This is a genomic window from Xanthomonas sp. NCPPB 3442, assembly GCF_056725145.1.
Map to the genome: position 1 here is coordinate 2176680 of NZ_CM161514.1, position 56597 is coordinate 2233276.

At 65.0% G+C, this 56597-nt stretch carries 52 protein-coding genes and 3 tRNA genes (1 of these 55 only partly in view); 36 read left to right on the top strand and 19 right to left on the bottom strand.

From position 1 onward, the window contains the following. Positions 1-88 precede the first annotated feature (88 nt). The 7 genes from kdsA (at position 89) to truD (ending at position 5582) form a co-directional block, all read left to right on the top strand. Positions 89-919 carry a 3-deoxy-8-phosphooctulonate synthase gene (gene kdsA, locus AC1POX_RS09540; RefSeq protein WP_008571228.1) on the top strand — a complete coding sequence of 277 codons (831 nt, stop codon included), beginning with the start codon at positions 89-91 and terminating at the stop codon, positions 917-919. A gap of 116 nt (positions 920-1035) precedes the next feature. Further along, on the top strand, positions 1036-1278 hold the full coding sequence (locus tag AC1POX_RS09545; RefSeq protein ID WP_031422278.1) for a hypothetical protein: 243 nt from the start codon (positions 1036-1038) through the stop codon (positions 1276-1278). A gap of 124 nt (positions 1279-1402) precedes the next feature. Then, positions 1403-2695 carry a phosphopyruvate hydratase gene (gene eno / locus AC1POX_RS09550; protein WP_372357038.1) on the top strand — a complete coding sequence of 431 codons (1293 nt, stop codon included), beginning with the start codon at positions 1403-1405 and terminating at the stop codon, positions 2693-2695. 3 nt (positions 2696-2698) lie between these two features. Then, positions 2699-3064: a cell division protein FtsB gene (gene ftsB, locus AC1POX_RS09555; protein ID WP_008577317.1), complete on the top strand. Its 366-nt coding sequence runs from the start codon at positions 2699-2701 to the stop codon at positions 3062-3064. Continuing rightward, positions 3061-3855, top strand: a complete 795-nt coding sequence (gene ispD / locus AC1POX_RS09560; protein WP_218557422.1) for a 2-C-methyl-D-erythritol 4-phosphate cytidylyltransferase — start codon at positions 3061-3063, stop codon at positions 3853-3855. Before ftsB ends, ispD begins: the two co-directional genes overlap by 4 nt. Before the next feature lie 3 nt (positions 3856-3858). Continuing rightward, entirely contained in the window at positions 3859-4359 is a 501-nt protein-coding gene (gene ispF, locus AC1POX_RS09565; RefSeq protein WP_372357039.1) for a 2-C-methyl-D-erythritol 2,4-cyclodiphosphate synthase, read from the top strand. 113 nt (positions 4360-4472) lie between these two features. Then, positions 4473-5582 (top strand): tRNA pseudouridine(13) synthase TruD, encoded by a 1110-nt coding sequence (gene truD, locus AC1POX_RS09570; protein WP_008577321.1) that lies wholly within the window; start codon positions 4473-4475, stop codon positions 5580-5582. 249 nt (positions 5583-5831) lie between these two features. Here truD and AC1POX_RS09575 read toward each other — a convergent pair whose 3' ends face one another. Then, positions 5832-6374, bottom strand: a complete 543-nt coding sequence (locus AC1POX_RS09575; protein WP_011347103.1) for a Smr/MutS family protein — start codon at positions 6372-6374, stop codon at positions 5832-5834. Positions 6375-6473: 99 nt separating this feature from the next. Here AC1POX_RS09575 and surE point away from each other — a divergent pair, with 99 nt between their 5' ends. From surE to AC1POX_RS09595, 4 genes are read left to right on the top strand one after another with little or no spacing between them, the layout of a single operon-like run. Continuing rightward, positions 6474-7253 carry a 5'/3'-nucleotidase SurE gene (gene surE, locus AC1POX_RS09580; RefSeq protein WP_011347104.1) on the top strand — a complete coding sequence of 260 codons (780 nt, stop codon included), beginning with the start codon at positions 6474-6476 and terminating at the stop codon, positions 7251-7253. Then, entirely contained in the window at positions 7250-7927 is a 678-nt protein-coding gene (locus AC1POX_RS09585) for a protein-L-isoaspartate(D-aspartate) O-methyltransferase (RefSeq protein WP_127167516.1), read from the top strand. The genes surE and AC1POX_RS09585 overlap by 4 nt, the downstream gene beginning before the upstream one ends. Before the next feature lie 18 nt (positions 7928-7945). After that, positions 7946-8560 (top strand): YqaA family protein, encoded by a 615-nt coding sequence (locus AC1POX_RS09590; protein ID WP_003481846.1) that lies wholly within the window; start codon positions 7946-7948, stop codon positions 8558-8560. After that, positions 8557-9336, top strand: a complete 780-nt coding sequence (locus AC1POX_RS09595) for a peptidoglycan DD-metalloendopeptidase family protein (RefSeq protein WP_011347105.1) — start codon at positions 8557-8559, stop codon at positions 9334-9336. The genes AC1POX_RS09590 and AC1POX_RS09595 overlap by 4 nt, the downstream gene beginning before the upstream one ends. A gap of 190 nt (positions 9337-9526) precedes the next feature. Here the strand turns inward: AC1POX_RS09595 and AC1POX_RS09600 are convergent, their stop codons facing one another. Together AC1POX_RS09600 and yhbY are read right to left on the bottom strand one after the other, a co-directional pair. Then, a complete protein-coding gene (locus AC1POX_RS09600) occupies positions 9527-9901 on the bottom strand; it encodes an Mth938-like domain-containing protein (protein WP_372357040.1) in 375 nt (124 codons plus the stop codon). A 15-nt stretch (positions 9902-9916) separates the two neighbouring features. Further along, positions 9917-10222, bottom strand: coding sequence for a ribosome assembly RNA-binding protein YhbY (gene yhbY, locus AC1POX_RS09605; RefSeq protein WP_005915020.1), 306 nt, complete (start codon positions 10220-10222; stop codon positions 9917-9919). A 65-nt stretch (positions 10223-10287) separates the two neighbouring features. On the opposite strand from yhbY, the gene rlmE reads away from it, so the two are divergent. The 15 genes from rlmE to AC1POX_RS09680 all read left to right on the top strand — a co-directional run bounded on the left by rlmE (position 10288) and on the right by AC1POX_RS09680 (position 28786). Then, positions 10288-10920 carry a 23S rRNA (uridine(2552)-2'-O)-methyltransferase RlmE gene (rlmE, locus tag AC1POX_RS09610; RefSeq protein ID WP_005915021.1) on the top strand — a complete coding sequence of 211 codons (633 nt, stop codon included), beginning with the start codon at positions 10288-10290 and terminating at the stop codon, positions 10918-10920. Between the two features lie 60 nt (positions 10921-10980). Further along, on the top strand, positions 10981-12921 hold the full coding sequence (ftsH, locus tag AC1POX_RS09615) for an ATP-dependent zinc metalloprotease FtsH (protein WP_014089977.1): 1941 nt from the start codon (positions 10981-10983) through the stop codon (positions 12919-12921). Positions 12922-13047: 126 nt separating this feature from the next. Continuing rightward, positions 13048-13950: a dihydropteroate synthase gene (folP, locus tag AC1POX_RS09620; protein WP_372357041.1), complete on the top strand. Its 903-nt coding sequence runs from the start codon at positions 13048-13050 to the stop codon at positions 13948-13950. After that, positions 13950-14933: a tRNA (adenosine(37)-N6)-dimethylallyltransferase MiaA gene (miaA, locus tag AC1POX_RS09625; RefSeq protein WP_031422296.1), complete on the top strand. Its 984-nt coding sequence runs from the start codon at positions 13950-13952 to the stop codon at positions 14931-14933. The genes folP and miaA overlap by 1 nt, the downstream gene beginning before the upstream one ends. Before the next feature lie 77 nt (positions 14934-15010). Then, on the top strand, positions 15011-15289 hold the full coding sequence (gene hfq, locus AC1POX_RS09630; RefSeq protein ID WP_005915027.1) for an RNA chaperone Hfq: 279 nt from the start codon (positions 15011-15013) through the stop codon (positions 15287-15289). A gap of 11 nt (positions 15290-15300) precedes the next feature. After that, positions 15301-16620 carry a ribosome rescue GTPase HflX gene (hflX, locus tag AC1POX_RS09635; RefSeq protein ID WP_031422298.1) on the top strand — a complete coding sequence of 440 codons (1320 nt, stop codon included), beginning with the start codon at positions 15301-15303 and terminating at the stop codon, positions 16618-16620. 430 nt (positions 16621-17050) lie between these two features. Next, complete coding sequence (locus tag AC1POX_RS09640; RefSeq protein ID WP_008574640.1) at positions 17051-17545, top strand: CinA family protein; 495 nt, start codon at positions 17051-17053, stop codon at positions 17543-17545. Between the two features lie 465 nt (positions 17546-18010). Beyond that, positions 18011-19687 carry a 2-polyprenylphenol 6-hydroxylase gene (ubiB, locus tag AC1POX_RS09645; RefSeq protein WP_008574639.1) on the top strand — a complete coding sequence of 559 codons (1677 nt, stop codon included), beginning with the start codon at positions 18011-18013 and terminating at the stop codon, positions 19685-19687. Between the two features lie 87 nt (positions 19688-19774). Then, positions 19775-20416, top strand: a complete 642-nt coding sequence (gene lexA / locus AC1POX_RS09650) for a transcriptional repressor LexA (protein WP_372357153.1) — start codon at positions 19775-19777, stop codon at positions 20414-20416. 172 nt (positions 20417-20588) lie between these two features. After that, complete coding sequence (recA, locus tag AC1POX_RS09655) at positions 20589-21623, top strand: recombinase RecA (RefSeq protein WP_008574635.1); 1035 nt, start codon at positions 20589-20591, stop codon at positions 21621-21623. A gap of 296 nt (positions 21624-21919) precedes the next feature. Continuing rightward, entirely contained in the window at positions 21920-22408 is a 489-nt protein-coding gene (gene recX / locus AC1POX_RS09660; RefSeq protein ID WP_057681521.1) for a recombination regulator RecX, read from the top strand. A 101-nt stretch (positions 22409-22509) separates the two neighbouring features. Further along, positions 22510-25158 (top strand): alanine--tRNA ligase, encoded by a 2649-nt coding sequence (gene alaS / locus AC1POX_RS09665; RefSeq protein WP_372357042.1) that lies wholly within the window; start codon positions 22510-22512, stop codon positions 25156-25158. Between the two features lie 139 nt (positions 25159-25297). Beyond that, positions 25298-25510 (top strand): carbon storage regulator CsrA, encoded by a 213-nt coding sequence (csrA, locus tag AC1POX_RS09670; protein ID WP_003481884.1) that lies wholly within the window; start codon positions 25298-25300, stop codon positions 25508-25510. An 83-nt stretch (positions 25511-25593) separates the two neighbouring features. Further along, a tRNA-Ser gene (locus AC1POX_RS09675) sits at positions 25594-25686 on the top strand. A gap of 1141 nt (positions 25687-26827) precedes the next feature. Next, complete coding sequence (locus AC1POX_RS09680; protein ID WP_372357154.1) at positions 26828-28786, top strand: methyl-accepting chemotaxis protein; 1959 nt, start codon at positions 26828-26830, stop codon at positions 28784-28786. Between the two features lie 410 nt (positions 28787-29196). Here the strand turns inward: AC1POX_RS09680 and AC1POX_RS09685 are convergent, their stop codons facing one another. After that, complete coding sequence (locus AC1POX_RS09685; protein WP_011347116.1) at positions 29197-29898, bottom strand: pirin family protein; 702 nt, start codon at positions 29896-29898, stop codon at positions 29197-29199. Between the two features lie 131 nt (positions 29899-30029). On the opposite strand from AC1POX_RS09685, the gene AC1POX_RS09690 reads away from it, so the two are divergent. Next, positions 30030-30974 (top strand): LysR family transcriptional regulator, encoded by a 945-nt coding sequence (locus AC1POX_RS09690; RefSeq protein ID WP_122273025.1) that lies wholly within the window; start codon positions 30030-30032, stop codon positions 30972-30974. Between the two features lie 44 nt (positions 30975-31018). After that, positions 31019-32017 (top strand): DedA family protein/thiosulfate sulfurtransferase GlpE, encoded by a 999-nt coding sequence (locus tag AC1POX_RS09695; RefSeq protein WP_372357043.1) that lies wholly within the window; start codon positions 31019-31021, stop codon positions 32015-32017. 167 nt (positions 32018-32184) lie between these two features. Here AC1POX_RS09695 and AC1POX_RS09700 read toward each other — a convergent pair. From AC1POX_RS09700 to AC1POX_RS09745, 10 genes are all read right to left on the bottom strand, one after another. Continuing rightward, a tRNA-Arg gene (locus AC1POX_RS09700) sits at positions 32185-32261 on the bottom strand. 101 nt (positions 32262-32362) lie between these two features. Further along, positions 32363-32439 (bottom strand) — tRNA-Arg (locus tag AC1POX_RS09705). Positions 32440-32479: 40 nt separating this feature from the next. Then, complete coding sequence (locus tag AC1POX_RS09710) at positions 32480-33361, bottom strand: alpha/beta hydrolase family protein (protein WP_008578185.1); 882 nt, start codon at positions 33359-33361, stop codon at positions 32480-32482. Continuing rightward, on the bottom strand, positions 33358-34167 hold the full coding sequence (thiD, locus tag AC1POX_RS09715; RefSeq protein ID WP_014089990.1) for a bifunctional hydroxymethylpyrimidine kinase/phosphomethylpyrimidine kinase: 810 nt from the start codon (positions 34165-34167) through the stop codon (positions 33358-33360). Before thiD ends, AC1POX_RS09710 begins: the two co-directional genes overlap by 4 nt. Positions 34168-34204: 37 nt before the next feature. Further along, positions 34205-34876, bottom strand: coding sequence for a YoaK family protein (locus AC1POX_RS09720; RefSeq protein ID WP_014089991.1), 672 nt, complete (start codon positions 34874-34876; stop codon positions 34205-34207). 6 nt (positions 34877-34882) lie between these two features. Further along, the gene (locus AC1POX_RS09725; RefSeq protein WP_014089992.1) at positions 34883-35365 is read right to left on the bottom strand and encodes a hypothetical protein; all 483 of its coding nucleotides are present in this window, start codon (positions 35363-35365) and stop codon (positions 34883-34885) included. Continuing rightward, positions 35365-36762 (bottom strand): PhoH family protein, encoded by a 1398-nt coding sequence (locus AC1POX_RS09730; RefSeq protein WP_029819225.1) that lies wholly within the window; start codon positions 36760-36762, stop codon positions 35365-35367. Before AC1POX_RS09730 ends, AC1POX_RS09725 begins: the two co-directional genes overlap by 1 nt. 82 nt (positions 36763-36844) lie before the next feature. Next, positions 36845-37327, bottom strand: coding sequence for a peroxiredoxin (locus AC1POX_RS09735; protein WP_008574748.1), 483 nt, complete (start codon positions 37325-37327; stop codon positions 36845-36847). A gap of 36 nt (positions 37328-37363) precedes the next feature. Then, positions 37364-37714, bottom strand: coding sequence for a ribonuclease E inhibitor RraB (locus AC1POX_RS09740; RefSeq protein ID WP_003481909.1), 351 nt, complete (start codon positions 37712-37714; stop codon positions 37364-37366). 11 nt (positions 37715-37725) lie between these two features. Continuing rightward, the gene (locus tag AC1POX_RS09745; protein WP_002813792.1) at positions 37726-38352 is read right to left on the bottom strand and encodes a glycine cleavage system transcriptional repressor; all 627 of its coding nucleotides are present in this window, start codon (positions 38350-38352) and stop codon (positions 37726-37728) included. Between the two features lie 93 nt (positions 38353-38445). On the opposite strand from AC1POX_RS09745, the gene dapA reads away from it, so the two are divergent. Further along, a complete protein-coding gene (gene dapA / locus AC1POX_RS09750; RefSeq protein WP_011347123.1) occupies positions 38446-39354 on the top strand; it encodes a 4-hydroxy-tetrahydrodipicolinate synthase in 909 nt (302 codons plus the stop codon). A 16-nt stretch (positions 39355-39370) separates the two neighbouring features. Beyond that, the gene (locus AC1POX_RS09755; RefSeq protein ID WP_008574742.1) at positions 39371-39889 is read left to right on the top strand and encodes a hypothetical protein; all 519 of its coding nucleotides are present in this window, start codon (positions 39371-39373) and stop codon (positions 39887-39889) included. 119 nt (positions 39890-40008) lie between these two features. Here AC1POX_RS09755 and fdxA read toward each other — a convergent pair whose 3' ends face one another. From fdxA to AC1POX_RS09780, 5 genes are all read right to left on the bottom strand, one after another. Beyond that, complete coding sequence (fdxA, locus tag AC1POX_RS09760) at positions 40009-40332, bottom strand: ferredoxin FdxA (protein WP_003481917.1); 324 nt, start codon at positions 40330-40332, stop codon at positions 40009-40011. Between the two features lie 83 nt (positions 40333-40415). Continuing rightward, positions 40416-41294, bottom strand: a complete 879-nt coding sequence (locus AC1POX_RS09765; RefSeq protein ID WP_372357044.1) for a 2-dehydro-3-deoxygalactonokinase — start codon at positions 41292-41294, stop codon at positions 40416-40418. Then, a complete protein-coding gene (locus AC1POX_RS09770; RefSeq protein WP_046932056.1) occupies positions 41291-42202 on the bottom strand; it encodes an SMP-30/gluconolactonase/LRE family protein in 912 nt (303 codons plus the stop codon). Before AC1POX_RS09770 ends, AC1POX_RS09765 begins: the two co-directional genes overlap by 4 nt. Further along, on the bottom strand, positions 42196-43344 hold the full coding sequence (gene dgoD, locus AC1POX_RS09775) for a galactonate dehydratase (protein ID WP_008574447.1): 1149 nt from the start codon (positions 43342-43344) through the stop codon (positions 42196-42198). Before dgoD ends, AC1POX_RS09770 begins: the two co-directional genes overlap by 7 nt. Continuing rightward, positions 43341-43973 (bottom strand): 2-dehydro-3-deoxy-6-phosphogalactonate aldolase, encoded by a 633-nt coding sequence (locus AC1POX_RS09780; RefSeq protein ID WP_008574445.1) that lies wholly within the window; start codon positions 43971-43973, stop codon positions 43341-43343. The genes dgoD and AC1POX_RS09780 overlap by 4 nt, the downstream gene beginning before the upstream one ends. Before the next feature lie 414 nt (positions 43974-44387). Between AC1POX_RS09780 and AC1POX_RS09785 the strand changes: the two genes are divergently transcribed. The 6 genes from AC1POX_RS09785 to galD all read left to right on the top strand — a co-directional run. Next, positions 44388-45359, top strand: a complete 972-nt coding sequence (locus AC1POX_RS09785) for a LysR family transcriptional regulator (protein ID WP_007966740.1) — start codon at positions 44388-44390, stop codon at positions 45357-45359. 254 nt (positions 45360-45613) lie between these two features. Next, on the top strand, positions 45614-48550 hold the full coding sequence (locus AC1POX_RS09790; RefSeq protein WP_014089998.1) for a TonB-dependent receptor: 2937 nt from the start codon (positions 45614-45616) through the stop codon (positions 48548-48550). A 338-nt stretch (positions 48551-48888) separates the two neighbouring features. Beyond that, the gene (locus tag AC1POX_RS09795) at positions 48889-51609 is read left to right on the top strand and encodes a TonB-dependent receptor (RefSeq protein WP_218539630.1); all 2721 of its coding nucleotides are present in this window, start codon (positions 48889-48891) and stop codon (positions 51607-51609) included. Positions 51610-51720: 111 nt separating this feature from the next. Further along, the gene (locus AC1POX_RS09800; RefSeq protein ID WP_029819228.1) at positions 51721-53976 is read left to right on the top strand and encodes a WD40/YVTN/BNR-like repeat-containing protein; all 2256 of its coding nucleotides are present in this window, start codon (positions 51721-51723) and stop codon (positions 53974-53976) included. Positions 53977-54064: 88 nt separating this feature from the next. Continuing rightward, positions 54065-55981, top strand: a complete 1917-nt coding sequence (locus tag AC1POX_RS09805) for a sialate O-acetylesterase (protein ID WP_136733766.1) — start codon at positions 54065-54067, stop codon at positions 55979-55981. An 11-nt stretch (positions 55982-55992) separates the two neighbouring features. Beyond that, positions 55993-56597 carry the start of a GH35 family beta-galactosidase GalD gene (gene galD / locus AC1POX_RS09810; protein WP_372357045.1) on the top strand. The gene runs 1141 nt beyond the window's last position, so 605 of the gene's 1746 nt are visible here — the first part of the coding sequence; its start codon is at positions 55993-55995; its stop codon lies beyond the right edge, outside the window.

Genomic DNA, 56597 nt, shown 5'->3' on the forward strand with positions numbered 1-56597 from the left:
CCATCTGGCCTTACAAGCGCTTGCAACCCGTACCCTCACCCCAACCCCTCTCCCGACGGGAGAGGGGCTTAATTACTTAGGTGACCTGATGAAACTGTGTGACTTCGAAGTCGGCCTCGACCAGCCGCTGTTCCTGATTGCCGGCCCCTGCGTGATCGAATCGATGCAGCTGCAGCTCGACGTGGCCGGCAAGCTCAAGGAGATCACCGGCAAGCTCGGCGTCAACTTCATCTTCAAGTCGAGTTTCGACAAGGCCAATCGCACCTCCGGCACCAGCTTCCGTGGCCCGGGCCTGGAAGAGGGTTTGAAGGTGCTGGATGCGGTGAAGAAGCAGATCGGCGTGCCGGTGCTCACCGACGTGCACGAATACACCCCGATGAACGAGGTCGCGGCCGTCGTCGACGTGCTGCAGACCCCGGCATTTTTGGTGCGCCAGACCGACTTCATCAAGAACGTCTGCGCCGCCGGCAAGCCGGTCAACATCAAGAAGGGCCAGTTCCTGGCGCCATGGGACATGAAGCCGGTGGTGGACAAGGCCAAATCCACCGGCAACGAGCAGATCATGGTCTGCGAGCGTGGCGCCTCGTTCGGCTACAACAACCTGGTCAGCGACATGCGCTCGCTGAGCGTAATGCGCGACACCGGCTGTCCGGTGGTGTTCGACGCCACCCATTCGGTGCAGTTGCCGGGCGGGCAGGGCAGCAGCTCCGGTGGTCAGCGCGAGTTCGTGCCGGTGCTGGCGCGCGCGGCGGTGGCGGTCGGGATTTCCGGCCTGTTCGCCGAAACCCACCCGGATCCGTCCAAGGCGCTGTCCGATGGTCCCAATGCGTGGCCGCTGGATCGCATGGAAGAACTGCTCGAAACCCTGATGGAGCTGGACGCCGTCACCAAGAAGCACGGGTTTGCGCGCTTTGCGTGAGTTCTGATCAGCGCGCGGCCGCTGCAGCGCGCCGCCGGGAGCGGCGGTGGCGCCAGTGGCCCTGGGGCTGGTGGGCACTGGCCGCGTCGATCGCGGTGTGGGCGTGAATGGCGGTCATGGCCGTTCTGTTTACCGCCAGCATCGGCATGCCGGGCGATGGCGACCATGCCATGCAAGCCACGCGGCTGCCGATGCGCATCACGCTGATCATGGCCACCATGGCCGTTGTCAGTAGCCTGGCCACGGGCTCGGCTGCATTGCGGCTGAGTCGCCAGCCTGGTGCGGCGATCGCCGCGCTGATCCTGCTGTTGGTCTTGCTGCTGCTGTCTGGTTTGTCGCTGTTGGGCTTGATGGCGTAGCGGTCCGCCCGCGACGTGCTGTGTGTAGCGGCGACATGCGATTTGGCAATGGACCGGTGTGCAGCGATAATCCGGCAGCTTGTTTCCGGTGTACTTCCCCCCTTACTGGTAACCGAACGGACCTATGACCACTATCGCCAAGATCCTCGCCCGCGAAATCCTCGACTCCCGCGGCAATCCCACGCTGGAGGCCGAAGTCACGCTGGACGACGGTTCGTTCGGCCGCGCAGCCGTGCCTTCGGGTGCCTCGACCGGTACCAAGGAAGCGGTGGAGCTGCGTGATGGCGACAAGACCCGCTACCTGGGCAAGGGCGTGCGCCACGCGGTGGACAACGTCAACGGGACCATCGCCGAGACGCTGAAGAACTTCGATGCGGCCGACCAGCAGGGCCTGGACCGTCGCCTGATCGATCTGGACGGCACCGAGAACAAGGGCCGCCTGGGCGCCAACGCGCTGCTGGGTGTTTCGCTGGCCGCCGCGCATGCCGTAGCCGCCTCGCGCAAGCAGCCGTTGTGGCAGTACCTGTCCACCATCACCGAATCCGACGTGGCGCTGCCGGTGCCGATGATGAACATCATCAACGGCGGCGCGCATGCCGACAACAACGTCGACTTCCAGGAGTTCATGGTGCTGCCGGTCGGTTGCAGCTCGTTCTCCGAAGCGCTGCGCGCCGGTACGGAAATCTTCCATTCGCTCAAGTCGGTGCTCAAGGGCCATGGCCTGAGCACGGCGGTGGGCGACGAAGGCGGCTTTGCGCCGGACTTCCGCAGCAACGTCGAAGCGCTGGACACCATCCTCGAAGCGATCGGCAAGGCCGGCTACACCGCGGGCGAAGACATCCTGCTGGGCCTGGACGTGGCCTCCAGCGAGTTCTACGACAACGGCAAGTACAACCTGGTCGGCGAGAACAAGCGCCTGACCAGCGAGCAGTTCGTCGACTTCCTGGCCGACTGGGTGGCGCAGTACCCGATCATCAGCATCGAAGATGGCCTGGCCGAGGACGACTGGGCCGGTTGGAAGCTGCTGACCGAGCGCGTCGGCAAGAAGGTGCAGTTGGTGGGCGACGATCTGTTCGTCACCAACCCGAAGATCTTCAAGCAGGGCATCGATTCGGGCACCGCCAACGCGATCCTGATCAAGGTCAACCAGATCGGCACGCTGACCGAAACGCTGGAAGCCATCGCGATGGCGCACGCGGCCAACTACGCCTCGTGCGTGTCGCACCGTTCCGGCGAAACCGAAGACACCACCATCGCCGACATTGCCGTGGCCACCACCGCCACCCAGATCAAGACCGGCTCGCTGTGCCGCAGCGACCGCGTGGCCAAGTACAACCAGTTGCTGCGCATCGAGCAGGCGCTGGGCTCCGGCGCGCGCTACGCCGGTCGCGACGCGTTCGTTTCGATCAAGCGATAAGCCGTGCGCAACTGGCGCTGGCTACTGCTGGTGCTGGCGGTACTGCTGGCTTGGCTGCAGTATCGCTTCTGGTTCGGGCCTGGGAATTCCGGCGAGGTGATGATGCTGGAAGCCCAGGTCGCGCATCAGACACAGGACAACGAAGGTCTGCGCCAACGCAACCAGGCGTTGGCAGCAGAGGTGAAGGATTTGAAGGACGGCGAGGCGGCAATCGAGGAACGCGCGCGCAGCGAGCTGGGCATGATCAAGCCGGGCGAGACGTTCTATCGCGTGGTCGAGGATGCGCCGCTGCCGGCCCCTGCATCGCCTGAGGCTCCGGCCCCCCCACAGCAAGCGCCTGAGCCGATCGATCCGGTGGATCACCCATGACCGGGTCCATCTGGGCAATCGTGCCGGCCGCCGGGCGCGGCACCCGTTTTGGCGGGCCGCTTCCCAAACAGTATTTGCCGGCCGGCGGTCAGCCACTGATGGCGTATACGTTAGCTGCGCTGGCGGCGCATCCGGCGCTGGCCGGCATCATGGTGGCAATCGCCCCCGGCGATGCCGATTGGCCCGGCTGGACCGCGGTGCAGTCCACGCCCGTGCTGACCTGCCTGGGGGGGGCGACCCGCGCAGCCTCGGTGCTGGCTGGCTTGCTGGCCTTGCCAGAAAGCGTGCGTGCCGACGATTTCGTGCTGGTCCACGATGCCGCGCGGCCGAATCTGGCCCTGGCCGATCTGGACCGCCTGCTGGAAATCGGCCGTGGCGACCCGGTCGGCGCCATCCTGGCTGCACCGGTGCGCGATACGCTCAAGCGTGCCGGCGACGATGGCGGTATCGATGGCACCGAACCGCGCGAACGCCTGTGGCGCGCACTCACCCCGCAGCTGTTTCGTCGCCATCAACTGATCCGTGGACTCACCGAGGCCGCGGCGGCCGGTGTCGAGGTCACCGATGAAGCGATGGCGATGGAGCGGATGGGGCTGCGCCCCTTGCTGGTGGAAGGCGCCGAAGACAACTTCAAGGTGACGACCCCTGCGGATCTGGCGCGCTTCGAATTTGAACTGGTCAACCGGGGGCTCGGAGCCCGGGACCCGGAAAGCGCACATCCCCAGTCGTCCGTTCTGGCTTCTGCTTTCTCCGGCCCGGGGTCCCGGGTTTCCGGGCCCGAAGAGATCTAATCCATGTCCTTCAATTTCCGAATCGGCCAAGGCTACGACGTGCATGCGTTCGGCCCTGGCGACCACGTGATGCTTGGCGGTGTGCGCGTGGCGCACAGCCACGGCGTGCTCGCCCATAGCGATGGCGATGTGGTGTTGCACGCCCTGTGCGATGCGATGCTGGGCGCGCTGGCGCTGGGCGATATCGGCCAGTATTTCCCGCCTTCCGATGCGCGTTGGAAAGACGCCGACAGCGCACAGTTCCTGCAGCATTGCGATGGCTTGCTGCGCGAGCGCGGCTGGCGCGTCGGCAATGCCGACATCACCGTGATCTGCGAGCGCCCCAAGGTCGGCCCGCATGCGGTGGCCATGCGCGAGCGCATTGCCGGCCTGCTGGCGATCGAACTCGATGCGGTCAGCGTCAAGGCCACCACCAGCGAACAGTTGGGTTTCACCGGCCGCGGCGAAGGGATCGCTGCACAGGCCGCGGTGTTGCTGGGCAGGACCGCTGTGCCTCATCAATAGCAACACAGGCAGCGCTTGGGGCCGGAGCCGGCGCCGATGCTGCCCGACGCAATCACCGCGCCGAATCATTCGGCGCACAGCGCGCCACGTCCGGCGCGAAGGCGAACCACACCATGAGCGAGACCTCTTTGCTGCCGCGTGCGCATGGCGCTGCCGTGCTCAGCGCGGCGATGCGCAGCACCCCGGACGATTTCCAGGTCGACGAGCTGCCGGCATTCGAGCCCTCCGGCGAAGGCGAGCATCTGCTGCTCACCGTGCGCAAGCGTGGCCAGAACACCGCGTATATCGCCAAACAGCTTGCGCACTGGGCCGGCATCGCCGAGATGGGCGTCAGCTATGCGGGTCTGAAAGATCGCCATGCAGTGACCACCCAGCGCTTCAGCGTGCATCTGCCCAAGCGCATCGCGCCGGATATCGCCGCGCTGGATGATGCGCAGATGCAGGTGGTCCAGAGCGCCTGGCACAACCGCAAGCTGCAACGCGGTGCGCTGCACGGGAACCGCTTCGTGCTGACGCTGCGCCAGGTGCAGGGCGAGCGCGAGGCGATCGAGCAACGGCTGCAGGCGATTGCTGCGCGTGGCATTCCCAATTGGTTCGGCGAACAACGCTTCGGTCGCGATGGCGCAAATGTGGCGGCTGCGCTGGCGATGTTCGGTCATGTGCAAGCTGAGGACGGAACGTTGCTGCCGGCGCCCACATCCAGGCGGCGGCTGCGCAACGATCAGCGCTCGATGTTGCTGTCGGCAGCGCGTTCGGTCCTGTTCAATCGCGTGCTTGGCGCACGCGTGGCGCAGGGCAGTTGGGATAGCGCACTGCAGGGCGAGGCGTGGATGCTGGACGGCTCGCGCAGCGTCTTCGGCCCGGAGCCGTGGAGCGAGGCCCTGGCAGAGCGATTGGCACGTTTCGATATCCATCCCAGCGGGCCGTTGTGGGGCATTGGCGCGTTGCGCTCGACCGATCAAGCGGCAGCGCTGGAGCAGGGCGCGTTGTCCGATCCGCAATCCGAAGCATTGCGCCAAGGCCTGGAAGCAGCGGGGCTGAAGCAGGAGCGCCGCGCGCTGCGCTTGCGCCCGCAGGGTCTGGACTATCGATGGCTGGAGGCACAGACCCTGCAATTGGAGTTCGCGCTGCCGCCTGGCTGTTATGCCACCGCGGTGCTGTGGGAACTGGGAGATGTCACCGACGCCGGTCGCTTCAACGTCGGCATGCGCGCCGACGCATGATCGCGCACAAACGCCGGCCGATCGCGCGGGGCAGCATGGACGGTCCAATCATGCGATGCGCGCAAAAGCGGCCTCGGCGGTCGCTGAGGCGATAGTGGCCGGTCGCGGCGCCACGAGCGATGGCCAGCTGCACAAGGCGCGCAACAGGAATCGGCTCGTGTCCGACGAGCATGCGCGACAGACGTTCCAGACAACACGTCGCCATGCGCAATGGCTGCCGTTTAGCATCACTCGCGCGTAATCATCGGCCTATCGCCGCCGCGCCAGCAACACCAGCAGCGCCCCGGTACCGCCCTGCGTCGGCGGCGCCGAATGAAACGCCAGCACATCGTTGCGTTGACGCAGCAGCCGGTCCATGAGGTTCTTCAGCACGGGCGCACCGGTGTCCGATTGCAGTCCCTTGCCGTGGATGATGCGCACGCAACCATGTTCGTGCGCGTGTGCGTCCAGCAGGAACTGGCGCAGCAACGATTCGGCCTGCGCTGCGGTGGCGCCGTGCAGATCCAGTTCGTCCTGCACCGAGAATTGCCCGCGCTTGAGCCGTTGAAACAAGCGGGTGGGAAGATTCTCGCGCCGATAGCTGGCGGTATCGCCCGCTTCCAACGGCGCGCTGTCGCGCAGCAGGCGCGCAAATTCGGTATGCGCTTGGGCGTCGTCGCGCTCGGCCATGCGCGCGCGCGGCTTGGGGCGTGGCTTGGCGTTGGCCGGTGGGGCGACTTCACGAATCGGCTTGACCGCGCCGATCGCTGCGCGGAACAACGCGCCGTCGTCTTCGTCTTCAGGATGCGACATCTGCACAGCGTACCCGGTCCAAGCGCAGACGCACGCGAAGATCAAGCGCGAAGGCGCGGGACGCATCCGGTATCATGGCCCGGTTTTCCGAGGAGTCCCATGCGCGTACTGGTTAGCAACGACGACGGTGTCGACGCCCCCGGCATCCAGATTTTGGCCGAGGCGCTGCGCCATGCCGGTCATGAAGTGATGGTGGTCGCGCCCGACCGCGATCGCTCCGGCGCCAGCAATTCGCTGACGCTGGATGTGCCGATCCGCACCCGCCGCGTCGATGCGCAGACCTGCGCAGTGGCCGGCACGCCGACCGACTGCGTGCATCTGGCACTCACCGGCATGCTCGATTACGACCCGGACATCGTGGTGTCCGGGATCAATAATTCGGCCAATCTGGGCGACGACGTGATCTATTCGGGCACCGTGTCGGCCGCCATGGAAGGCCGCTTCCTCGGCTTGCCGGCGGTGGCGGTGTCGTTGGTCACGCACAATCACCAGGCGCATCACTACGACACCGCCGCGCGCGCTGCGGTGGAAATCGTGGCGCGGCTGAAGGCCGACCCGTTGCCCGCCGACACTATCCTCAACGTCAACGTGCCGGATCTGGCATGGTCGGATGTGCTCGGTTTCGAAGTCACCCGGCTCGGCAACCGCCACCGGTCCGAGCCGTGCGTGCCGCAGCGCGATCCGCGCGGCCGCACCGTGTACTGGATCGGCCCGGCCGGTCCCGAGCAGGACGCTGGCGCCGGTACCGATTTCCACGCCGTGCGTACCGGGCATATCTCGATCACGCCGATCCACGTCGATCTCACCCGTTACCAGGCACTGGACACCGTTGCCGGCTGGGTGGGTGGGTTGACCGCAGCGCTGGACGGCCCGGCATGACGCCGAGGCTGCGCCTGCAACCGGAGTCGGTCGGGATCGGCATGACCTCGCAACGCGTGCGCGACCGCCTGGTCGAGCGCTTGCGCGAGGCGGGCATCCAGGACGAGGCCACGCTCAACGCGATGCGCACCGTGCCGCGGCATCTGTTCATCGATGAAGCGCTGGCCTCGCGCGCCTACGAAGACACTGCGCTGCCGATCGGCCATGGCCAGACCATCTCCCAGCCCTGGGTGGTGGCGCGCATGACCGAAGCGGTGCTGCAGGTGACCCCGACCAAGGTGCTCGAAGTGGGCACCGGCTCCGGCTACCAAGGCGCGATCCTGGCGGCGCTGGGGCTGGAGGTCTACACCGTCGAGCGCATCGGCGACCTGCTGCGGCAGGCGCGCAAGCGCTTCCGGCACCTGGGCATGAATGTGCGCAGCAAGCACGACGACGGCCGCATCGGCTGGCCCGAACACGGGCCGTACGACGCCATCGTGGTGACCGCTGCCGCACCGGCGTTGGTCGATGCATTGGTCGACCAGCTGGCGGTCGGCGGGCGCCTGGTCGCGCCGGTCGGAGGGCCTTCCTCGCAATCGTTGGTGCAACTCACCCGCGGGGCCGATGGCGCCATCGAACAACAGGTTCTGGCGCCGGTCACGTTCGTCCCGCTGTTGTCGGGCATGCTGGATTGAATCCATGAGAGTTCTTCGATGAAGATTTTTGGGCCGTTGTACGACGTGGCCATCCGTTGGTCGCGCCATCGCCGCGCACCCGCGCTGCTGACCGGTCTCAGCTTCGTTGAGGGCTTCATTTTCCCGGTGCCGCCGGAAGTGATGTTGGCACCGATGTCGCTGGCCGAGCCCAAGCGCTCGCTCTGGTTTGCGACCCTGAGCCTGATCGGCTCGATCTGCGGCGCCCTGGTCGGTTATCTGCTTGGCCATTTCGCCTTCGCCGCGCTGCAGCCGCTGATCGAATGGCTGGGCTGGAGCGCGAAGATCCAGCAGCAGATCGAAACCCTGCGCACGCTGGTGGCCGATTCGCCGTGGAAGGCGTTCTGGGCGCTGGTCCTGGTCGGGTTCACCCCGATCCCGCTGAAGATCTTTACCTGGGCCTCGGGCGTGGTCGGCGTGCCGATCCTGCCATTCATCGCCAGCATGTTGGTCGGGCGCGGCAAGCGCGTGTATCTGGTGGCCGGCGCGATCCGCCTGGGCGGTGCGCGGGCCGAAGCGGCGCTGCATCGCTGGATCGAGCCGCTGGGCTGGGTTGCAATGGCGGTGCTGGCGGTCGGTGCGGGCTGGTTGGTGTGGAAGACAACGAACGGATGAGCAAGACGCAGATGAATTCGGCACGCAAGACAGCAGTCATGCTCGCAATGGCCATCGGACTGACCGCCTGCAGCAGCGCAACGGTGGTGCGTTCGCCCGGAGCGAGCGGTGGCGGGTCGTCGTCGCGCCCCAGCGCCGCGCCGCGTCCTTCGGTGCCGCGTCCGGGTGCCACGGTCACCGTGCAGCGCGGCGACACCCTGTACGCGATCTCGCGCCGGACCAATATCACCGCCGCGGATCTGGCCGCCTGGAATGGCCTGTCTTCCCCAAACACCATCTATCCCGGCCAGACGCTCAAGTTGTATCCGCCCGGTACCAGCAAGCCGGGTGGCAGCGCGCCGGTGGCTGGCGGCACCGTGGCCCCGCCGCGCCCCGTCGCGCCGATCGCCGCACCGGTCAGTAGCGGATTTTCGTGGCGTTGGCCGGCCGATGGCGTCGTGGTGGGCACCTTCGTCACTGGCGAAACCACCAAGCAGGGCGTGGACATCGCCGGCACCAGCGGTCAGGCCGTGCGTGCCGCCGCCGATGGCGTGGTGGTGTATTCCGGCGCCGGCCTGGTCGGCTACGGCGAGCTGATCATCATCAAGCACAACGACCAGTGGCTATCCGCGTACGGTCACAACCGCAAGCGCCTGCTCAACGAGGGCCAGAGCGTCAAGGCGGGGCAGCAAATTGCCGAAATGGGCCGCAGCGGCGCCTCCCGCGACATGTTGCACTTCGAGATCCGCTACAACGGCAAGCCGGTCGATCCGCTGCTGTATTTGCCGAAGAAATGAGATTGGGGAGTTGGGATTCGGGATTCGCAACGGCCCTGGGCTGTTCGTATCCGGACAGAGAGTGGGTTCTTCGGACTCACCACTTGGACCAATTGACGCTCTAGCCTGGTTTGGCGATTGAAGGCGCAGCTTGCGGAAGCCCGCTCTTACGAATCCCCAATCCCGATTCCCGAATCCCGTCCCAAGCCAATCAGCCCGGCAACACCATCGCCAAGGCCACCCGCCGGCCTTCGCTGGCCAGCACGTTGTAGGTGCGTGCGGCGGCGGCATTGGTCATCGCCTCCAGGCCGATGCCGCGGGTCAGGCAGGCCGCCAGCACGTCGGTCCTGGGAAACAACTGGCGTTCGCCGGTGCCGAGCAGGATCACGGCCGGGTTGAGCGCCAGCACCGCCTCCATGTGACCGGCCTGCAGTTGCTCCAGCGTCTGGACCGGCCAGTGCTCTACCAGCTCATCCGGCATCAGGATGAAGCTCTGCTGCAGGATCTGCTCGTTCACCTTGGCATGGCGGTCGTCGGCCGCGCGCAGCGCGTAGGCGTAATCGGGGTGTTCCTGACTTAAAGGCATGACGAACTCGCTGGCTCAGCCGCGCGGCAGCACGATCTGGCGCTTTTCCTTGCTGGGGCGGTACAGGATGGCGACGTGGCCGATGCGCTGTACCAACGCACTGCCGGTTTGTTCGATCAGCTCGGCAATCAGCGCATCACGTGTCTCGCGATCCTCCGATGCCACCTTCACCTTGACCAGTTCGTGGCGCTCGAGCACTTCCTCGAGTTCAGCCAGAAATGCCGGCGTGACCCCTTTGCCGCCGGTCTGCAGCAAGGCTTTGAGGTCGTGGGCCTGGCCGCGCAGGAAACGGTTCTGGGCGGAGGTGAGAACAATGGACATGCAGGATCGAAGGGAAGCAAAGGGTGTTCAGGGTATCATGGCGACCCGTTCGGACCCCTTTGCCAATGCCTTCCCGCAGTAAAAGCAGCCAGCGCTGGCTCAAGGAACACTTCGCCGACCCTTACGTGAAGAAGGCCCAGGCCGAGGGCATGCGCTCGCGCGCGGCCTACAAGCTGGAAGAGTTGCTGCAGCGCGACCGCCTGCTCAAGCCGGGCATGGTGGTGGTCGATCTGGGCGCGGCCCCGGGCGGGTGGTCGCAACAGGTGCGCAAATCCATGGGCGACAGCGGCCGGGTGGTGGCGCTGGATATCCTGGACATGCCGGCACTGGCGGGCGTGGAGTTCCTTCACGGCGACTTCAGGGAGCAGGCCGTCCTATCCCAATTCGAAGCGATGCTGGGCGATGTGCCGGTGGACCTTGTGCTGTCGGATATGGCCCCCAATAAGAGTGGCATGGATGCGGTCGACCAACCGCGGATGATGCACCTGGCGGAGCTGGCCATGGAATTTGCCGACACCCACCTCAAGCCGGGCGGGGCATTTCTGATCAAGCTGTTCCAGGGTGTCGGGTCTGACGACTACATTCGCGAACTTCGCCGCCGCTATGAGAAGGTGACGATTCGCAAGCCGGCGGCCTCGCGCAAGCGCTCCCCGGAAGTTTATGCGCTCGGTCAGGGCAAGCGTGTCCAGATCAAGTAAGCTGCCAATGACCATCGTATTTCAAGCATCGAAGAGTAGAGGGCACCGGAGCCAATGAGGATGAACGACTTGACCAAGAATCTGCTGCTGTGGGTGGTCGTCGCAGTTGTGCTGATGGTTGTCTTCCAGAGCTTCTCGCCGCGGATGGCGGGCGGCGTCGGTGCCGACTCGATCACCTACACCCAGTTCCTGAAGGAAGTGGACTCCGGGCGCGTCAAATCGGTGGATTACACCGATGAAACCAACCTGGCCGTCAATGCGATCCGCTTCAAGCGCACCGACGGCAGCGAAGCCACCGTCTACGGCCCGCGCGACGACAAGCTGGTCGACGTGCTGTACAGCAAGAACATCGAAATGACCCGCCAGAAGCCCTCGACCGGGCCTGGCTTCTGGTCGTTGGTACTCAACTTCCTCCCGGTCATCCTGATCATCGGCTTCTGGCTGTTCATCATGCGCCAGATGCAGGGCGGTGGCGGCGGTGCCAAGGGGGCGATGAGCTTCGGCAAGTCGCGCGCCAAGCTGCAGGGCGAAGACCAGATCAAGATCACCTTTGCCGACGTTGCCGGTTGCGACGAGGCCAAGGAAGAAGTCGGCGAACTGGTGGACTTCCTGCGCGACCCGACCAAGTTCACCAAGCTGGGCGGCAAGATTCCGCGGGGCGTGCTGATGGTCGGCCCGCCGGGTACCGGTAAGACCCTGCTCGCCAAGGCGATCGCCGGCGAGGCCAAGGTGCCGTTCTTCAGCATCTCCGGCTCGGACTTCGTGGAAATGTTCGTCGGCGTGGGTGCCAGCCGCGTGCGCGACATGTTCGAGCAGGCCAAGAAGCACGCGCCGTGCATCATCTTCATCGACGAAATCGATGCGGTGGGCCGTCATCGCGGTGCCGGTCTCGGGGGCGGGCATGACGAGCGCGAGCAGACCCTGAATCAGTTGCTGGTCGAAATGGACGGTTTCGAAGGCGGCGAAGGTGTGATCGTGATCGCGGCGACCAACCGGCCGGACGTGCTGGATCCGGCGCTGCTGCGTCCTGGCCGTTTCGACCGCCAGGTCGTGGTCGGCCTGCCGGACGTCAAGGGCCGCGAACAGATCCTGCGCGTGCACATGCGCAAGCTGCCGCTGGCCGAGGATGTCGTGCCGATGGTCATCGCCCGCGGTACCCCGGGTTTCTCTGGCGCCGACTTGGCCAACCTGTGCAACGAAGCAGCGTTGTTCGCGGCGCGTGGCAGCGAGAAGGAAGTCCGCATGGACCACTTCGACCGTGCCCGCGACAAGATTCTGATGGGTGCCGAGCGCCGCTCGATGGCCATGAGCGAGGACGAGAAGACCCTCACCGCGTATCACGAGGCAGGCCACGCCATCGTCGGCCGCCTGGTGCCGGAGCACGACCCGGTCTACAAGGTCACCATCATTCCGCGCGGCCGCGCCCTCGGCGTGACGATGTATCTGCCGGAAGGCGACCGCTATTCGATGAACCGCGTGGCGATCGAATCGCAGCTGTGCTCGCTGTACGGTGGTCGCGTTGCCGAAGAGCTGATCTTCGGTGGCGACAAGGTCACCACCGGTGCGTCCAACGACATCGAGCGGGCCACCAAGATGGCGCGCAACATGGTCACCAAGTGGGGCCTGTCCGACGAGCTTGGCCCGGTGGCCTATGGCGAGGAAGAGGACGAGGTGTTCCTGGGCCGTTCGGTGACCCAGCACAAGAACGTCTCCGATGAAACCGCGCGCAAGATCGACGAAGTCGTGCGCTCGATCCTGGACAAGGCCTACAGCAAGACCAAGACCATCCTCACCGAGAATCTGGACAAGCTGCACGCGATGTCGCAGTTGTTGCTGCAGTACGAGACCATCGACGTGCCTCAGATCGACGCCATCATGGAAGGCCGCGAGCCGCCGCCGCCGGCGGGTTGGGGCAAGTCCGACAAGGACGGTGGCAACAACAACGACAAGGGTAGCCCGCGTCCATTGCCGCCCATCGCCGGACCCGCCGAGCAACTCTAAGCCGGCCATGCACTGATCTGCGAAGCATCCATCAAGGCCGGGGAGCAATTCCCGGCCTTGATGCGTTATCGGGCCGCATCGATGCCCACGTATGGGCGACCATCACCAACCCAGGAGACACTGCCGATGTTCGATACCACCCTGACACTGGATTGCGCCGGCCGCAGCCTGCGACTGGATGCACCGCAGGTGATGGGTATCGTCAATGTCACACCCGATTCGTTCTCCGACGGCGGCCAGCATGCGACCTGCGAAGCGGCGATCGCGCATGGGCTGGCGTTGGTGGAGCAGGGCGCTGCGGTGCTGGATGTCGGTGGTGAATCCACCCGCCCGGGCGCTGCGGCGGTCTCGGTTGAAGAAGAATTGCAGCGGGTCATTCCGGTCATCGAGGCGCTGGCCCAGCGCACCAGCGTGCCGATCAGCGTGGATACGTTCAAACCGGAGGTCATGCGCGCGGCGGTCGCGGCCGGCGCCGGCATGGTCAACGACGTCTATGCCCTGCGTTCGCCCGGTGCGCTGGAGGCGGCGTCGGACCTGCGCGTGCCTGTGGTCTTGATGCATGCGCGCAGCGCGCCACACGCCATGCAGGATGCGCCGCACTACGACGATATCGTGGGTGAAGTGCACCGGTTTCTGGCCGAGCGCATCTTCGCTGCCGAGATGGCCGGCATCGACAAGCGCCGGCTGATCCTGGACCCGGGCTTTGGCTTCGATAAGACCACCCCGCACAACCTCACTTTGCTTGCGCAGCTGCAGCGGCTGCAGGAATTCGGTTTGCCGGTGCTGGCCGGGCTGTCGCGCAAACGCAGCATCGGCGAACTGACCGGGCGCGAGATCGCCGCCGAACGTGTGCACGGCTCGGTGGCCGCGCATCTGATCGCCGCACAACATGGCGCGCTGCTGCTGCGCGTGCACGATGTGGCGGCAACCGTGGATGCGTTGAAGGTATGGACGGCGATGGCGGCGATTCCCGTACCGCGTGTCAGCGCGCCCGCCGCGCCCACGATTCGTTGGCCGGACGAGGACTGATGCCTGTCGACCAACGCCCGCTGGCGATCGCCGTGATGGGCCCCACCGCCAGCGGCAAGACGGCGCTGGCGCTGGAAGCTGCGGAGCGCTGGAACGGGGAAATCGTCAGCGTCGATTCGGCGCTGGTGTATCGCGGCCTGGAGATCGGTGCGGCCAAGCCGGACGCGCCAATGCGCGCGGCGGTGCCGCATCATCTGCTCGACCTGCGCGATCCCTGGCAGGTGTATTCGGCAGCGGAGTTCGCCACCGATGCACGCCAGGCGATCGCGCAAATCGTGGCGCGCGGCAAATTGCCGATTCTGGCCGGCGGCACCGGGCTGTATTTTCGTGCACTGCTGGAAGGTTTGTCGCACCTGCCCGAGGCCGACCAAACGGTGCGTGCATCCATCGCGGCCGAAGCTCAGCATATCGGTTGGGCCGGCTTGCACGCACAACTGGCACGTGTGGACCCGGTTGCGGCAGCGCGCATTCATGCGACCGACCCGCAGCGGATCCAGCGGGCGCTGGAGGTCTACCGCATCAGCGGGCGGCCGATCAGCGCGTGGCAGGCGCTACCGCCAGGGCCGCGCCTGCCGGTACGCGTGTTGAAGGTGGTCTTGGCCCCACGCGAGCGCGCGGTGCTGCATGCACGGATCGCACACCGGCTGGATGCGATGTTGGCCCAGGATTTTTTGGGGGAAGTGCAGCGTCTGCGGGCGCTGCCGCAGATGCAGGCGGTGGCAGCGCCGCTGGATTTGCCGGCCGTGCGCGCGGTCGGCTACCGCCAGGCCTGGCAGTACCTGGACGGGGCTGGCGGCCTGGCCGAGTTCCGCGACAAGGCGATCCAGGCGACCCGGCAACTGGCCAAGCGACAGCTCACCTGGCTGCGCGGCGAGCTGGACGCGCGCTGGTTCGACCCGGAGCGTGACCGCCATCAATTGGAGGACGCAATTGTCGGCTTCCTCGCTGATCGTCCCGCTGTACGGCAGGCTTCAGGCGTGTAACATCCCGTTTCCGGGACCGGCTGGGGATAGCAGGTGTCGACCGGAACAATAAGAACAATAATGAAGAGGATTTTTCGATGGCTAAGGGGCAATCTTTACAGGACCCATTCCTCAATGCGCTGCGGCGCGAGCGGGTGCCCGTGTCGGTGTATCTGGTCAATGGCATCAAGCTGCAGGGCACGATCGAGTCGTTCGACCAATTCGTGGTCCTGCTGCGCAATACCGTGAGTCAGATGGTGTACAAGCACGCCATTTCCACGGTGGTGCCGGCGCGCAATGTGCGCGTGGGGCCTGGTGGTGGGTATGTGCAATCCAATGAAGGCAATCAGGCGGAAGATGACGACGTCGAGCAGTAACGGAGCAGTGCGTGTTTGATCGGTCCCGCAAGGGTGAACACGCGTTATTGATACAGACCCACTCCGGCGGGCCTGCCGAAGACGATGTGATGGAGGAGTTCGCCGACCTTGCAAAGTCGGCGGGCGCCACGGTGGCCGCCACGCTCACCGCGCGCATCGATAAGCCCAGCCCGTCGACCTTGATCGGTAGCGGCAAGCTGGAAGAGGTCAAGGCCGCAGCCGAGGCCACCGGTGCCGATCTGGTGCTGGTCAACCACACTTTGTCGCCCGGCCAGGAGCGCAACCTGGAGCGGTATCTGGAGCGGCGTGTGATCGACCGCACCGGGTTGATCCTGGACATCTTCGCGCAACGTGCGCGCAGCCACGAAGGCAAGCTGCAGGTGGAGCTGGCGCAGTTGCGTCACATGGCCACGCGGTTGGTACGTGGCTGGACGCACTTGGAGCGTCAGCGCGGTGGCTCCATCGGCCTGCGCGGCCCCGGCGAAACCCAGCTGGAAACCGACCGCCGCCTGCTGCAAAAACGCGTCGAACAGTTGCAGCAGCGGCTGGAAAAGGTCGAGGTGCAGCGCACCCAGATGCGTCGTGCGCGGATGCGCAGCGAATTGCCACGGATTGCACTGGTCGGCTACACCAATGCCGGCAAGTCGACATTGTTCAATGTGTTGACCGGTGCAGAGGCTTACGTGGCGGATCAATTGTTCGCCACGCTCGACCCCACCGTGCGACGCATTGCGTTGCCGGGTGGCAGCGCGATTCTTGCCGACACGGTCGGCTTCGTGCGCGATCTTCCGCACGAGCTGGTCGCCGCATTCCGCTCCACGCTGTCGGAGGCGCGCGATGCCGATCTGTTGCTGCACGTCGTCGATGCAGCAGACCCGTTGCGCGAAGAACGCATCCTGCAGGTCGATGAAGTGTTGCGGGCCGTCGGTGCCGGCGATCTGCCGCAACTGCTGGTATTCAACAAGATCGACAAGATCGAGGGCGCCGAAGTGCGCCACGACGCGCAGGACGGCATTCCTGACCCGGCACGCCGCGAGCGTGTCTGGGTGTCGGCGCGCGACGGACGTGGGCTGGAAGAATTGCAGCACGCGCTCGGCCAGCGGCTGGATCTGCGCCACCTGACCGGCCAGCTACGGTTACCACCGTCTGCCGGTCGCCTGCGTTCCAGGCTGCATCAGCTGGAAGTGGTGCGCAATGAGCAATCCGACGAAGATGGTTGGTTGCTCGAGGTCGATCTGCCGATGGTCGAGGCCGAGCGGTTGGCCGCCGGGCAGGACGGTGCGCCGCTGCGCGCGATGCTGCCGGATCGTCGCGAAGACTGGGAAGCGTGATGGAAGCGGCACGGTCGGTCGCACACGACCGTGCTGCTGCTTCAAGGCGCATGGGGAAGGGTGGAGCGCGTCGCTGTGCGGCAGTTGCCAGGCCTCGTCCCGGCCAGCCGGAACTCACAGAAAATCAATATGAGCAGTGGGTGGTGCTGCGCAAGAGTGCAGTGGTGCGCTCATGTGGCGCATCACACCTGTGATCAGGAATGACGCCCTGGGTGCGGTGATTCGGTGCTTGGAGGCGGCGCTGCACGTTGACCACGTGCGGCCGGCACAGCGGCGCACATGCAAGCCCGTCCAGACCCGCCGTACCGCATATTGGCCGCACATCGCCACTGAACCTTGGCCACCTCGCGCCCACCCGGAATCGGCGCCAGCGGCAGACAGGCGCGACGAATTGGGCTAAAACGTCCGCTGCCCCCTCCTTGCCGTGCCCATGTCTTTTTCCGCCGATTCCGAACTGCAGCAGCTGGCCGAAGCCCTCGGGCAGCAATTGCTTGCCGCGCGCGAGCGCCTGGTCACTGCCGAGAGTTGTACGGGTGGCTGGATCGCCAAGGCGGTGACCGATGTCGCCGGCTCCTCGCACTGGTTCGATTGCGGCATGGCCGCCTATAGCTACGAGGCCAAGCAGGCGCTGCTCGGTGTCCGCCCACAGACTTTGGAAGTGCACGGGGCGGTCAGTCGCGAAACGGTGATCGAAATGGTCTCTGGCGCCCTGGTGAATTCCGGCGCAAGCATCGCGGTGGCGGTGACCGGCATCGCCGGGCCCGGCGGCGGCAGTGAGGACAAGCCGGTCGGCACGGTCTGGATCGGCTGGAAACGCCGTGGCGGTTATGCCACCGCACAACTGTTCCAGTTCAATGGCGACCGCGATGCGGTGCGTCGTCAGACCGTCGTCGCAGCATTGCGCGGGTTGAGCGCGCTGCTCTAGCGGTCGTCCGGTTCGCTGATGGCGTTCGGCAGCAGATCCGCGGCGCCCCATTTCCGGCGCAATCTCGCACAGCCTGGAAACCCAAGGCCGTAACCGAGCGCCGTCCCAAGAACTGGCTTGGCCTCGTTGTCGACACGCCGCTGCAGCACGCTGCGCGGACGCGTTACTTGGCACATGCGGCAACGAGGCTGCGAAGCGACAATGGCGCAACCCGGGTGCAGGCAGCTCATCAGCGAACGCTGCCTGTTGCGCATGTACCGCGCGCCTTGCAACCTGCGCTGAGCTTGGACGAGGCGAGAGCGCGACAGCGGAGGGCAGATCGGCTACAAACAAGGTCTGCTCACCGCCCAGCGTGCCAATGCATTCGTTTCTTGCTTCTGTCCCATCGATCGCCGCGTTGCAGGCTGCTATCTACTGCAGTGTCACGCAGCGCCTGAGCGCAACGCGCTCGCAGGCGGTGCGCTGATGTGGGAAGCACTCGGCACGGTACGTGATCTTGGGCGTCTGCAGGAAATCGCCTCGGTCCTGATCCGCTACGGCTTCGGCGATGTGGTGCGTCGTATCGGCATGGCCGATGTGCTTGAGCGCGCCGGCAGGCTGTTGCATTGGCAGAACGCCGAGGGCCGGTTGCGCATGTCCGCAGCGATGCGCGTGCGGCGTGCACTGGAAGAGCTCGGACCCACCTTCGTCAAACTGGGCCAGGTGCTGGCCACGCGTGTGGATCTGCTGCCACCGGAGTGGATCGAAGAATTGAGCGAGCTGCAGAACGCGGTGCCGGCGCTGCCGTTCGAGCAGATTCGCCCACAGCTGGTTGCTGCGCTGGGCATGGAGCCGGAAACCGTCTTCGCGCGCCTGGACGAACAGCCGCTGGCGGCCGCCTCGCTGGCACAGACCCATCGCGCGTGGTTGGTCGATGGCACGCCGGTGGTATTGAAGATTCGTCGTCCCGATATCGGTGACACCATCGACGCGGATCTGCGCCTGCTCGCCCGGCTTGCTGAAATCGTCGAAACCCGCGCACCGGATCTCAAGCGCTACCGTCCTTCCGAGGTGGTGCAGCAATTTACCGTCTCGCTGCGACGCGAGCTGGACTTCGCTGCGGAAGGGCGCAACGCCGAACGCATCGCCGCCAACTTCGCGCACGATACGCAGGTGGTGGTGCCGGCGGTGTACTGGGAGTGGACCTGCGAGTCGCTCAACGTGCAGGAATTCATCGATGGAATTCCGGGGCGCGATCTGCTCGCCGTCGATGCGGCCGGCCTGGATCGCAGGGCGCTCGCACGTGCCGGTGCCGGCATCGTGCTCAAGATGGTGTTGCAGGACGGCTGCTTCCACGCCGACCCGCATCCGGGGAACATTTTTTACCTGCGCGACGGGCGCATCGCGGTCATCGATTTCGGCATGGTCGGGCGCGTCTCCGAGCAGCGTCGGTTTCAGGTCGCACAGCTGCTGCACGGCATGGTCAGCTACGACGCCGAAGCAGTGATCGACGTCTTGCTGGAATGGGCGGGCACCAGCCTGGAGATCGACGAGGCGCGTTTGCAGCAAGACATCGGCGCGTTCGTCGACGAGTATCGCGGCGTGCCGCTGAAAGAATTGCGTATTGGCGCAATGCTTGGCGACGTCACTTCCATCCTGCGCGATCACGGACTGACGCTGCCATCGGATCTGGCGCTGATGATCAAGGCCTTTCTCACCCTGGAAGGCATGGGGCGCCAGCTCGATCCGGATTTCGACATGGCCACCGAGGCGCGCCCGTATCTGGAACGCGTGGTGTTGCAGCGCTATGCGCCGCGCGCCATCGTGCGGCGCGGCCGGCGGACCGTGACTGGCGCGATCGACCTGATCGGCGATCTGCCGCGCGATCTCAAGCGCCTGTTGCAAGCCGCACGCCGCGGCAAGCTGCAGCTTCAGATCGAAACACGCGCATTGCGCGAGTTCGGCGAGCAGGTCGACCGCGCGGCCAATCGCCTCACGATGGGGATCGTGACTGCCGCGTTGGTGATCGGCTCCTCGATCGTCATGAACAGTGTCGGCGGGAGCGCCAGCCGCTGGTTGCTCGCGCTGGGCGTGGGCGGTTTCATCGGCGCGGCGCTATGCGGTATCTGGATCCTGTTTTCGATCTGGCGAAGCCGGCGCTAGCGCGCGACGCGCGGGCATCGTGGTGGCGTACAGGCAGGGCGCGGCGAACACTTGCGCAGGGGCTCGTTAGTAGTAATACTACTAACCATGGACCTGACCGATACCCAGCAAGCGATCCTGGCCTTGATCGCCGAGCGCATTGATGCCGATGGTGTTCCGCCGTCACAGACCGAGATCGCGCGCGCGTTCGGCTTCAAGGGCGTCCGCGCGGCGCAATATCACCTGGAAGCGCTGGAGCATGCGGGGGCGATCCGCCGCGTTCCAGGCCAGGCGCGCGGGATACGGCTGGCCGGGCAGGGTGCGCAGACACGCATGGCTCCGGTGAGCGAGGCGGCCCGCGACGATGTGCTGCGCCTGCCGGTGCTGGGCCGCGTTGCGGCGGGTTTGCCGATCGGTGCCGATATCGGCTCGGACGACTTCGTTGTACTGGATCGTGTGTTTTTCTCGCCCTCGCCGGATTATCTGCTCAAGGTGCAAGGCGATTCGATGCGCGACGAAGGCATCTTCAATGGCGATCTGATCGGCGTGCACCGTACCCGCGACGCGCGCTCGGGGCAGATCGTGGTGGCGCGGATCGATGAGGAAATCACGGTAAAGCTGCTGAAGATCGGCAAGGACCGCATCCGGCTGTTGCCGCGCAATCCGGACTACGCGCCCATTGAGGTGCTACCGGATCAGGATTTCGCGATTGAAGGACTGTATTGCGGACTGTTGAGGCCTAACCGCTGAGGTCTGCGCCGATGGCCGTGCCGGCGTTTCTCCGAGCTGGCACCGCAGGATTTCCCGCTGCCACGGGACCTTCCGCCTCCCTAATCTGAGTGTGTCGCCTGCAGTCTCAGCCTGTGCGATACACCGCCGCTACATTAGCCCCATACCGAAATCACTGACGAGGATCACCCAGATGGACGAGAACAAGAAGCGCGCCCTTTCCGCCGCACTGAGCCAGATCGAAAAGCAATTCGGCAAGGGTTCGGTAATGCGCATGGGCGACCGCGTCATCGAGGCGGTCGAAGTCATCCCGACCGGCTCGCTGATGCTGGATATCGCCCTGGGGATCGGCGGCCTGCCGAAGGGCCGCGTGGTCGAAATCTACGGCCCGGAATCTTCCGGCAAGACCACCTTGACCCTGCAAGCCATTGCCCAGTGCCAGAAGAACGGCGGCACCGCTGCCTTCATCGACGCCGAGCACGCGCTGGACCCGATTTATGCGGCCAAGCTGGGCGTCAACGTCGACGACCTGCTGCTGTCGCAGCCCGATACCGGTGAGCAGGCACTGGAAATTGCCGACATGCTGGTGCGCTCGGGTTCGGTTGATATCGTGGTGGTCGACTCGGTTGCCGCACTGACGCCAAAGGCGGAAATCGAAGGCGAGATGGGCGACCAGTTGCCTGGTTTGCAGGCTCGCCTGATGAGCCAGGCGCTGCGCAAGCTCACCGGCAATATCAAGCGCTCCAATACGCTGGTGGTCTTCATCAATCAGCTGCGCATGAAGATCGGCGTCATGATGCCGGGCCAGAGCCCGGAAGTGACCACCGGCGGCAACGCGCTGAAGTTCTACGCCTCGGTGCGTCTGGATATTCGCCGTATCGGTGCGATCAAGAAGGGCGACGAGATCATCGGCAACCAGACCAAGATCAAGGTGGTCAAGAACAAGCTGGCGCCTCCGTTCAAGCAGGTCGTGACCGAAATCCTGTATGGCGAAGGCATCAGCCGCGAGGGCGAATTGATCGACATGGGCGTGGAAGCCAAGCTGGTCGACAAGGCCGGCGCCTGGTACAGCTACGGCGATGAGCGCATCGGGCAGGGCAAGGACAACGCACGGACCTACCTGCGCGACAACCCGCAGGTTGCGACCCGGCTGGAAGCCGAGTTGCGTGAGAAGTTCCAGCCTGCCGAAGCACCGCGCGAGGCCGGCGACGACGAAGACAAGGAATAAGTTGCAGCCTCACAACATCACCAGTCGCCGGAGTCGGTTTGCCGGGAGTCGGTGACGGTGATGCTATTGGTGAGCGGTGGGCGGAACCTCGCACGGTACGCCACCGCTCCATTGCCGCCCACGTCCGCCCGGCGCTGGGGCAGCAGGTTCGAGCGTGTTGAAGTTTTTCTATCGCGAGGACGGCGGAGTCAGTGCCGTCGCTTCTCGCGGTAGATCTATCGAAGGCCAGGAGGGCAGGCGCCATGGACGGCGCATTGATGTCGTAACTGATCTTGGCCATTCGGGACACCTCAACGATGGACGAGCAAGAGCCCGCACCAAAGCGGGGGCGCCGGTTCAAGGAACAGACGCCGGTCCAGCGCGCACTCGGCCTATTGGTGCGGCGCGAACATTCGCGCAAGGAATTGAACCGCAAGCTGCTGGCCCGCGGGATCGAGCCAGATGCGGCGCAGGCGGCCGTCGATCGGCTCACGGACGAGGGGTGGCAGGACGACACCCGCTTCGCTGCTGCAGTGGTGCGCAATCGCGCCGGTTCTGGTTATGGCCCGCTGCATATTCGTGCCGAGCTCGGGACCCATGGCCTGGATAGCGAGGCCATCAGTGCCGCCTTGGCGACCTTCGAAGGGGATTGGGCCGAAAACGCGCGCGACCTGATCCGCCGTCGGTTCGGCGAACAAGGCCCAACCGACCTTCCGCAGCGGCGCAAGGCCGCCGATCTGCTGGCCCGGCGGGGTTTCGACGGCAACAGCATTCGCGCCGCCACGCGCTTCGACCTTGAGGACTGAGGGCGTCAGGCCTGCTACCCTTCGTGGTTTCAGGTTGTTCCGCTCATCTGCGCCCACATGTCATTGGGTGACCGGGACTGCCGCCCGCCCAATGCCAGCACATGAACGCACCCGCCAAATTCAGCACTTCCCAGATTCGTAGTGACTTCCTCGCGTTCTTCGAGGGGAAGGGCCACACCATCGTGCCATCCGCGCCGCTGGTGCCGGGCAACGACCCCACCTTGCTGTTTACCAACTCCGGCATGGTCCAGTTCAAGGACGTCTTCCTTGGCGCGGAGAAGCGCAGCTACGTCCGTGCCGCAGACGTGCAGCGCTGCCTGCGTGCCGGTGGCAAGCACAACGATCTGGACTCGGTTGGCTACACCGCACGCCACCACACCTTCTTCGAAATGCTCGGCAACTGGTCGTTCGGCGACTATTTCAAGAAGGACGCCATCGCCTGGGCATGGGAACTGTTGACCCAGGTCTGGAAGCTGCCGGCCGACCGCCTGCTGGTCACCGTCTATCACACCGACGAAGAAGCCTTCGCGTTGTGGCGCGACATGATCGGCATCCCGGAAAGCCGCATCGTGCGCATTGGCGACAACAAGGGTGCCCCCTACGCGTCGGACAATTTCTGGCAGATGGCCGATACTGGCCCTTGCGGCCCGTGTACCGAAATCTTCTTCGACCACGGCGATCACATCGCCGGTGGTCCACCGGGGTCCCCGGATGAAGACGGCGACCGCTTCATCGAGATCTGGAACCTGGTCTTCATGCAGTTCGATCGCCAGCCCGACGGCACCCTGGTGCCGCTGCCGGCGCCGTGCGTGGACACGGGCATGGGCTTGGAGCGTCTGGCTGCGATCCTGCAGCACGTCCATACCAACTATGAAATCGACCTGTTCCAGGCGTTGATCGGCAAGGCCAGTGCGCTGACCGGCATCACCGATCTGGAGAATAAGTCGCTGCGGGTGATCGCCGATCACATCCGCGCCTGTTCTTTCCTCATCGTCGATGGCGTGTTGCCCTCCAACGAAGGCCGCGGCTATGTGCTGCGCCGGATCATCCGGCGTGCGCTGCGCCATGGTTGGATGTTGGGCGTGCGCCAGCCGTTCTTCAGCAAGATGGTGCCCACGCTGGTGGAGCTGATGAGCGAAGCGTATCCCGAACTGGTGGTGGCGCAGGACACTGTGGCGCGCGCGCTGTTGGCCGAAGAAGAGCGCTTTGCCGAGACGCTGGACGCCGGCATGAAGATCTTCGACGAGGTCGCATCGCGCTCGCAGGACATCATCCCGGGCGCCGACGCGTTTCGGCTGTACGACACTTACGGCTTCCCGGTCGACCTGACTGCCGACATCGCGCGCGAGCGCGGCATGCGCGTGGACATGGAGGGCTTCGAGTTCGCGATGGAGCGCCAGCGCGAGACGGCGCGCGCGGCTGGCAAGTTCGGCGGTGGCGTCGCATTGCCGGCGGACCTGGTCGCCAGCATGTCGCCGACCGTGTTCCTGGGCTACGAAGCGTACGATGCCGATGCCCTCAAGGTCGTGGCACTGCTCAAGCAGGGCCGCCCGGTCGAACGTGCGGAAGCGGGCGATGAGGTGATCGTGTTCACCGACCGCACGCCGTTCTATGCCGAGTCGGGCGGCCAGGTCGGCGACAGCGGCCAGCTGAGCGGCCCCGGCGTGTCGATCGACGTTACCGATACGCAGAAGTTCGCAGGCCAGTTCCACGGGCATGTGGGGCGCATCAGCGAAGGCGCGCTCGCGCTTGGCGATGTGCTTGCCGGCGGGATCGACACGCAACGTCGCGGCAAGACCATCCTCAACCACTCGGCCACCCATCTGCTGCACGCCGCCCTGCGCGAAGTCCTGGGAACGCATGTGCAACAGAAGGGCTCGCTGGTCGCGCCTGATCGTCTGCGCTTTGACTTCTCGCACTTCCAGCCAATCACTGCCGACGAGCTCGCTGTGATCGAGCGCAAGGTCAACGCCGAAGTGCGCGCCAACCATGGCGTGGAAGTGCACAACATGGCCATGCAGGAGGCGCTGGATTTCGGCGCGATGGCGCTGTTCGGCGAGAAGTACGGAGAAAACGTCCGCGTGCTCAAGATGGGCAGCTATTCCACCGAGCTGTGTGGCGGTACCCACGTCACCCGCACCGGCGACATCGGCTTGTTCAAGATCACCTCCGAAGGCGGCGTGTCGTCGGGCGTGCGTCGTATCGAAGCGGTGACCGGGCAGGGCGCGCTGGACTATGTGGCTGACGAGGAACGGCGCCTGCTCGAAGCGGCCAATCTGCTCGGCGGCAACACCACCGAGGTGGTGGACAAGGTGCGCGCACTGACCGAGCGCCAGAAGCGGCTGGAGCGCGAGCTGGAATCGCTCAAGGCCAAGTTGGCGTCGGGTGCGACTGCCGATTTGGGCGCTAGCGCGATCGATGTTGCCGGAGTCAAAGTTGTCGCGGTGCGTCTGGAGGGCTTCGATGCCAAGGCGCTGCGCGATGCGATGGATCGCCTGAAGCAGCAGCTCGGCGATTCGGTCATCGTGCTGGCTGGCGCTTCGGGCGGCAAGGTGGCGCTCGTCGCCGGTGTGAACGGCAGCCCAACTGGCAAGGTGAAGGCAGGGGAACTCCTCGGTCACATCGCCAGTCAGATTGGCGGCAAGGGCGGCGGCCGTCCGGATCTCGCCCAGGGTGGTGGCGAGGACGGGCCCGCCCTTGCGACCGCACTCGACGGTGTGCCCCTCTGGGTCAAGCAACACTTGGGCTGAACACTTGTCCTGCTATGCCTTGCTGGCTAGCAGGATGTCCCGCTACCATTTCTGGTCTATTCCCTTTACGTAGGGCGCGTCTCAGTCAGGAGGCCGTCGATGCTGGTGGGAAATCCACCGGTTCCAGGAGATTTGCAAAATGTTGATCCTCACTCGCCGGGTAGGCGAAACCTTGATGATCGGCGACTCGGTCACCGTGACCGTTCTCGGCGTCAAGGGCAATCAGGTGCGCATCGGTATCACCGCACCCAAGGATGTGGCTGTGCATCGCGAAGAAATCTATCAGCGCATCCAGCGTGGGGATGAGCCGGTCGCCTCCGGCGCACATCACGGTGACGATTCTTCGAATTGATCGTTGTCAAGGGTTTACGTTAGCCCCTCTTACCCGGTATTCTTCGCGGCCTGCCACGGACATCGCGGCAGGCAGCAAAAACTGGAGCGATGCCCGAGCGGCTGAAGGGGCTCCCCTGCTAAGGGAGTATAGGGTCAAAAGCTCTATCGAGGGTTCGAATCCCTCTCGCTCCGCCAGTGTTCTAAACGCCCGCAAATCGCTGATTTGCGGGCGTTTTTATTTGTGCTGCGGGTTCGTCGAGAAGGCGATGCTGCTTGAGAGCGTCGCCTGCGGCAATGCGTGTCGTCGAAGTCTGCGATATCCGTGGGTGCTCGCTGGCGTTGGTTCAACGCTGCAGACGCCCTGGAGCACACTCCTGCCAACAGTACCCAGGCCATCAGTGAGGACGGCGAAAGGGTCACGCTGTGCGCGCGTCGCCAGCGGCCACAGTGCTTCAGGGAGTATCGCCTCCGAGCTCGGTTGCTAGCCGGAGGCTGGTAACGATTCTTTGCGTCTCTCACCGGCTGCATCTCAAGCATGAGAGTTGCCAGCTAGCGAAGGCCCTGGTCTTGCTCGCATCGCTCGACAGTCGATAGTGACGCCTTAGGCGCCTGCAGCGCGAGCGTGAGATTCCTTGTCGCGTTGCGAAGAGGTCGCGTCCTGCTTGCTCGCTGCCCCTCCGCCGGATTTCGGCGCATCTCTGACATGTCATTCCATCGGCATGGTTGGTGGCATGCGCTTGCGGAGAGGGCGCGACACCCGGCGAAGCAGCACTCTCCAGTGTCGTGTACGCCAACGCGCCGTGCAGCGCATCGAGCCAGGCGCATCGACGTCAGTAATGAGCCTCGTATCGATGGCGTCTTGGGCACTCCGGGTTTTTGCCGTCTTGCGCATGCAGGCGGGTGGCGTACGAAGGCGCTGATTCTGCGCGCGAGAGTGCAGCGTTTGGATCCGTCGCCGCTGCAACTGGAGCGATGCGCCACTGCACTCCAGCGAACCATCCAAGGAATAAGGATCAAAACCAAAACCAACCAAAGCCAGAACCGGGGCCGAAGACCCGGCGTGAAGGGCCTATTGATATTCGGCAGTCGAGGCTGGCAGCGCAGCCATTGAGGTCTTGCACCCCATTGGATCGCCTGCCCGGGCTGCCATAAAGGCAACTCAGGGCCAGTGCCATTGCCGCTTCGCGCCAGAGCGCGTCGCCGCTGCCTTACGCATCTGAACCGCCTTGTAGATGCGGTACGTGGTGGGGGTCAAGTAACCGGCGCATGGGTCGCTAAGGACGTGAACCATATCTCGGATGTTGACGTGATGCGCCTATCGCACCTGCTTGGACGTGTGTTCTCCTTCTGGGGGCGCGGGCTGCAACACAAGGTCGCAGCGGTGGACCGGGTGATGGCGGTGATCGAGTTCGATCTGGACGGTCGCATTCTGGATGCAAACTCGAACTTCCTGGCCCTGATGGGGTATCGGCTGGACGAGGTGGTCGGCCAGCATCACCGCATGTTCGTGACGGCCGCAGATCGCGACAGCGAAAGCTATCGGCACTTCTGGGAAGGGCTGCGGCGCGGCGACTTCAATGCCGGGCGCTTCTGCCGGCTGGACAAGCGCGGGCACGAGGTGTGGATCAATGCCTCCTACAACCCGTTGCTGGATCGATCCGGCAAGGCATATCGCGTGGTGAAGTACGCCACCGACATCACTGCGCAGGTACGCCAGACAGCCGACTTCGAGGGGCGCATCGACGCCATCGACAAGGTGATGGCGGTCATCGAGTTTTCGCTGGACGGCACCGTGCTCGCGGCCAACCAGAATTTCCTGCACGTGATGGGCTACCGGCTCGAGGAGATTCGCGGCAAGCACCATGGCATGTTTGTCGATGCCGGCACGCGCCAGTCGGCTGCGTATCGCGCGTTCTGGGATTCGCTCGGGCGCGGTGCCTTCGATGCGGGCCGCTATCGGCGCATCGGCAAGGACGGCAGGGAGGTGTGGATCCAGGCGTCCTACAACCCGGTGCTCGATGAGCACGGGCGACCGTACAAGGTGGTCAAGTACGCCACCGACGTGACTCGTCAGGTGATCGATTCGGCCGATGCGGACGGGCGTATCCGGGCGATCGACAAGGTCATGGGGGTGATCGAGTTCGACCTGCAAGGGAACGTGCTCGGTGCGAACGAAAACTTCCTGACCATCATGGGGTATCCGGCGGCCGAGGCGATCGGCCAACACCACAGCGTGTTCGTCGATGCGGCCTACTGCGCGTCCGAGGAGTACCGGCAGTTCTGGGCAAAACTGGCGAGCGGCCAGTTCGATGCGGGACGTTATCGCCGACTGCGCAAGGATGGCAGCACGGTATGGATCCAGGCTTCCTACAACCCGATCCTTGACGTCTCCGGGCGACCCTACAAGGTGGTCAAATACGCAACCGACGTCACTGACCAGGTGCGTTCGGCCGAACGGATGCGCGATTTGATGCTGCAGACCATGAGCATTGCGCAGAACGTGCAGCGCGAGGCGCACCATATTTCCGTGAGCAACCAGGAGCTGGTCAGTCGCGTGTCTACGCAGTCTGCTGCGGTGGCACAGACCTCGAGCACGATCGATCAGCTGGCCGCAACGGTGCGGGCCAATTCCGAGAATGCCCGTTCGGCGCGGCGCATGGCCGAAGACTCGGCCACGGTGGCGCGGCGCGGTGCCGAGGTCATTGCCGATGTGGTCAAGACCACCGCCGGCATCCGCTCGGCGACCGACCGCATCGGTCAGATCATCGAGGTGATCGACGGCATCGCGTTTCAGACCAACATCCTGGCCCTGAACGCTGCGGTCGAGGCGGCGCGTGCGGGCGAACAGGGGCGCGGTTTTGCGGTGGTGGCGACCGAAGTGCGTAGCCTTGCGCAGCGCTGCAGCGTGTCGGCCAGGGAGATCCGGTCCCTGATCGACAACGCGACCGATCAGGTCGGCGATGGCTCGCGCCTGGCCGAGCAGGCCGGTGTGGTGATGCAGGACATGGTGACGTCGGTCCTGCGCGTCACTGCGACCGTGGAGCAGATCGCCGCCGCCAGCCATGATCAGGCGCTGGACATTTCCAGCGCCAATACCGCGTTGCAGTCGATCGGCGTGCAGGCGCGCGACCAGGCGCAGATGGTGGGCGACCTGGCGCGTTCGGCGCGCGTGCTGGAAGGCGATGCGGATGCGCTGTTCGCCTTGGTCAATGGCGATGCGGATGGCGGGGCGGATCGCGCGCCAGTGCAGGTCGATGCGCAGGCTGCGCGGCGCGCGACAGCGAAAGTGGCGTGATGATGGTTCACTGCGTTTCGCAAGCGACGTCGTGATGTGCCCTCACATATTGCAACTTCCTTTAGTAGTGGATCTGGGCGCAAGTGCCCGAACCTGCGGTGCTGAGGCAGTCGCTGCCATCAGCGCCGCTGCGACGACCTATCGGCCGCAGTAAAGATGCGAGCGGCGATTTGCAACGCATCGATCGCAGCGCGCAACCGGCAGTCGCAAATCGCATGTCCGTCTCGCGGATCTTGGGCATCAAGGCATAGGGCGTAAGCCACGTGCCATCAGCTGCCGCGTCAGGGTTGGTCAGCTCCCAAGAAGCTGCGCACAAGACAAAGCCCGCGTGAGCGGGCTTTGTTTGTTTCGGCACTGGCCAGCGCATCGCACACCAATCCTGCGCAGGTACGCCATCCATCCAGCCTTGCTTACTTGGGCAGGTCGAACACCAGGACCTCGGCATCGCGTGCGTCGGCCAGTACGATTTCCGGCTCGCCGACGATCTGCACCGCGTCGCCAGCCGATAGCGCTTGCCCATTGACGCTCAGGCTGCCGCGGGCCACCTGCACGTAGCCGATGCGGCCTTCGGCCAGCGGCTGCTGCAAACGCGCCTGGCCATCCAGGATCGAGGCATACAGGCGTGCGTCCTGGTGCAGGCGCAGGGAGCCATGGTCACCGCCTGGCGAGGCGATCAAGCGCAACTGGTTACGCTTGCTCTCGGCATCGAAGTGCTTTTCTTCGTAGCTTGGCTCGATGCCGGCACGCTCGGGCATTACCCAGATCTGCAGGAAGTGCACGGGCTCGCTGGCTGAGTGATTGAACTCGCTGTGCGTCACGCCGCTGCCGGCGCTCATCCGCTGCACGTCGCCATAATGCAGGACCGAGCCGGTGCCCATGCTGTCCTTGTGTTCCAGCGCGCCGCCCAGGACATAGGAAATGATCTCCATGTCGCGGTGTGCGTGGGTGCCGAAGCCTTCGCCCGGCTGCACCTTGTCCTCGTTGATCACCCGCAGCGGGCCAATGCCCATATGGCGCGGATCGTGATAGCTGGCAAAGGAGAAGGTGTGGCGTGAGGACAGCCAGCCATGTTCGGCGCGGCCACGGGTTTCGCTCTTGCGGACATTCAACATGCTGCTTCTCCTGGAAGGTTTGAACTTGGCGCTGGGCGATCGGTGTCCAGCGGCTTGATGCGTAGTCTCCACCTCTGCGTCCGGCACAAAAAGCGAGTAGATTTGGCCGCTATCATCGAAAATTTCGAACAATGAAAATCAGCCTGGAAGCACTGCAGATCCTGGATGCCATCGACCGGCGTGGCTCGTTCGCGGCCGCAGCCAAGGTGCTGTTCAAGGTGCCTTCGACGATTTCCTACACGGTGTCCAGACTGGAAGAGGATCTGGGCGTGCAGCTGTTCGAGCGGGTGGGACCCAAGGCCACGCCGACGCAGGCGGGCCGCGAGCTGTTGCGCGAGGGGCGCCACTTGCTGCGTGCCGCGCAAGAGCTGGAGGTGCGGGTGCGGCGCGTGGCCTCCGGCTGGGAGTCGGATTTTGCGATCGGGCTGGATGCGGTGCTGCCTGCGGCCTTGCTGCAGCCGCAGATCCTGGACTTCTACACCGTGGCCGACAGCACGCGGCTGCGCGTGCTGAGCGAGTCGTTGTCGGGCAGTTGGGAGGCGCTGCTGGACAGGCGCGTGGACCTGATCGTGGCGGCGGGCGAGGGGCCCAGTGGCGGCGGCTATGTGGCCGAGCCGATCGGCACGTTGCGGTTCGTGTTTGCCGTGGCATCCACGTCTCCGCTGGCGGATGCCGGCCTGCTGGGCGCGGCGGAGCTGGCCGAACACCGTGCGATTGCCGTGGCGGACTCGGCGCGGCGCCTGCTGCCGCGCACGGTCGGGCTGCTCTCCGGGCGCGATGTGCTCACCGTGCCCGACATGCAGACCAAGCTGCTGCTGCAACTGGCCGGCGCCGGCTACGGCTTTCTGCCCGAACCGTATGCGCGCGGGGCGCTGCAGGAGGGCCGGCTGCGGGAGGTGCAGGTGGAAACCCGCAAGCCCGACGAAACCTTTTATCTGGCATGGCGGCCGGGCGAAGAGGGGGAGGCATTGAGCTGGTGGCGACGCGCCTTGTGTAGCGAAGGCCTGTTCGAGCGCTGGTTGCACGCCTTGGCCGCAACGTATCGTTCCGTCGCTGCCGGGCAGTCGCCGCCGTGAGGGAGGGCGGATAATGGTGGCCCGCCGTCGCGCAGGGTCCTCGCATGCAAGGCTTGATCGAACAGTACGGATTGGCGCTGGTGTTCGCCAACGTGCTGGCGTTGTCGCTGGGGCTGCCGGTGCCAGCGCTGCCGACCCTGGTGCTGGTCGGTGCCAGCTATGCGTTGCAAGGGGGCGGCGATGCCTGGCTGGCCGGGCTTGCGGCGTTGGCGGTGTCTGTCGCGGCAAGTCTCTTGGGCGATCTGGTCTGGTATCTGGCCGGTCGCCGCTTCGGTAACCGCACCTTGCAGTCGCTGTGTCGGCTGTCGCTGTCGCGCGACAGCTGCATGAAGCAGACCGAGCGCTTTTTTTCGCGCTGGGGCGTGCGCGTGCTGGCGGTCGCCAAGTTCGTGCCGGGCTTGTCGATGGTCTCGGTGCCGATGGCCGGAGCAATGCGGGTACGTCCTGCGGCGTTCCTGCGATACGACGCCTTCGGTGCATCGTTGTGGGCGTTGGTCGGCCTGGGCGTGGGTGCTGTGTTCGCGCGTCAGGTGCAGGACGTGCTCGCCTTGCTGTCCGAACTCGGCTCGGGCGCGATCGTGGTCTTGGCGGCCTTGCTGGCCGGCTATGTCGGTTGGCGCTGGTGGCGACGGCAGAGCCTGTTGCGATCGCTGGAGCATGCGCGCATCGCGGTAGAGGAGCTGGTGCCGTTATTGGATGGCGAAGAAAGCCTGCGACCGACCGTGCTGGATATTCGCGCCCCGGGCTATCGCCAGTTGCAGCCATACACGATTCCTGGCGCCGTGTTCGCTGATGAGCGTCAGGTGGCGCAGATCCTTGCCAGCGTGCCGCGCGATCGTAGCGTGGTGATCTACTGCGCGTGTCCGGACGAGGTGTCTGCAGCATGGCTGGCCGCGCGGATGCGCGAGCGCGGGTACCGCGATGTGCGGCCACTGTTGGGCGGTCTGGATGCATGGCGCGATGCCGGGCATCCGGTGACATCGCTGGTGCCGGTGCCGGTGACGGTGGTTGCCGACGCGAACGCGGCTACTGCCACGGCCTGATTGCCCTGGAGGCGGTGTCTGTGGTGAGGTCGGCGAGCGCGTTGCTCAGAGATCGGCATCGCGCGATGGAACAGCACACTCAATGCAACGCAATGCGCGCCATCGTCTGCTTCGGCAAAAACGACGGGCAAAAAAAAGACCAGCAAGCTGGTCGTTTTCTTCAAGATTGGTGCGCCCGGAGAGATTCGAACTCCCGACCGCCTGGTTCGTAGCCAGGTACTCTATCCAACTGAGCTACGGGCGCATATCTTGTTTTGACTTGCAGATCTGACGCAGGGCGATCGGATCTTTTTAACTGAAAATCAGCGCGTGCGTGCTGTCTTCTTATTCTTCTTGTTCTGAGGATGGTGCGCCCGGAGAGATTCGAACTCCCGACCGCCTGGTTCGTAGCCAGGTACTCTATCCAACTGAGCTACGGGCGCCTCGTCAGGAGCGGAATTATGCGGATGACCGACGGGGCCGTCAATCCCTTTGTGAAATTCCAGCGCCGTCGAGGTCATGGTCAGGCGCGTCACGCAGTGCAGCGACCACGGCCGCAGGCGTTTTCATCCACGCGAAATGATCGCTGCGTGCGCCGAGTTGCCCATCGTCCAATCGCACATGGCGTGGGTGTGCCTGCGGCATCTTGTCCAGTAATGCGCGCAGCGCACCTGCCGGACCCAACGTGTCGCGCGCAAGGGTCACTGCGCGGATCGGCACGCGCAGTTGGCCCAGTGCCCGTTCCAGGTCCCATGGCGCGCCTGCCGCGCGATAGCGATTGCTGCGGCCGACCTGCGCCCAGTCGGCAATCAGGCTGCGTGCTTCGGTACCGCCAAAACCGAGCTTGCGCCCGTGCAGCACGCCCTGCCTGCGCGCCAGCCAAGGCAACAACCGAAACGCCAGGGGCAGGCCGTAACGCATCGGCACGGGAAAATTGCGCCAGTACGGCGAGCCGCTGGCCACCAGCCAGAGCTCGGCGAATTGCACCGGATGCAGCGCGGCGTAGCAGCACGCGAGCTGACCGCCGAGGCTGTGTCCACCGACCATGCGCGGCAGCTGCGGGTCGTGGATATCGAGCAGGGCGTGGCTGGCGGGAAGGTCGTCTGCAAGCAGCGTGCGATAGCCCCAATCGTGCTCACGCGACGGGCGCAGCGTGCTGCTGCCATTGCCGCGCCATTCGTGCAGATACACCGCAACGCCGGTGGACGCGAGCGCCTGTGCGAAGGGTTGGTAATGCCGCGCTGCCACGCCCAATGCCGGCAGCCACAGCAGCGTTGTCGTCGGGTGCGGCGGTGCGCAACGGATGACCTGCCAGCGATGCCCATCTGCAGCGCTGGCGAGCAGGGTGTCGGTCTGCACGCTCATGCGCCGGGCGCGGCGCCGAAGTGGTCGAGCACCAGCACATCGCTGTGGCCGGGGCGTTGGCCAATGCGGATGGCGCGTGCAACGTAATCGATCGCCGCTTCGCAGGCATTGAGCAACGACAGGCCCTGGCACAGCTGTGCGGCAATCGCCGCCGATAAGCTGCAGCCGGTGCCGTGCGCATCGACCTGCAGGCGCGGGTGCATGAACACATCCTGGGTCACGCCGTCATCGAAGCGGTCGAGCACGCGTGCGCCTTCGTGCAGATGTCCGCCCTTGAGCAGCACGGCGTTGGCGCCCAGGTCGAGCAAGGCGGCGGTGGCATGTTCGGCGGCGTCGGCGCTGTCGATGCGGCGGCCGGTCAGCAACTCGGCCTCGGGCGTGTTGGGGGTGACCAGGGTGGCCAGCGGCAGCAAGCGCGTGCGCAGCGCATCCAGTGCCGCATCTTCGAGCAGGCGCGCGCCGCTGGTGGATACCATCACCGGGTCGAGCACCACGAACGGTGGGCGATATCGCTCAAGCAGGTCGGCCACGCAATGAATGACGTCGGCATTGGCCAGCATGCCGAGTTTGACCGCCTGGATCTCGAAATCGGCAAAGCAGGCGTCCACCTGCGCCTGCAAAAACGACAACGGTGGAAGATGCACGGCGGTGACGGCGCGGGTGTGTTGCGCGGTCAATGCGGTAATCGCCGACAAGCCGTGCACGCGGTGCGCGGCGAAGGTCTTGAGGTCGGCCTGGATGCCGGCGCCGCCCCCGGAGTCGGAGCCGGCGATGCTCAATGCGGACAGCGTACTGGGCGTAGTCATGTGGCGATTCTGCACTGCTGGCCGGAGGATGTGCGCATCATCCTGTGCGCCAGCGGCGCCACTGCAGGTAGGCGACATAACCGGCGCCGGTCAATCCGGTGAGGCTGGCGGGCAGGTAGAGCGCGTCGTACTGCCAGCGCTGGAACAGCAAGGTTCCGAGGATGCTGCCGCCGAGAAAACCGCTGATGATCAGCGCGCTCAGCGTGAGGCGCCGCACCTGCAGCGGACGCCCGCGCAGCAGGTGCCCCAGGCCGATTCCCAGGTCGGTGAACATGCCGCTCAAATGCGTGGTGCGGACCGCTGCACCGCTGAGGGTGGTCGCCATCGCATTTTGCAGGCCGCAGGCGCCAGCGGCGCACAGGACGCCGCCGACATGATGCAACTTGAACAGTGCAATCGCGCCCAGCAACAGCAGCGCCTCGAGCAGCAACGCGGCGCCGTAGCGCTGTCCAAGCCGTACGACATCGTCCTGGATGATCAGTCCGCTGAGCATGGCGCCTGCGCAGAAGGCGATGAGGATGCCGCAAAGAAAGCCGATGTCCGGGGCGGCGTCTTGCGCCAGGGCAACGCCGAGCAGGCTGGTCGTGCCGGTGAGATGGCTGACCACCTGGTGCTCGGATCCCAGGTAGCCCACCACATTGACCATGCCGGCCACGGTCGACAATGCCACCGCGCCAATCCAGACCCAGCGCGGTAGCAGGATTCCCATCGCGGGTCAGGGGCTACCGTTGATCGCAATCTGCGAGAACGCGCCGGTTTGCGGGTCGTACAGCGCACCCCAGAACATGCTGCCGCCGTCGCAGACCTGGATCGCTTCCCGCGCCGGTTTCACCGGCGGGTCGTTGGGAAGCTTGAACGCGTTGACGTAGATCAACTGTTGGCCCTGGATCACCACACCCACGTATTGGCGGTCGAACTCGCGTGGCTCGGCAATGGTGGGCGTCAACGCATCCTGCCGCGCTTCGAGCTGTTCGATCTGCTGATGGCTCGGCGCCCAATAGCCGCTGATCTGGCCTGGATGCCGTGCCGGGCTGTCGCGCGAGCAGGTCTGCAACACCTGTTCGGCCACGCTCTGCCGGGTGATGATCCAGGACTGGCCGTTCTTGAGATTGGTCGGCACGCTGGCTGGCCCCTGCGTGCTGGCGCAGCCGGCCAGCGCGATCACGGCGAGCGCCAACGCGCCGCGATAGGTGCGCATCACAACACCTCCGAAGCGAAGTCGGCCAGACGCGAGCGCTCGCCGCGACGCAGCGTGATATGCGCGCTATGCGGCCATGCCTTGAAGCGATCCACCGCGTAGGTCAGCCCCGAAGTAGTTTCGGTGAGGTACGGGGTGTCGATCTGTTCGACGTTGCCCAGGCACACGATCTTGGTGCCGGGGCCGGCGCGGGTGATCAGCGTCTTCATCTGCTTGGGCGTGAGGTTTTGCGCCTCGTCCAGGATCAGATAGCGCGACAGGAAGGTGCGACCGCGCATGAAGTTCATCGAGCGGATCTTGATGCGACTGGCGAGCAGGTCGTTGGTGGCCGCACGGCCCCACGAGCCGCCTTCCTGATTGTGCGTGAGCACTTCCAGATTGTCGGTCAGTGCGCCCATCCACGGGGTCATCTTTTCTTCTTCGGTCCCCGGCAGGAAGCCGATGTCTTCGCCCACGCTGACAGTGGCACGGGTCATGATGATTTCCCGGTAGCGCTGCTGGTCCATGGTCTGCGCCAGGCCTGCAGCCAGTGCGAGCAAGGTCTTGCCGGTGCCGGCGGTGCCGAGCAGGGTGACGAAGTCGATCTCCGGGTCCATCAGCGCATTGAGCGCGAAATTCTGCTCGCGGTTGCGTGCCACGATGCCCCAGACCGCATGCTGGCCGCTGCGGAAATCGTCGACCAGGCACAAGGTGGCCTTGCCGCCGCCAACCTTGGCCACGCGCAGCTCCACGTCATCTTCGCCGGGCAGGTACAGGTACTGGTTCGGATACCAGTCTTCGTCCTCGGCCAGCACGATTTCGTAATGGGTGCGGCCGCGTTCGTTCCAGCTGCGCAGATCTTCGTTGTGCTTCTGCCAAAAATCTTCCGGCAGCTCGATGGCGCCGGTGAACAGCAGGCTGAAATCGTCCAACGCACGGTCGTTTTGATAGTCCTCGGCGACCAGGCCGCTGATGTAGGCCTTGATGCGCAGGTTGATGTCCTTGGACACCAGGATGACCGGCACATCCGGATTTTCTTCGCGCAGCGCCAGCACCGAGGCCAGGATCTTGTTGTCCGGCAGCATTTCGCCGAAGGTGCGGCCCGGGTCGATCGGCTTGATCTGGAAAAACAGCCGTCCGATCGCGGCCTGGCCCTTGAGCTGGATGCCCTGCGGATGGCTGAGCAGGATGCCGGCCTGGATCTGCTCGGCGTTGGTGTTTTCCAGCAATTCGTCCAGGAAACGGCTGACCTGGCGTGCATTGCGGCTGACTTCGGAGGTGCCCTTCTTGGCGTTGTCGAGCTCCTCGATCACCTGCATCGGCAGGAACACATCGTGTTCCTCGAACTTGAACAGCGCGGTGGGATCGTGCATCAGCACGTTTGTGTCCAGCACGTAGATGCGCTTGCCTCGGGTCATTGGGTCTTCCAAGTGATGGAGCAGGGGCGAGCCATCACGCCTGCAGCTGCAGGGTGATGGAGGACGCGGGAAGCGAGGGGTGTCACTGTTTGGCGTGCGCCTTTACTGCGGCCAGCACGGCCTCGGCATGGCCGGCGACCTTGACCTTGCGCCATTCCTGCACGACATGCCCCTCGGGCGACAGCAAGAAGGTGCTGCGCTCGATGCCGAGCACCTGTTTGCCGTACATGTTCTTTTCCTTGATCACGTCGAAGGCGCGGCACAGCGCTTCATCGCTGTCGCTGATCAACGGGAAGGCGAAGCCTTGCTTGGCGCAGAAGTTGTCGTGCGACTTCACCGAATCGCGCGAAACGCCCAACACCATCGCGCCCGCTTTTTTGAACTGCGGCAGCAAGGCATTGAAGTCCAGGCCTTCGGTGGTGCAGCCGGGCGTGCTGTCCTTCGGGTAGAAGTACAGCACCAGCCATGTGCCGGCATGGTCGCGCAGGGTGGTGTGGGTGCCGCCGGACAGCGCCAGCGGCAGGTCGAAGGTTGCGGCGGGTAATTCCAGCACAGCGTCGGTCATCGTTGCTCAGCCCAAAGTGGAGGGGCGACGGCGCGGTCAGGCCGGGCCGACGTCCATCCCATCATAAGCAGCCACATGGAAGCGTTTGGCAAGTGCGTCGAACTGCGCATTGCGCTGATTCAGCGACTCGATGGTGTGATGTTCTTTCTTGTCCACATGCAGGAAGTACGACTCTTCGTCATCGCCGTCGTCTTCGTCGCGTTCGCCGAGGAAAATGTCGATGACGCGATAGCCGTCCTGGGTCAGTTGCTCGGCGAGCTTCTGCAGCGGCTCCTGCGCAGGATCGGCGAAGAAGTATTCCCAGCGCAGCGGGCCGTCGAGATTCCAATCGGTCTCGGAGCGGATGTGGTCGAACATCTGTTTTAGCGCAGAGATCGCGATGGCCATTGATGGGTGCCTCAGAACTTCATCGGGTCCATGATCGCGTCGAGATTGAGGTGATCACAGAATTCCAGGAAATCATCGCGCAATGCGGCGATGTGCATGTTGGCCGGCACGCCGATCGTCACCTGCGCCGAAAACATCTCCGCGCCGGTCTGCATGGCGCGGTAGCGCGTGCTCTGCAGGTTTTCGATGGTGATGCCCTGGCGGTCGAAGAAATCGGCCAGCTGGAACAGGATGCCCGGCTTGTCGGCGGCGATCACTTCGACGATGTAAGGCAGCAGGTTGGACTGGGTCTGCTTGGGGCCGGTGCGATACCACACCAGTTTCAATCCTTCTTCGCGTTCGAGCCGGGTCAGCATGGCTTCGAGCTTGGCGACCGAATCCCAGGAGCCGGTTGCCAGTGCGGTGACCGAGACGTCGCGCCCCACCGTGGCCAGACGGGCGTCCACGAGATTGCAGCCGCTGTCGGCGATGCGGCGAGTGACGGGCAACAGGGGGGACTCCGGATGCGTCGTGTAGGCGTTGATCAGGAGGTGATTTTCGGTCGGCGAAGGCCGGGGTGTAGAGTCGGTCAAAGGGGCTTCCGGCATTGCATCAGGCTGAATGGCCGCCCGGGCAGGCGCCCTGGCGGTGACCAGCATACTTGCCCGTGGTTTCGCGCCGCAAGTAACATGCAGGCGGTCGCAACCCGCGTGCGCGCGGGCCTTTTCCTGTCACGTAAGAGCAGCAGAATCTTGTCCCTTTCCGGCATCATCACCGCGCTGGCGACCCCCTTCGGTCCCGATGGCGCACTCGACCTGGATGCCTGGCGGCGGCTGCTGGAGCAGCAGTTGCACGGCGGCGTGCAGGGAATCGTGGTTGCTGGCTCCACCGGTGAAGCGGCCGCACTGAGCGACGACGAATACGACACGCTGCTGCGCGCGGCTGTGGCACAGGTCGCCGGCCGGGTGCCGGTGCTTGCCGGCACCGGCTTGTCCGGCACGGCAAAGACCATTGCGCAGACACGTCGTGCTGCGGCGCTGGGCGCGCAGTACGCGCTGGTGGTGACGCCGCCGTATGTGCGTCCGACCCAGGCCGGGTTGAAGGCGCACTTTCTGGCGGTGGCCAACGAAGGTGGCCTGCCGGTGGTGCTGTACAACGTGCCGGGCCGTACCGGCTGCGACCTGCTGCCGGAGACGGTGGCCGAGCTGGTGGGTCATCCGAACATCGTCGGCATCAAGGAAGCACGTAGCGAGCCCGAGCGCATCGCTGCACTGGTGGCGCTACGCAGCGACAGTTTTGTGGTGCTCAGCGGCGACGATGGCAGCGCGGCGCACGCGATGTTGTCCGGCGCTGCCGGGCTGATCTCGGTCGCTTCCAATGCCTTGCCGGCGGCGTACCGGCGCCTGTGCGATCTGGCCCGCGATGGACAGCGCGATGCTGCCACCGCCTGGGACGCGCGGTTGAGCGAATACCACAGCTTCTGCGGAATCGAATCCAATCCCATTCCGGTCAAGGCGCTGCTGCAGCGCGCCGGGATCGGCCACGGCCTACGCTTGCCGCTGCTGCCTCTTTCTGCGGCGCACCAGCCTGCTGCCGACCGCCTTGCCGCCGACGCCATTGCGTTGGAAGCGCTTTCCAGCCGCGAAATGCTCGCGGCCTGACCCAGGAGATCTATCGATGCGTCATTCCGTTTCCCCCGTCCGCGTGCTGTCGCTCGCGTTGCTGGCGACCGCCACTGTCGCTGCCACGAGCGGTTGCAGCTGGTTCCACAAGGGCGCGCGCGGCGACTATGCGCTGGCGCCGGAAGCCCGTCCGCTGGAAGTGCCGCCGGACCTGAACCTGCCCGACACCTCCGGTGCGATGAAGGTGCCGACGCTGGCCTCCACCACGCAGCAGAACAGCAACACGCCGCCGTCGGCGAGCGCCAACAGCGGTTTCACCGTGCCGGGCGAGCGCGACGAGGTGTTTGCCAAGGTGGGCGCGGCGCTGGCCGATATCCCGGGCCTGACCATTGCCAGCAAGGCCCAGATGCTCGGTTCCTACGATGTGAGCTACGAAGGTTCCAGCTTCCTGGTGCGCGTGGTCAAGGTCGATGCGGGCAGCTATGTGTCGGCCGTGGACCCGCGCGGCATGCCGGCCACGGCGGCTGCGCCGGTGGCGGTGATCTCCTCGCTGAAGAGCAAATTGGGCGGCTGAGGCCGGTTCGGTTTGCTGGATGGCAAACGGGCGCCTTGGGCGCCCGTTTTGCGTTAGTGCCGAGTGCACTGTGAGGTGCGTGCAGCGGTGTAGCTCCGGGCCGCGCCCGGTCGTGCAGCTCAGCGCTGCAGCAGCGGCAACTTGTTGGGCTTGCCATCCCATTCGGCGGCATCCGGCGCCGGCTCCTGGCGCACGGTCAGCACCGGCCAGGCCTTGGCGAGTTCGGCGTTGAGTGCCACGAAGGCTTCCTGGCCCGCCGGCACGTCGTCTTCGGGGTAGATCGCGTTGGCCGGGCATTCCGGCTCGCACAGGGTGCAGTCGATGCACTCGTCCGGGTCGATGACCAGGAAGTTCGGGCCGACGTGGAAGCAATCCACCGGACAAACCTCGACGCAGTCGGTGTATTTGCACTTGATGCAGTTTTCGGTGACAACAAAAGGCATGGCGGAATCCGGCGTTTAGCCTTCCAATTCTAAAGCAGTCGCGTGATGGGTGTGGAATTGTCGGCGTTTTTCGTGCCGGGCTGTCAGGCCAGTCCGCGCTGCCTGGCCAGCGCGAACAACCCTGCTGCAGCCAGATCTTCCGGATGCAGCCGGCTTTCGACGCCCAGGTGCTGCAGTGCCAATGCGTAGCGTTGCGCCAGCGCAGGGCTGCCGACCAGATGCACGATGGCGTGGGCGCCGCGGTGCGCGCGCAGTTCGTGGCCGATCAGCACGCCCGAGAGGTAGGACGGCAGCGCCGCGGAGGACAGGCATTCGAACAGGCCGAGCGTGCGGGTGCCGAACAGGTGGTGGCTGAGGCCGCCGGGGTCGTTGCTGCGGTCGACACCTTGGAGGAATGCGTCAGCGTCCAGCGCGGCATGATCGTCGTCCATCAGCTTGCCCAGGATGCTGTGCTGACGCAGCACGGCGTACAACTCGCCGGTCATGACGGTGGCAAAACCCGTCAGCTGGCCGTTGGCGATCTGCGCCCATTTGCTGTGCGTGCCGGGCAGGCAGGCGACATGCGCGCCGTTGCCGAGCGCGGCGATCAGCCCGACCAGTTGGGTTTCTTCGCCACGCATCACATCGGGCACGCCGGCCTGTTCGCCGGTGCTGACGCCGGGCACGAACCACAGTGCGCGGCCGGGCAACAGGGCGTCGTAGCAGCGCATCGCCTGGGCGAGCGCGGCGGTGTCGGCCGGGCAGGGCAGGTAAGGTTGCTCGACCCAGCCATTGCGGCTGCCGATCATGCCCGAGAGCAGCAGTGGGCCGTCCCAGCCGTCGACCAGGCCAGCCAGCACTGCGTCGAAGCGGCCCTGGCAGGCCAGGATGCCGTCGCTACCGCGGCGTTGCGCAACGACCTTGCCGTCGGCATCGAGCAGATAGCCACGCAGGCTACTGGTGCCCCAATCGATGGCGATCATGCGCTCGCCACCCGGCTTTCGGGCAGGCCCGCGATGGCGAGGTCGCAGACAAACAGGCTGCCGGCTTCGGGCATGCGCGCGAGTTCGTCGGCGCTATGGTCCAGGCGCGAGCTGATCACATGCAGGCGGTCCAGTGCCGCGCCGCCGAAGGCGCTGCAGGTGGGATGCTTGATCGGCAGCTGCACGATGCGCTCCACGCTGCCGTCGGGGCGATAACGCACTACGCGCGACGCACGCCATTGCGCGTTCCACAGGTGGCCTTCGCTGTCGATGATCGAGCCGTCCGGCTCGGCGTCATCGCGATCGAGGGTGGTGAACACACGCGTGTTGGTGGTTTGCGCCGTCTGCGGGTCGTAATCGCAGCACAGGATCTGCGGGCGCACCGAATCGCAGTAATACATGGTGCGGCCGTCGAGGCCGAAGCAGATCGAATTGGGGATCGAAACGCCCGGCAGCGGCAGGGCGCGCAAGCCGTGCTTCAGCGAAAATTGGTAGAACGCACCGCGTGCGGCCTTGCTGTCGTGCTCGTCCATGGTGCCGAACACCAGGTTGCCATGCCGGTCGACGCGGCCATCGTTGCTGCGCGTGAGCGGGTTGTCCGCTTCCACATCGGCCAGTTTCTCGAAGGGCAGCGCGTCTTCTTCGACGGTGTCCGGATCGACAATGCCGATCGCCTTGGCCAGCGCGACTAGCACGCGGCCGTCGTCCATCAGGCCGATGCAGCCGGGGCGGTCGGGCAGCGTCCAGTAGCGCGACTGCGCGCTGGCCGGGTGGTGTCGCCACAGGCGTTTTTCGCTGATGTCGACCCAGTACAGCGCCTGGCGCTGCTCGCACCACAGCACGCCTTCGCCATGCGTGCAGCGACTGTCGACCGCCAGCACGGCGGTGTGTTCGGGCGTGCTTACCATTCGGCGATGCTGCCATCACTGTGGCGCCACACCGGGTTGCGCCAGTCCGGCGGATTTTCGTTTGCGCGCTTGAGCATCTCTTCGTCGATCTCCACACCGAGCCCAGGTTTGGGCAGGGCCGCAATGCTGCCATCCACGCAGTGAAAATCGTCTTTGTTGATGACGTAATCGAGCAGGTCGGCGCCTTCGTTGTAGTGGATGCCGATGCTCTGTTCCTGCAGCACGGCGTTGTGCGAAACGAAGTCCACGTGCAGGCACGCGGCCAGTGCGATCGGGCCGAGCGGGCAGTGCGGGGCAAAGCCCACATCGTAGGCTTCGGCCATTGCGGCGATCTTGACGCATTCGGTGATGCCGCCGGCATGCGACAGGTCCGGTTGCACCATGCCGATGCCGCCGGCGCACAGCACGTTCTTGAATTCGAAGCGCGAGAACATGCGCTCGCCGGCGGCAAGCGGAATGGAAGTGCTGGCGGCCAGGCGTGGGTAATACTCGGCCTGTTCGGCCAGCACCGGTTCCTCGACGAACAGTGGCTTGAACGGTTCGAGCTCGCGCAGCAAGGCCTTGGCCATCGGCGCGCCGACGCGGCCGTGGAAGTCGATGCCGAAGTCGATGCTGTTGCCGAAGGCTTCGCGAATTTCCGCCACCTTGACCACCGCCGCATCGACCGCGCGCGCGCTGTCGATCAGCTTCATTTCTTCGGTGCCGTTGAACTTGAAGGTGTCAAAGCCCAGCGCGCGATAGTCGGTGATCTGCTGGATGATGGCGCCGGGGCGGTCGCCGCCCACCCAGCGGTAGGTCTTCATGCGGTCGCGCACCAGCCCGCCCAGCAACTCGTACACCGGCACGCCCAGCGTCTTGCCCTTGATGTCCCACAACGCCTGGTCGATACCGGCGATGGCGCTCATCAGGATGGCGCCGCCACGATAAAAGCCGGCGCGGTAGAGGGTCTGCCACAGGTCGTTGATGCGCGCCGGATCCTTGCCCACGACATAGCCGGCCAGTTCGTGCACGGCGGCCTCCACCGAACGCGCGCGGCCTTCGATGACCGGCTCTCCCCATCCGGTGATGCCCTCGTCGGTCTCGACCTTGAGGAACAGCCAGCGCGGCGCGGCGTGGTAGGTGGTGAGGCGGGTGATCTTCATCCTTGCAGTTCCTGGTAGGCCTGCACGAAGGCGCGTGCATGCGTCTGGGTTGTCTGGAGCGATTGGCCGGGCTTGTACAGTTCGCCACCGATGCCGGCGCCGGCAGCGCCCTGGGCGATAAAGCCGGCCAGGGTCTGCGGGCTGACGCCGCCCACCACGTAGACCGGGATGTGCGTGGGCAGCACCGAGCGCAGCGCGCGCACATGCGCGGCGCCATAGGTCGCGGCCGGGAACAGCTTGAGAATGGTTGCGCCGGCGTCGATGGCGTCGAACGCCTCGCTGGCGGTGGCGAAACCAGCCACCACGGTCAGGCCGCGCGACACCGCGTGACGGATCAGGCTGGGGCGCGTATTCGGGGTGACGATAAAGCGCGCGCCGATCTCGACCAGGGTGTCGACATCGTCATTGCGCAACACGGTGCCGGCACCGATCCAGGCGCGCTCGCCATAGGCCTGTTGCGCCAGCGCGATGCTCTGCTCCCAGCGCGGCGAGTTGAGCGGGATTTCGATCGCATCGAAGCCGGCGTCGATCAGTGCGCCGACATGGTCGAGCGTCTCTTCCGGCGTGATGCCGCGCAGGATGGCGACCAGGGGCAGGACGAACGGGCTGGCGGTGGTATCTGAAGTCATGCGGTTACTCGCGGTAGAGCGGAAAGCGGCGGTTGGCGACCGGGTGGCCGGCAACGTCGGGGGAGGCTGCGCGACTGCGGGTCGTGGCATGGCGGCCGATGCGCAACATGGGAGCAGAACGTGTGACGACGAAGGCGATGGATTCCGACCTTGAGGGAGCGCCGCCTGGACACGCGTGCGCCGTCCTACGGCCTGCAATCGGCGGGCATGATGCCGTCATCGTTCTCCACCTCCGCATATTGGGCTGCGTGTTGCCGCCCGCGGACGGGCAGGTCACGTCTGTTCTGACCGCGCCCGGGAGGTAGGGGCTCCTGCTGCGGCGTTCGATAGCCTCGCGCGGGGAGATATGTGCTGCAAATGAAATTTTCGGCATATTCTATTCCTCCGACGAATACACGGCCGCAACCGCACGCTATGGCAAATTCCGGTACTCCCTGGTTCAACGCAGCCCGGCTCAAGACGCGCCAGCTCCTGCTGCTGCTGCATTTGCACGAACAGCGCTCGGTGTTGCGCGCGGCTGAGGCCGCTAGCATGACGCAACCGGCCGCGTCCAAGCTGCTGGCGGAAATGGAAGACATGCTGGGGGTGAAATTATTCGAGCGGCATGCCCGTGGCGTTGAGCCCACCTGGTATGGCCATGTGCTGATCCGGCGCGCGCGCGCGGCCATGTCGGAGATTGGGCGGGCGCAGGAAGAAATCGCCGCGCTACGCGCCGGGCGCATGGGCCAGGCTTCGATCGGCACGGTGGTCAATCCGGGCACCAACCTGGTGCCGCAGGCCATCGCCGAGGTCAAGCGCGAGTTTCCGGACATCCTGGTGCGTGTGGAAATGGACTACAGCCGTCCGCTGGTGGCCAAGTTGCTGGACGGGCAGCTGGACATCGTGATCGGGCGCATCCTCGGCCCGGAAGGGGTGGGCGAACTGGAATTCGAACCGCTGGCCGACGAGCCGCATTCGGTGATCGCGCGTGCCGGGCACCCGCTGGCCAGCCGCGCCGGCCTGCAGCATGCCGATCTGGTACGGCATGGCTGGATCTTGCCGCCCGCCGACAGCGTGTTGCGCGCGCGCCTGGATTCGATGTTCATGGAGCACGGCGTGCAGACGCCGACCAATGCCATCGAAACCTCATCCCTGCCGGTCACCTCGACCCTGCTGCGCGGCACCGACATGCTGACCGCCCTGCCGGTGGAATCGGTGGCGCCGTTGATCCAGGCGAAATTGCTCACCGTGCTGCCGATCGAACTGGGCGTGCGGATGGAATCGTTCGGCATCATCCGACGACGCGACTACATCCTGCCGCCCGGTGCCGAGCGCATCTTGCAGGCGTTGCGCACCACGGCCCGACGTCTGTATCCCGCGCTACGCGTGCCGGACTCCCTTGCCTGACCAATGCGTCCCTCGCTATTCCGCAGCGGAATAGCAGCCTGTGAAATTTTCATTGGCTGGCGCTGCGTGGTGCGCCTATACGTGTGAGCCAGATCGCATGCTGAAGCGCACGTAACGTCGGGCACGCGATCGGCGGCCAAGCCGCCTGCTGGAGGGAATTGACGGGCGACATCGCCCGTTTTTTGCGTGATCACGCCGCGCGTCTGCGCGGCGACAACCCGTTTCAATCGTCTTGCGTCCTGGGAGGGATTCAGATGTACCAGTGTTCCAGCCATGCCTCGGCAGGTACGGGCGTGTTCGCCCGTCGTTTGCCTTCGTTGCGCCGTTCCGCCATGGCCATCAGCATCGGGCTCTTGCTCGCTGCGCCGGTCTATGCGCAGCAGGCGCAGTCGTCCCAGAATGCTTCCTCGAGCACCGCGAGCAAGGCCACCGACCTGGATGCGGTCGAAGTGCGCGGCGTGCGCGCCAGCCTGATCAAGTCGCAGTCGATCAAGCACGATGCCGAACAGATCGTCGATTCGGTCAGTGCCGAGGACATCGGTGCGTTGCCCGACCGCAGCGTCACCGAAACCCTGCAACGGGTGAGCGGCGTGACCATCGATCACTTCATGGCGCGTAACGATCCGGACCACTTCTCTGCCGAAGGCAGCGGCGTGATGATTCGCGGCATGACCCAGGTGCGCGGCGAGCTCAATGGCCGCGACAGCTTCAGCGCCGCTAGCGGCCGCGGTCTGAGCTTCGAGGATGTGCCGGCCGAACTGATGGCAGGCGTGGACGTCTACAAGAACCCGTCGGCCGAGATCATCGAAGGCGGTCTGGGCGGGACGGTCAACCTGCGCACGCGCATGCCGTTCGACCAGCCGGGCCGGGTGATCGGTGCGACCGCCGACGTGAACTACGGCGATTTCAGCAAGACCTACAAGCCATCGGGCTCGTTTCTCTTCAGCGATCGCTGGAACACCGGCCTCGGCGAGATGGGCTTGATGGTGGATGTGGCGCATTCGGAACTGGCCACGCGCAGCGATGGCATCCAGGTCGAGCCGTTCGTGCGTCGCACCGATGCGGCGCTGCTGGAAGGCACCAGCTTCGACAAGGTCTACGTGCCTGGCGGCGTCAACTGGCGGCAGCTCGATTTCGAGCGCAAGCGCAATGGCGTGGCCGGCGCGTTCCAGTGGCGGCCTAGCGACGACACCGAGATCTACGTGCAGTACATGCGCTCCAGTTACGACATGAACTGGCAGGAGCGCGCGGCGTTCTTCAACGACGACACCAACGCGATTGGCCCGGCCCCCGGAACGCAATTTACCTACGATGCCGACGGCCGTTTCGTCAGTGGCTCGCCGGCATCCAGTTCCTGGCGCGGCAACGTCACCGGCAACGATGGCGTGCGCTTCTACACCAACAACCGCTACGCGCAGCAGAGCACGACCACCTCGGATTTGTCCGGCGGCTTTACCCACAAGCTCACCGGCAACCTCACCGTGCGCGGCGACATGCAGCTGGTGCGCTCGGAAAGCGATTCGCTGGACTTCACCCTGTTCGATTCGATCTACCTGCCGGGCCTGACCTTCGATCTGAGCGGCAAATATCCATCGGTCGGGATTGCCGACAGCACCTACACCAGCAACCCCTCCAATTATTTCTGGAGTGCGGCCATGGACCATCTGGCGAAGAATCGCGGCCGCGAACTGGCCACGCGCTTCGACCTGGAATACGCATTCGACGACAGTGCCTGGCTGCGCACCTTCCGTGCCGGCATCCGCGCCACCGACCGCACCCAGATCAACAAAAACTCCGGCTACAACTGGGGTGTGATCAGCGATAACTGGGCGCAGATTCCCGACACCGCCAATGGGACCGGACTGGCCGATCTGGCCACCTACATGACCGGCACCTCGCAGCTGTATTCGTATTCCAATCTGTTCCGCGGCAAGATCGATGTGCCCAACAGTCTCTATTTTCCGAGCAACGCCGCAGTCAAGGACTACGCTGGTACCTCGAAGATGATCGAGCAGATCGTGGCGCTGCGCGGGTCGGGCTGGGCGCCGGACAAGTACCAGCTGCAGGACATCAACCGCCAGTTCGAACGCACCCAGGCCGCCTACGCGGTGATGTACTTCGGCAACGACGAAGCGCTGGGCGTGCCGGTGGACGGCAATATCGGCGTGCGCATCGTGCAGACCAAGACCGAGGCAAATGGCTACGGCCAGTTCCCCGACCTGTCGGGAAGCGCGGGTTCGGAAGAGCTGCGCGAGCAGTACACCGGGCAGTACTTCGCCAACAACGCCAAGGGCAGCTACACCAACGTGCTGCCGAGCTTCAACATGCGCTTCAAGTTCTCCGACGCGCTGCAGTGGCGTATCGCCGCATCCAAAGCGATGGCGCGCCCGGACTACACGCAGTTGCAGCCGTACCTGCTGCTTGCGGCAAACACCGAGTCCAACGGCACCGTTTCCAGGTGGACCGGTACTGCCGGCAATCCGAATCTGCAGCCGATGAAGGCCAATCAGTACGACACCGCGCTGGAGTGGTACTTCGACACCAGCGACATGATGTACCTGACGTTGTTCTACAAGAGCGTCAAGGATTACTTCTCCAACCAGACCGTCACCGAAAATTACGGTGGGCAGGACTGGCTGGTGACGCGTCCGTACAACATGGACAAGGGGCGCATCCGCGGCTTCGAATACGGCTACACGCAGTTCTTCGATTCTTGGCCGGGTTGGCTGAGCGGGTTCGGCGTCAATGCGAACTTCACCTTCGTCGACAGCAGCGGCGGCGCGAACACCGCCACCGACCCATACACCCAGACCACCGTCACCGGTGTGAGCCTGCCGCTGGAAGGCTTGTCGCGACGCAGTTACAACCTGGCCGGCATCTACGAAAAAGGGCCGCTTTCGTTGCGCCTGGCCTACAACTGGCGTTCGCGCTATCTGCTCACCGCCAGCGACGTGTCGACCAAGTTGCCGACCTGGTCGGACGATTACGGCCAGCTCGACGCCTCGGCGTTCTATCGCTTCAACCCGCATGTGCAGCTCGGCGTGCAGGCCAACAATCTGACCAACACGGTGACCAAGGTGTTGATGGGGCCGACGTCCTACACGGGGGGCGAGGTCGATAACCATCTGTATACGCGCAGCTGGTTCGTCAACGACCGGCGCTACTCGCTGGTGCTGCGCATGAACTGGTAAGTGCGGGCGATCACGCAGGCGACGTGCGCGGGCTCTCAGAGTTGAGCCCGCCACGTTCAATCTTGCGCCGTCACCCTGCGATGCCAGAGTTGCCGGGTTTTCTGGGGTTGTTATAGTTTTAGCGAATACCTTTCCAGGAATATTTCATTGGTCTGGCATGACGGCCGCGCCCTATGCTCCGGCCGCAGCTACCAGGTAAGCCCGCTCGGGTTTACACCGCATCTACGCAGCCACGGTCTTGCCGTCGGCAGATGCCAAGCCAGCACCAACGACGGGTCGGGCGCTCGCGCACCGGCCCGCTAAAAACTAGAAGTACATGCGTCCTGGGAGGGAGCACCATGTCAGTGCAACATCGCCACATTCCGGCAGGCCGGACTGTGGGTCAGCGTTCGATCCGTGATTTCCGCCGCTCCGTGATGGCCATCAGCGTGGCCACGCTGCTGAGCGCGCAGGCCTATGCGCAGGATGCGACCACCACCGCTACGCCGGCCTCGGCTGCGACCACGCAACAGCTGGACACCGTGCAGGTCACCGGTACCCGCAGCAGCGTGACCAAGGCGCAGTTGGTCAAGCAGAACGCAGAGCAGATCGTCGATTCCATCGTTGCCGAAGACATCGGCAAGCTGCCCGACAACAATGTGGCCGAAGCGCTGCAACGCATCTCCGGTATCCAGATTTCGCGCAACTATGGCGAAGGCAGCGCGATCGCCATCCGCGGCCTGACCCAGGTACGCACCGAACTCAACGGTCGCGACATCTTTACCGCCAACGACGGCCGGGGCCTGAGCTTCGAAGACGTGTCTGCCGAATTGCTCGGTGGCGTCAACGTCTACAAGAATCCGTCTGCCGACATGATCGAAGGTGGCCTGGGCGGCACCGTGGACCTGCGCACGCGCCTGCCGTTCGACTACGACGGCCGCAAGATCGCCGGCAGCGTGCAATACAACTATTACGACCTCGCCGACGACGGCAAGCCGGCGTTCTCGGGCCTGTTCAGCGATCGCTGGCAGACCGGCATCGGCGAGATCGGCATCCTGGTGAACTACTCGCAGCAGAAGAGCCCGTTCCGCCAGGACACCATTTCGATCGAGCCGTGGTACACCCAGACCGATCTGCCGGGCTACGAAGGGCAGGGCGTGTCGGTGCCGCACGGCGCCGGCATCAACACCACCGTCGGCGAGCGCGAGCGCAAGACCGGCGCCTTTGCGATGCAGTGGCGTCCGAACGATGCAGTGGAGGTCTATACGCAGGTGCTGCGTTCGGACTACGACTTCAGCTGGCACGATTATTCGTTCTTCGCGCTGACCGGCGCCAACCCGATGCAGGGCTTGCCTGGCATCCAGGTCAATAACCGCAACGAGTTCGTCAACGGCTCGTTCCAGAATGTGCCGACCGAATCCAATACCAGCCTGACCGAGCGCCACTCGGTGACCACCGATTACTCGCTGGGTGCCAAGTGGACGGTCAACGAAAAGCTGACCCTGAGCACCGACTTCCAGTATGTCGATGCCACCACCACCGGCACGCGCTACATCCTGTCCACCGGTCAGGTCACCAGCCCGCAGTTCAACGTCGATTTCCGGGGCGATCTGCCGCGCTTGTCGGTGACCGATGCCAGCGGTGCGGAAGGCTACCTGGCCGACGTCAACAACTACAACGGCTGGCGCTATCACCTGGACAACAAGGACGACAACAAGGGCACCGAATTTGCCTGGCGTTCGGATATGGATCTGGCCTTCGACAGCGACTTCGTGCGCAGCTTCAAGGCCGGTGTGCGTTACACCGACCGTGATGCCGAGACCAAGGGCAACATCTATCGCTTCATGTGCATCAACAACTGCGACGGCGCACCGTTTTCGCAGTACCCCGGCATCGGTGTGATGACCAATCCGATCACCGACTTCTTCCGCGGCCAGAGTCATGCCTTCGGGCCGACCCTGACGGCATCCGATGCGGCAGTGGCGAACTATCAGCAGACCCTGGCTGCCTTCGGTGCCAGCCCGCTGGAATTTGCCCCCAACAACATCAACACGCAGAACGAGAAGACCTACGCGGCGTATGGCGTGCTGCGCTTTGGCGTGGATGGCGACATTCCGTTCGATGGCAACATCGGCGTGCGCGTGGTGCGTACCGAAGTGGGCTCGCAGGGCGTGCGCACCGGTACCGATGCCGAAGGTGGTGGCCTGATTCCGGTGGATGCGCAGCAGACCTACACCGACGTGCTGCCCAGCTTGAACCTGCGTTGGATGCTGAGCGATCAGCTGCAATGGCGGTTTGCCGCCTCGCGCGGTATTTCGCGTCCGACCTTCGACAAGCTCAACCCGAACCTGAGCCTGAGCACCGGTACCTCGAACGGCGCTTCCACTTTCACCGGCACGGCGGGTAACCCGAGTCTGGAAGCGGTCAAGGCCGACCAGTTCGACACCGCGCTGGAGTGGTACTTCGGCCAGGGCTCGATGATGTACGGCACCCTGTTCTACAAGAAGGTGGAAGGCTTCATCGCCAACGCCGTCTTCAACGAGGTGTACGACGGCCAGGTGTGGCAGATCACCCGTCCGGTCAATGGCGATTCGGGCAAGATCCGCGGCGCCGAACTGGGTTACACGCAGTTCTTCGACTTCCTGCCGGGCTGGTTGAGCGGCTTCGGCCTGCAGACCAACTACACCTACGTCGACAGCGAGGCGCCGAGCCCCACCGCCACCGACACCAACGGCCAGTCGCTGACGGTGCCGCTGGAGGGCCTGTCCAAGAACAGCTACAACGCGATCCTCAGCTACGAAACGGCGCGCTTCCAGGGCCGTGTGGCCTACAACTGGCGCAGCGACTGGCTGGTGACCACGGCGGGCAACGGCACCGGCAACCTGCCGGTCTACAACAAGGGCTTCGGCCAGCTGGATGCCTCGCTGCGTTTCAACATCAATGATGTGTGGTCGATTTCGCTCGATGGCGTGAATCTGCTCGATACCCGTCGCGAAAGCTATCTGGGCACCGAGTCGCGCTACCGCGATTTCGTGATCAACGATCGTCGGTATGGCCTGACGTTGCGGGCCAGCCTGTAGAACGCGCCGTAGGAAGTGCGTCGCCGGTCCGGCGAGCTGTGCAGGCAGCTCGTTGGGCCGGTGTTTTTCCTATCGATGGCCAGGCCATCGATCGCGAGGGGAGCCGGAGGAATGATCGCCGTGATCGATCCGCCTACTAAGCGCCGTTTTTCCGCAGCGCATGCGTGGCTGACTGCTGTCTGCCTGACGCTGGTGGTGCTCTTCATGCCGTCCGAGGGATCTGCGGACGAGCCCGGCACGCCGGCACCGTATCAGTGGCACAGCGTGGCCATCGGGGGGGGCGGTTTTGTCACCGGCGTGCTGTTTCATCCGGCCGAACGCGATCTTGCCTATGCACGCACCGATGTCGGTGGTGCCTATCGCTGGGACGCGCAGGCGCAGCAGTGGGTCGCGCTGACCGATTGGTTGGGGGCCGACGACTGGAATCTGATGGGAATCGACGCCTTTGCGGTCGATCCTGCCGACCCGAACGCGCTGTACCTGGCTGCTGGCACCTACATGCACGAACGCGCCGGCAATGCGGCCGTGTTGCGTTCGTTCGATCGCGGGAAGCATTTCGAACGCGCCGATCTGCCGTTCAAGCTCGGTGGCAATCAATTGGGCCGCGCCAATGGCGAGCGGCTGGCGGTGGACCCGCACGACGGCCGTGTGCTGTTGCTTGGCTCGCGTGATGCAGGCCTGTGGCGCAGCGACGATCGCGGCGCGCACTGGACGCGGGTGGAAACCTTTCCAGCCGATGCACTGGCAGGGGCCACGGCACGCAACCATGTCGGAAACGAACAGGCCGTGGGCATCGCCTTCGTCGTCTTCGACGCCGCCAGCGGCCGTGCTGGCAATCCGACACCACGCATCTATGTGGGCGTTTCCACTGCGCAAACCAGCCTGTACGTCTCCGAAGATGCGGGGCGCACCTGGGCGGCCGTGGCCGGGCAACCCAAGGGGCTGCGCCCCAACCACATGGCCGGTAACAACGCTGGGCAGTGGTACCTGAGCTATGGCGATCACCCTGGCCCGGATCTGATGGCCGGTGGCGCGCTGTGGAATTACGACGCGATGCAGGGCCGCTGGCGCGAGATCAGCCCGATCCCGCAACCGGCGAGCGGCGATGGCTTCGGCTGGGGGGCGGTGGCAGTGGATCCGCAACATCCGCAGGTGCTGCTGACCAGCACCTTCCGCCGCCGCGCGCCGCGCGATGAGGTGTTCCGCAGCGATGACGGCGGGCGCAGCTGGGTTCCGCTGTTGGCGGGTGCGCAGTTCGATCACAGCGCCGCGCCGTGGACCGCGCACGCAACGCCGCACTGGATAGGCGCGCTGGCGATCGATCCGTTCGACGGCAACCACGCCCTGTTCGTCACCGGCTACGGCATCTGGGCCTCGCGCAACCTGCAGACGTTTTCAACGCAGCCGCCGCTGCAGTGGTGGTTCCAGGACCGTGGGCTGGAAGAAACCGTGCCGCTGGATCTGCTCAGCCCGATGGCCGGTGCGCACCTGCTCAGCGCGCTGGGCGATATCGATGGCTTCCGGCATGACGCGTTGGACACCGCACAGTTGCAGTATCTGGGCCCGCGCCTGACCAATGGCGAAAGCATCGACGCCGCCGGCCAGGCACCGCAGTGGGTGGTGCGCAGCGGCACCGTGCGCGATCGCCGCAACAACGAGATCCGCGCGCTGTATTCGCAGGACGGTGGCACGCACTGGGCTGCATTCGCCAGCGAACCGCCGCGCGGGCAGGGGGCAGGCACCATTGCCATTGCCGCCGATGCATCGCAAGTGGTGTGGGTGCCGGACCAAGGCGGGGTGTGGCGCACTGGCGATTTCGGCAAGCACTGGCAGCGCGTGCAGGGCTTGCCCGATACCGCGGTGGTGGTGGCCGACCGCGTCGATGCGCAGCGCTGGTATGCGGCCGATCGGGTGAGTGGGCGCCTGTACGAAAGCAGCGATGGTGCGGCCAGCTTTCGCGATACCGGGCAGCGGGTCGGCACCCCGGCGCGCGATGAACGTGCGCGCCCGCAACTGCGGCCCGACCCATGGCGTGCGGGTGTGGTGTATCTGGCCAGCCCGACGCTGGGCGTGATGCGTTGGCAGAACGGCCAGTTGCGCACGCTTTCCAAACCCGATGAAGCGCGCTCGTTGGGCATCGGCAAGGCGCTGCGTGCCGGCGCGCCCGCGGCCCTGTACTTGGCCGGGCGCGTGGCCGGCGTGGATGGCATCTTCCGCTCCGACGACGAAGGCGCCCATTGGCGACGCATCAACGACGATGCCCATCGCTTCGGCAAACCGTATAGCGTGACCGGCGACCCGCGGATTGCCGGGCGCGTGTACTTTGCCACCGGTGGCCGTGGCATCTTCTATGGCGATCCACGATGAGCGCCGCGTCGCTGCGCGCGTCATCGCGCTGTCTTACCGTGTACGGCGCTGCGCGCCGCCTGGCTGCGCCGACTTTGGAGATCACTGCATGACCGCTTCTTTCGTTCGTCGTGGCTGCCTGCTGGGCCTGGTGCTGGTCAGTCCGGCTGCCTGGGCGGTGCCAACGCTGCCGCTGCTGTTCGCCGATGGCGCCGTGCTGCAGCGCGATCAGCCGATGCCGGTGTGGGGCTGGTCTTCGCCCAACGCCGCGATCACGGTCAGCTTCGACGGCAAGCGCGCCACCGCCAAGGCCGACGCAACAGGGCAATGGAAGGTCAGGCTGCCTGCGCACGCTGCCGGTGGCCCCTACGTGCTGCGTGTGCAGGGCGACGGGGGCGAGCTGCAGGTGCGCGAGGTGCTGGTCGGCGATGTGTGGCTGGCCAGCGGGCAATCGAACATGGAATGGCCGTTGGCCCAGGCCAGCGACGGCCCGCAAGCGGTGGCCGCTGCCAACGATGCGCAGCTACGGCACTTCAAGGTGCCCAAATCGTGGTCGGTGCAGCCGCAGGTGCGCCTGACCGGTGGCGAGTGGAAGGCCGCAACGCCTGCCAACGCCGGTGAATTCACTGCGGTTGGCTATTTCTTCGCCAAGGAGCTGCGCGCCAGCACCGGCGTGCCGATCGGCATCGTCAACAGTACCTGGGGCGGCAGCGCGATCGAAGCGTGGATGGACGCTACGTCATTGGGCCTGAGTGCCGATCAGAACCAGGGCGCGATCGAGGCGATCAAGCAACGCGACGCCGCAGCGCAGGCCGCCACCGGCAAGCGCATCGCGCGTTGGCCCAAGGTGGAAGGCGAGATGCCGCAATGGCGCGAAGCGGCGTTCGACGACAGCGACTGGGACAGCATCCCGGTCACCAAGCAATGGGAATCCAGTGGCTACGACGGCATGGACGGCATCGCCTGGTATCGCACCACCATGACGCTCAGCGCTGCCGAGGCCAAGGCCGGCATCACCTTGGGCGTGGGCCAGATCGACGATTCGGATACCACCTACGTCAACGGCCAGCAGGTCGGCAGCACCGAAAAGCAATGGAACCTGCCACGCGTATATCAGGTGCCGGCTGCAGCGCTCAAGGCCGGCGTCAACCACATTGCGGTCCGCGTGGAAGACCTCAGCGGCGGTGGCGGCATGCATGGCCCGGATGAACAACGCTTCGTGCAGACCAGTGCCGGTGCCAAGCGTGCGCTGGGCGGCTGGAAATTCCGCCCGGCCGCGGTGCGGGTGTCGTTGACCGACAACAAGAATCAGCTGCCCACGCTGCTGTACAACCAGATGATCCATCCGCTGCAGCCGTTCCCGGTCAAGGGCGTGATCTGGTACCAGGGCGAAACCAATGCCACCGACACCGGCGCGGTGAAATACCGCGAGCAGTTCGCAGCGATGATCCGGCAATGGCGTGCCGAGCGCGGCGACAAAACGCTGCCGTTCCTGTGGGTGCAGCTGGCCAACTTCAAGGCCGGTGGCGACACGGGTGAGCTGAGCCCGTGGGCACTGTTGCGCGAGTCGCAGTCCAAGACGCTGGCGCTGCCGGCAACCGGGCAGGCGGTGATCATCGACATCGGCAACCCCACCGACATCCATCCCACCAACAAGCGCGATGTCGGTCATCGCCTTGCGCTTGCTGCACGCCATGTGGCGTACGGCCAAACGCTGGTGTACAGCGCGCCGGTATTCAAGCGCGCGCGCTTTGACGGCGGCAAGGCGGTGCTGAGCTTCGACTTGCAGGGCAGTGCGCTGCAGGTGCGTGGCGGCGGTGCCGTGCAGGGATTTCGTATTGCCGGCGCCGATCACCGCTTTCACCCGGCCAGCGCGCAGATCGAGGGCGACCGCGTGATCGTGCGCAGCGATGCCGTCGCCGCACCGGTCGCGGTGCGCTACGGCTGGAGCGAAAACCCGGACGACGCCAACCTGATCAATCGCGACGCCCTTCCTGTTTCCCCCTTCCGCACCGATACCTGGTGACACGGAGTCTTATGTCCATGCATTCCCCCGTTGCACGTGCCATGTCCCATTCCAGCGCACGGCGTTGCCTGCGCCCGCTGCTGCTGTCCGCGCTGACGCTGGCCCTGGCTGGCTGCCAATCTGGCGACAAGGGCGATGCCGGCAAACCTGCTGCAACCAACGCTGCTGCTGCAAGCACCGCTGCGGCAACGCCGGACAACGCGCAGGCGCCGGCTGCACAGACGCCCATGCCGCAGTTCGTCAGCAAGGACGGCAAGCATGCGTTGATGGTCGACGGTGCGCCGTTCCTGATCCTGGGCGCGCAGGTCAACAACTCCAGCAACTACCCCGGCATCATGGACAAGGTGTGGCCGGCCATGCAGGTGCTCGGCCCCAACACCGTGCAGGTGCCGATCGCCTGGGAACAGGTGGAGCCGGAAGAAGGCAGGTTCGATTTCTCCTTCGTCGATACGCTGCTGGGCCAGGCGCGCGAGCACAAGGTACGCCTGGTGCTGTTGTGGTTCGCAACCTGGAAGAACAACGGCCCGCAGTACGCGCCGCATTGGGTCAAGACCGATAACCAGCGCTTCCCGCGCGTGGTCACCCGCGAAGGCAAGTCGATCGGTTCGTTGTCGCC

Bases quoted from the DNA above. Each gene is read 5' to 3' on its own strand.
- ftsH (WP_014089977.1), top strand. From the start codon at position 10,981: ATGAACGACTTGACCAAGAATCTGCTGCTGTGGGTGGTCGTCGCAGTT.
- AC1POX_RS09735 (WP_008574748.1), bottom strand. From the start codon at position 37,327: ATGACCGACGCTGTGCTGGAATTACCCGCCGCAACCTTCGACCTGCCG.
- AC1POX_RS09725 (WP_014089992.1), bottom strand. From the start codon at position 35,365: ATGCGCACCTATCGCGGCGCGTTGGCGCTCGCCGTGATCGCGCTGGCC.
- AC1POX_RS09575 (WP_011347103.1), bottom strand. From the start codon at position 6,374: ATGTCGCATCCTGAAGACGAAGACGACGGCGCGTTGTTCCGCGCAGCG.
- AC1POX_RS09740 (WP_003481909.1), bottom strand. From the start codon at position 37,714: ATGGCCATCGCGATCTCTGCGCTAAAACAGATGTTCGACCACATCCGC.
- AC1POX_RS09800 (WP_029819228.1), top strand. From the start codon at position 51,721: ATGATCGCCGTGATCGATCCGCCTACTAAGCGCCGTTTTTCCGCAGCG.
- yhbY (WP_005915020.1), bottom strand. From the start codon at position 10,222: ATGTCCATTGTTCTCACCTCCGCCCAGAACCGTTTCCTGCGCGGCCAG.
- AC1POX_RS09755 (WP_008574742.1), top strand. From the start codon at position 39,371: ATGCGTCATTCCGTTTCCCCCGTCCGCGTGCTGTCGCTCGCGTTGCTG.
- dgoD (WP_008574447.1), bottom strand. From the start codon at position 43,344: ATGAAGATCACCCGCCTCACCACCTACCACGCCGCGCCGCGCTGGCTG.
- truD (WP_008577321.1), top strand. From the start codon at position 4,473: ATGAGCGAGACCTCTTTGCTGCCGCGTGCGCATGGCGCTGCCGTGCTC.
- kdsA (WP_008571228.1), top strand. From the start codon at position 89: ATGAAACTGTGTGACTTCGAAGTCGGCCTCGACCAGCCGCTGTTCCTG.
- recX (WP_057681521.1), top strand. From the start codon at position 21,920: ATGGACGAGCAAGAGCCCGCACCAAAGCGGGGGCGCCGGTTCAAGGAA.
- AC1POX_RS09795 (WP_218539630.1), top strand. From the start codon at position 48,889: ATGTCAGTGCAACATCGCCACATTCCGGCAGGCCGGACTGTGGGTCAG.
- AC1POX_RS09685 (WP_011347116.1), bottom strand. From the start codon at position 29,898: ATGTTGAATGTCCGCAAGAGCGAAACCCGTGGCCGCGCCGAACATGGC.
- AC1POX_RS09590 (WP_003481846.1), top strand. From the start codon at position 7,946: ATGAAGATTTTTGGGCCGTTGTACGACGTGGCCATCCGTTGGTCGCGC.
- AC1POX_RS09790 (WP_014089998.1), top strand. From the start codon at position 45,614: ATGTACCAGTGTTCCAGCCATGCCTCGGCAGGTACGGGCGTGTTCGCC.
- alaS (WP_372357042.1), top strand. From the start codon at position 22,510: ATGAACGCACCCGCCAAATTCAGCACTTCCCAGATTCGTAGTGACTTC.
- AC1POX_RS09640 (WP_008574640.1), top strand. From the start codon at position 17,051: ATGTCTTTTTCCGCCGATTCCGAACTGCAGCAGCTGGCCGAAGCCCTC.
- AC1POX_RS09585 (WP_127167516.1), top strand. From the start codon at position 7,250: ATGACGCCGAGGCTGCGCCTGCAACCGGAGTCGGTCGGGATCGGCATG.
- AC1POX_RS09690 (WP_122273025.1), top strand. From the start codon at position 30,030: ATGAAAATCAGCCTGGAAGCACTGCAGATCCTGGATGCCATCGACCGG.
- fdxA (WP_003481917.1), bottom strand. From the start codon at position 40,332: ATGCCTTTTGTTGTCACCGAAAACTGCATCAAGTGCAAATACACCGAC.
- surE (WP_011347104.1), top strand. From the start codon at position 6,474: ATGCGCGTACTGGTTAGCAACGACGACGGTGTCGACGCCCCCGGCATC.
- lexA (WP_372357153.1), top strand. From the start codon at position 19,775: ATGGACCTGACCGATACCCAGCAAGCGATCCTGGCCTTGATCGCCGAG.
- AC1POX_RS09785 (WP_007966740.1), top strand. From the start codon at position 44,388: ATGGCAAATTCCGGTACTCCCTGGTTCAACGCAGCCCGGCTCAAGACG.
- AC1POX_RS09595 (WP_011347105.1), top strand. From the start codon at position 8,557: ATGAGCAAGACGCAGATGAATTCGGCACGCAAGACAGCAGTCATGCTC.
- rlmE (WP_005915021.1), top strand. From the start codon at position 10,288: ATGCCTTCCCGCAGTAAAAGCAGCCAGCGCTGGCTCAAGGAACACTTC.
- AC1POX_RS09600 (WP_372357040.1), bottom strand. From the start codon at position 9,901: ATGCCTTTAAGTCAGGAACACCCCGATTACGCCTACGCGCTGCGCGCG.
- AC1POX_RS09695 (WP_372357043.1), top strand. From the start codon at position 31,019: ATGCAAGGCTTGATCGAACAGTACGGATTGGCGCTGGTGTTCGCCAAC.
- AC1POX_RS09720 (WP_014089991.1), bottom strand. From the start codon at position 34,876: ATGGGAATCCTGCTACCGCGCTGGGTCTGGATTGGCGCGGTGGCATTG.
- hfq (WP_005915027.1), top strand. From the start codon at position 15,011: ATGGCTAAGGGGCAATCTTTACAGGACCCATTCCTCAATGCGCTGCGG.
- csrA (WP_003481884.1), top strand. From the start codon at position 25,298: ATGTTGATCCTCACTCGCCGGGTAGGCGAAACCTTGATGATCGGCGAC.
- ispD (WP_218557422.1), top strand. From the start codon at position 3,061: ATGACCGGGTCCATCTGGGCAATCGTGCCGGCCGCCGGGCGCGGCACC.
- recA (WP_008574635.1), top strand. From the start codon at position 20,589: ATGGACGAGAACAAGAAGCGCGCCCTTTCCGCCGCACTGAGCCAGATC.
- AC1POX_RS09770 (WP_046932056.1), bottom strand. From the start codon at position 42,202: ATGGTAAGCACGCCCGAACACACCGCCGTGCTGGCGGTCGACAGTCGC.
- AC1POX_RS09780 (WP_008574445.1), bottom strand. From the start codon at position 43,973: ATGACTTCAGATACCACCGCCAGCCCGTTCGTCCTGCCCCTGGTCGCC.
- thiD (WP_014089990.1), bottom strand. From the start codon at position 34,167: ATGACTACGCCCAGTACGCTGTCCGCATTGAGCATCGCCGGCTCCGAC.
- eno (WP_372357038.1), top strand. From the start codon at position 1,403: ATGACCACTATCGCCAAGATCCTCGCCCGCGAAATCCTCGACTCCCGC.
- ubiB (WP_008574639.1), top strand. From the start codon at position 18,011: ATGTGGGAAGCACTCGGCACGGTACGTGATCTTGGGCGTCTGCAGGAA.
- AC1POX_RS09545 (WP_031422278.1), top strand. From the start codon at position 1,036: ATGGCCGTTCTGTTTACCGCCAGCATCGGCATGCCGGGCGATGGCGAC.
- AC1POX_RS09765 (WP_372357044.1), bottom strand. From the start codon at position 41,294: ATGATCGCCATCGATTGGGGCACCAGTAGCCTGCGTGGCTATCTGCTC.
- AC1POX_RS09730 (WP_029819225.1), bottom strand. From the start codon at position 36,762: ATGACCCGAGGCAAGCGCATCTACGTGCTGGACACAAACGTGCTGATG.
- AC1POX_RS09710 (WP_008578185.1), bottom strand. From the start codon at position 33,361: ATGAGCGTGCAGACCGACACCCTGCTCGCCAGCGCTGCAGATGGGCAT.
- AC1POX_RS09805 (WP_136733766.1), top strand. From the start codon at position 54,065: ATGACCGCTTCTTTCGTTCGTCGTGGCTGCCTGCTGGGCCTGGTGCTG.
- AC1POX_RS09745 (WP_002813792.1), bottom strand. From the start codon at position 38,352: ATGCTGGTCACCGCCAGGGCGCCTGCCCGGGCGGCCATTCAGCCTGAT.
- miaA (WP_031422296.1), top strand. From the start codon at position 13,950: ATGCCTGTCGACCAACGCCCGCTGGCGATCGCCGTGATGGGCCCCACC.
- ispF (WP_372357039.1), top strand. From the start codon at position 3,859: ATGTCCTTCAATTTCCGAATCGGCCAAGGCTACGACGTGCATGCGTTC.
- folP (WP_372357041.1), top strand. From the start codon at position 13,048: ATGTTCGATACCACCCTGACACTGGATTGCGCCGGCCGCAGCCTGCGA.